Raw genomic sequence first — 57671 nt, forward strand, 5'->3', positions numbered from 1 at the left:
CCTCACCTCATCTCTGAGTTGCATGCGCCTCTCAATGCCGCCAAACTGTTTAAGTCCGCGTTTTATGTCGTCAAAACTCAAGCCCATCTCCATTCCTACGGCGACCGCCGCCAGAGAATTCACCGCGTTGTGTTTTCCCGGAACAGGCAACGCCGCACGCCCCAGTTTTTCGCGCTTGAAAAAAACATCAAATTCCGCCTCAAAACCGCGTCCGGCAAAACCTTCCAACCGTAAGTCCGCGTCCGGATTCTCGCCGTATGTTACGAACCGCTTGAAAAGCCGCTTTGAGATTTCGCGCACATGGGCGCAGTCAACACAGAGCGCGGCAAGCCCGTAAAACGGCGCTCTCTCAAGAAACTCTAAAAATCCGTCACGCAACGCCTCTACGGTTCCGTGGTAGTCAAGATGCTCGCGGTCAACGTTTGTGAGAACTGAAATCGCGGGCGAGAGACGATTGAATGAACCGTCGCTTTCGTCCGCCTCGGCAACCATTATGTCTCCGCCGCCGACCCGTCCGCTTTTTCCCAAAGCGGCGACTTTGCCGCCCACAATAACGGTCGGGTCAAGCCCGCCCGCCGTGAGAACGGACGCTATCATTGAAGTGGTCGTGGTTTTCCCGTGACTGCCCATCACGGAGACCCCGAACTTCATTCTCATAAGCTCCGCGAGCATCTCCGCTCTCTGCACAACCGGAATGCCGAGTTTTTTCGCGGCCGCAAGTTCGGGATTTGAACCCACTATTGCCGAAGAAACAACAACAACGTCACTGCCTTTGACATTTTCGGGCACGTGCTCGCCCATTACCTTCGCACCGGCACTTTCAAGCGCGACAAGCCCCGAAGCCGGTCCTGTGTCGGAACCGGAAACCTCATATCCCATGCTGATAAGAACCTCGGCGAGTCCTCTCATTCCGGAGCCCGCAATGCCAACCATGTGTATTCTTCTAAATTTCCCTTTCATGTCTTTATTTCACCCGCCGGCAAGCACCTCTATTTCATCCACAACCCTGAGCGCCGCTTCCGGAGAGGCAAACTCCGCCGTCGCGCGGGACATCTCTTCCAGACTATTAGAATTAACCAACCTTTTTAAAGTTTCGGCAACCGTTTTTTGAGACAAATTTTTTTCTTCAATCACAACCGCAGCTCCCGCTTTTTCCATCATCTCCGCATTTGAGCGCTGATGCCCGCCCGCGGCAAACGGATAAGGGATGAGTATTGAAGGTTTGGAGAACAGCGCTATCTCCGAAACCGCTCCCGCTCCCGCTCGTGATATTACCATGCTCGCCTGCGCGTAAAAGTCCGCCACCATGGGGTTGAAATCAAACACAACCGCCTCAATCCCGGCGGCGGCGTAAACCCTTTCAACCTTATCCGCCGCGCCCTTGCCAGTCTGGTGAAAAACCTTCACTTTTTTTGCTGCGCCCTCCTTGAAAGCCGCCACGGCGTCGGGAACAAAGCGGTTGAGCGCATTCGCCCCCTGACTTCCGCCAAGAACAAAAATTGTGAAATCGCCTCCGCCGGCTTGAGTGTTCGCGGCGCGGCGCGCGGCCGCGCAAAGCTCCGGACGGGCGGGATTGCCGACAACACGAATTTTTTCAGCGGCAAAACGCAGGCGGGAGCGGTCCGGTGGCGGAAAAGAAAGAAAAACACGGCGCGCGATCTTTCCGAGCATCCGGTTGGCAAGACCCGGAACACTGTTCTGTTCGCAAATCACGACCGGAATTCCGAGAACGCGCGCCGCCGCAAGAGCGGGAAATGACGCATAACCTCCCATTCCCACTGCCACATGCGGAGCGAATTTCTTCAAGATGGAAAGCGACTGCGCTATTCCCACGGCCGTAAAAAATGCTCCCGAAAATGCTCCCGAAACACCTCGCCGCACAACCGCGCCACCACTGACCGGGCGGAACGCGTAGCCCTGCTCCGGCACCATGCGGCTTTCAAGCCCGCCACGGGTTCCTATAAAAAGAACTTCGTTTGAGAGGTTTCGTTTCGTTATCTCGCCCGCAATCGCGAGAGACGGAAAAACATGCCCTCCGGTTCCGCCTCCCGATATCAAAACCCTCATCGCCGCGCCGACCGCGCCCGCGATACGCCCAAAATGGCGCCGACCGCGCCGAGACTGACCACAAGCGAAGTGCCTCCGTAACTGAGAAACGGCAGAGTCAACCCCTTCGTGGGTAGAAGAGACAACGCGACAGCCATGTTCAGCACCGCCTGAAAAACTATGAGAAGAGTGAAGCCCATAACGAGATAAAACCCGAAAAGGTCGGGAGCGGAAAGGGCTATTTTAACGCTTCGAAACAAAATCACCGCAAACGCCGCAACCACAAGCGCGACCCCGACGAAACCAAGTTCCTCGCCGATGATGGAAAGAATAAAATCGGTGTGCGCCTGAGGAAGAAAAAACAGTTTCTGGTTGCTCGCGCCGAGTCCCTGCCCCAAAAGCCCTCCGAGGCTGAACGCCATAATTGACTGAACCGCCTGATAGCCGGAATCAAAATAGTTCGCCCACGGGTCAAGAAACGACAGCAGACGGGTTTGGCGGTACGGCTCAATCCAGACCGCGAAAACCGCGAAACACATCACCCCTCCGACCAGCGCGGACAGATGGGAAATTTTCGCTCCGCTGAGAAAAAGCATAATTCCCGTAATCGAAAGAATGATGAATGCTGTTCCGAAGTCCGGCTCAATAAATATCAGGCTCGCGTAAACACCGCCAAGTATCAAGTGGGGAACAATTCCACGAAAAAAATTCGTCATCAACCCGCTTTTGCGCGAAAGGGATTCCGCCATATAGAGAAAGAAAACAAACTTCGCCAACTCCGAGGGTTGAAATGTAAATCCGCCGAGAGACAGCCACCTTCTCGCACCGAAAAACTCTCTGCCAACACCTTCAAACAGAACCGCTATCAGGGGAATAAGCCACAAAAAGTAAGCGGGTATGGCGATTTTTTTAAGACGCCTGTAATCCATCAGCGAAGTCACCGTCATAACAATGAGCCCCACGCACAGATACGCCACTTGCAGTTTGAAAAACCTCCATGAATCACCGTGCTCTTCAAGGGCGTAAACCGAACTTGTGCTGTAAACCATAAGCACGCCGGCAAGCGAAAGCGCAACCACGACAATCATTAGCGTGTAATCAAAACCCTGCGGGTTTCTACCCAAATCTCTTAACAATTTTTTTAAACTCCCTGCCTCTTTCCTCGAATGACGAAAACATATCAAAACTTGAACACGCGGGCGAGAAAAGTATTGAACCGCCGGGACGCGCTTCGGACACCGCGATTTCAACCGCGTTTTGAAGAGAGTCAGCGGCAAAGGTTTTTGTGAGAGTGCCAAGCTCCGACATCATCGCCCGCCGCGCCTCACCGAAAAGCACAAGGGAGGAAACCTTGCTTCGCACGGGTTCGCGCAGGGCGGAAAAGCCGGTTTTTTTGTCCTTGCCGCCGGAAATCAGAACAACCGGCTTATCAAGGGCTGTGAGAGCCGCGGCGGCGGCGGCGGGATTGGTTGATTTTGAATCGTCATAAACACGAGCGCCGCGCACATCGCTCACAAACTCCATTCTGTGCGGCGGCGGGGAAAACTCTATTACCGCGGCGGCGGTTTTTTCGGGTTCACAACCGAGGATGGAAGCGACCGCGATTGCCGCCATAGAGTTTTCCATATTATGCCGCCCTTGCAGTTTTGAACCGGAAAGGTCGTATTTTTCACCTCTGAAAAAAACCGTTTGCCCGTCCGAGGTCGCGCAACCCGGATGCTCGCCGGTGAGTTCTGAATTGAATAAAACCTTTTTCGCGCTCAAGTTATCAAGCATTGCGGCAACTTGAGTGTCCGCGCCGTTGGCAACCGCCCAGTCATCCTGTGTCTGGTTCGCGAAAATCTTTTTTTTGGACAGCGCGTAGTCTTCATAATCCGGATGGACATCAAGATGGTTTGGAGAGATGTTGAGTAAAACCGCCACAGCCGGCTTGAAGGCAAAAGTGGTTTTGAGTTGAAAACTGCTCATTTCAAGCAACGCTAAATCATAAGCGCTTTCATTTCCGACCGCGTTGATAAAAGGGTCGCCGAAGTTTCCGCCGACAAAGGGTTTTTTGCCGCACGCCTTGAGTATGTGTCCGATTAGCCCGGTGGTGGTGGTTTTGCCGTTTGAGCCCGTAACGGCAACAACCGGGAGTCCGCACAATGCCGAAGAAAGCTCCACCTCGCCGATAACGCGGGCGTCTGCGCGCCGAGCCGCGCGGACGGGCTCAATGTCCGGAGGAACTCCCGGGCTCAAAACAACCGTTCGGGCTTGCGTGAAAACATCTTCGCGATGCCCTCCCGTCCGCAGTTTCACTCCCAGTTTTTCAAGGTCCGCCGCTTCGGTAATTTCGCCCGCGTCTCTTAAATCAGTTGCCGTCACATCGGCTCCCGCGCGGGCTAGAAATCCGCTAACGGCAACTCCGGTCTTGCCCAGACCGACAACGAGAAATTTTTGTCCCTTCACTCTCATAACTTCCACTACCTGATTTTTAAAGTCGCGAGTGCCATCAGAGCGAGAACAAAAGAAACTATCCAAAAGCGGATGACTATTTGCGATTCGTGCCAGCCCGTCTTTTCAAAATGGTGATGCAGAGGCGCCATTTTGAACAACCGCCTCCCTCCTGTGGAACGGAAAAACAGCACTTGAGCCAGCACCGAAACCGTTTCGGCAACAAATATGCCGCCGATGATGACGAGCAGAACCTCCTGTTTGGTAACAAGCGCGGCAAGCCCTATGGACGCTCCGAGCGCGAGTGAACCCGTGTCCCCCATGAAAACGCGCGCGGGATAGGCGTTGTGCCACAAAAACCCCAGACACGCGCCGCCCACCGCGGCGAGAAAAACGGCAAACTCCCCCGCGTTTCTGACATAGGGAATGTGAAGATAGTTCGCCAGATTCGCGTTTCCCGCCACAAAAGCCAGAATGTAGTAGGTGCCAACCGTAACGATTATTGAACTGATGGCGAGCCCGTCGAGCCCGTCGGTGAGATTGACCGCATTTGAAGTCCCTATCGTAACAAAAAGCGCGAGAATAAAATAAACCCAGCCGAACTCAAAAACCGCTTCCTTGAAAAACGGAAACGCGACCGAAGTGAAAGAATACTCTATGGCTTCCTCGCCCGCCCGCACATACATCGTGAAGCCGCCTTCCTGAATTCGCAGAAAAATGAAAACCAGAATCACCGCCGCCGCACACTGAATAAAAAACTTGAGACCCGCGCTCATTCCGCGCGAGCGTGACAGCTTCATGCGATCATCAACAAACCCGATGAAACCGAACACCGCTGTAAAAACAATTGAAAAAACAACGACAGGCTCATTCAAGTTTCCCCACAGAAGCGTTGAAATGATTATTCCCAAAACTATGAACAGCCCGCCCATTGTCGGCGTGCCGGATTTAACCGCGTGCCCTTCGGGTCCGTCGGGGCGGATCTTTTCGCGGCTTTTCCAGCGCTCAAGAAGTGAAATAACTCTGCCGCCCATAAGAGCGGAAAGGAAAAAGGCAAACACCCCAGCGCCGAAAGAGCGGAAAGTCACATACTGAAAAATATTAAGTACCGGCAAGTCTTCTTTGAGTAGGTGAAGAAGATAAAGCATTTGATTTTCCGGATTTACCGCCCGCCAATCATCCGCGCGATTTTTTCCATCGCCATCGCACGCGACCCTTTGATGAGAATAAAATCGCCGCGCCGCACGACGCTCTTGATTATATCAGCCGCCTCTTCGTGAGACACCGTTTTTTCAACACGGACACCATCTCCCGCGCCGGCACGGATATGCCTCGCCTCTTCGCCAAACGCTATTAGAATGTCCACTCCGCACCGGGCGGCTTTTTCGCCCGCCTCATAATGGTATTGTCCGCTCAAATCACCAAGTTCAAGCATATCTCCAAGAACGGCTATCGCCCTGCCGCCTGATTTTTTTAGCCGCCCCAACTCCTCAAGCGCGGCGGCAACCGAATCGGGATTGGCGTTGTAGCAGTCATTTATCAAAACCACCCCGTCGAGAACCTCATAAACCTGCATCCTCATTTCCGCCGGAGTAAAATTGCCTATCCCCCCGGCTATTTCGTCCGGGGAAAGACCGAGCAGCAACCCCAGAGCGGATGCACACAGAAAATTCATAACATTATGCGCCCCCGCAACAGGAGCTGTCACGGGAAATTCGCGACCGCGTATTTTCATCTTAAAACTCACCGAACGGGATGAACAGACTATGTCCGCCGCCGCAACCTCCGCCGAAGTATTGCGCGCGGAAAAACCCGCCTTGTCACAGTCAAGCGCGGACGCGATTTCAACAGTGAGCGGGTCGTCCAGATTGATGGCAAAACCGCACTGTTTTCCAAAAGAGCGGAACAGGCGCGATTTTTCGCGGGCGATTTTCTCTTTGCTTCCGAACCTTCCTATGTGCGCCGTGCCGATATTTACAACCGCACCGATGTCAGGGCGCGCGATACGCTCAAGTTCGTCCATCTCTCCGGGGGTGTTTATGCCCACTTCGGCGACGCAAACTTCGTGCTCCGCATCGGTTTCAAGCAAAGTCAGAGGCAACCCCAGATGGTTGTTAAAACTTTTCCTGCTTGCAACCGCGCTACGCCCCGCCGCGCTCAAAATGCCCGCAAGCGCCTGTTTTGTGGTGGTTTTTCCGCTTGAGCCGGTTATGCAGACGATTTTTGAGTTTTTGAGTTTTTTTCTCCATTCCGCCGCCATATCCGCCAGGGCGCGAACTGTTGAGGGAACAAAGATTAGAGGCGCTTCGGGTAAAGACCGCGCGCCGTTCTCAACAACCGCCGCCGCCGCGCCGGCTTCAAAAGCCGCCCTGACATGATCATGCCCGTCACTGTCCCCCTTAATCGCAAAAAAAATATCGCCGCGCCGCAAGGTTCTTGAATCAATGGAAACTCCGCCATACGAGGCGGGAAAATCCCCCTCCGCACGCGCGTGTGTGGATTGCAAAAGAAAAGTGTGGTTTATCAAAACGCATCCTCTTTTTCTTTAAGAAAATCCGCCGCGCACAGCATGTCGTCAAAAGGTTTTTTTTCGCCGCCGATGTGTTGATATTTCTCATGCCCTTTGCCCGCAATTAGAACAAAATCACCCGGAACCGCGGATAAAATCGCGTGGCGTATGGCTTCACGCCTGTCAGGGATTTTCACCGTTTCGCATCCACTCGGAACAACTCCGGACTCAATCTCGTCAATTATCACGGCCGGAGATTCGCTTCGCGGATTGTCGGAAGTCAGAACCGCGACATCGCAATTCAAACTCGCCACACGCCCCATCTCGGGGCGTTTGCTTTTGTCTCTGTCACCGCCGCACCCGAACACCACAAACATCTTTCCCCGGCACAGCGGACGAACCGCTCTGATAACTCTTTCAAGCGCGTCTGCGGTGTGAGCGTAATCCACAAAAACATCAATCGCGCCGCTGTTTTCGACCCTTTCAAGCCTTCCGGGCACGAACACGCCGGACGACAGAGCATGGGCGACTTCTTCGGGAGCGGAACCGAGACACAGAGCACAACCCGCGGCGGCAAGCAGGTTTGAAAGGTTGTGAGCGCCGATGAGGTTTGAACTGATTTTGAGGTTTCCCCACGGGGTGCGGAACTCGGCTGAGATTCCGTCTCCGCCGATGGAAAAGGATTCGGCAAAAACTTCGGCTGACGCGTTTTCAGTGGAAAAAGATACGGTTTCACCCGAAGTATCACGTGCTATTTCGGCGCCGATTTCATCATCAATATTGATGACCGCGAACTTGTTTTTTTTCGCGCTTTTTTCAAGCAATTCGGTAAAAAGCCGTTTCTTGACGGCGGCATAACTGCGCAAGTCGCCGTGGTAGTCCAGATGCTCCGGCGTGAGATTTGTGAAAACCGCCGCGTCAAAATCGCAACCTTCAACCCTTTTTTCATTTATGGCGTGAGACGAAACCTCCATGCAAACCTTGTCCGCGCCTCCGGCGGACATAAGGGAAAAAAAATTTTGCAACTCAACGGAGCCGGGCGTGGTCATCTGTGCTTCTCTGAGTAAATCACCGAACCGTATCTCCACCGTGCCTATCATAGCGGGCTTGTGCCCGAGACGCTCCCAGACTGAATGGAGAAGGTGGCAGACGGTTGTTTTCCCGTTCGTGCCCGTAACTCCGGCAAGTGTGAACCCGCGAGACGGATAGCCGTGAAAAACGCAAGCCGCCAGCGCAGAGGCGGCTTTGGAGTCCTCGGCGAGTGCGCCGCAGATTTTCAAACCGCTGAGCCGTTTTTGCGTTATCACCGCCGCCGCTCCCCGAGAAACCGCTTCGGCAACATACTCATGTCCATCCGAAACGGCTCCCTTGACGGCTATAAAAAGGTCTCCGCGAGAGACCTTGGACGAATGGATGCAAATCCCGCCCACGCGCACCGCGGGGTCTCCCGTGTAAATCTCACAATCAATCGCGACGGCAATCTCGGAAAAACTCATCGCGCTCATATGAAGTCTCCTGAAAAAGAAACCGAACATTTGAGCCCTTTTTTAATCAGAGAACCTGCGGACGGAGTCTGTTTGACGGCGAACCCATGGCCGCTGATTCTCAGGTTGACTCCCGCTTGTCCCGCCCACTGTGCCACTTCCCGCACGCTTTTGCCGTGCAAATCCGGCATTGAAAACGGCTTCTCCGCAAGTGTGGAACCGTTTGAAGCGGCGCGAACTTCAAACATTCCAAGCGTTCTTTTCGCTATGGCGCTGAATATGGGCGCGGCGGCTTGAGAGCCGTATTTGAACCTTTTAGGTCTGTTTATGATGATAACAAGCGTCATCTGCGGATCTTCAACCGGGGCGAAACCGAGAAAAGAGGAAACATACTCGCCTTTCAGATAACCCTTTGCGGCGGAGCGCGCTATCTGCGCGGTTCCGGTTTTACCGGCAACGGAGTATCCTCGCACCGCCGCCCTTCTGCCGGTTCCCCTCTCAACCACCTGCTCCATTATGCCCGCCATTGTGCGTGCCACATTGTAGGAAATCACCCTGTCTTTCACCTTCGGACTTCTTCTGATAATCAGGTTTCCTCCGGTGTCCGCCACGCTTTCAACTATGTAGGGAGCCATAAGGTAGCCGCCGTTTGCTATTGCGGAAACCGCCGTAGCCATCTGAAGCGCGTTCACCGTGAGACCCTGTCCGAAGGAGATAGTGGCGAGCTCAATCCTGCCCCACTGATTCGGGCGCGGAATTATGCCTCTGTGCTCGCCGGGAAGTTTTGTTCCGCTTTGTGCTCCCAGACCGAAGGCGAGCAGGTATTTATGATAAATTTCGGGTCCCGCAAGTTCGGCGATTTTTGACGAGCAGATGTTGCTTGAAAAAACTATTGTGTCCGTAACGGTAAGTTTTCCGTGCGGAGAGGAATCCCGTATTTCGGTGGAGCCGATTTTGCGTTTTCCGTTTTCGCAGTCAAAAACCGTCCGCTCGCTCACAAGCCCCTCTTCAATCGCGGCGGCAACCAGAAACGGCTTGATGATTGAGCCCGGCTCAAACGCCTGCCAGACGGGCAGGTTCCTCTGCTCAACCTGCAAATAATCGGTAAAACGGTTCGGGTCAAAAAACGGATAGGACGCCATCGCGAGTATGCGCCCGGTGCGCGGCTCCATAAGCACCGCGCTACCGCTTTGCGCGCCGGTGCGCTCAACGCCCTTTTTAAGCTCCTCCTCAACCACATATTGAATGTCTGAATCCACAGTGAGGCGGACATCCGCGCCGCTTGTCCGTTCAAGCACATTGGGGTTGTGAAAAAGCATTGAGCCGCCTCTGCCGTCGCGCTTGACCCGAACTTTTATGCCTTTTCCGGTCAGGTGTCTGTTGAGCGAATATTCAAGCCCCTCAATTCCGCGCAGGTCAGTATCGGCAAAGCCCACAACCGGACCCAGAAGATTGCCCTGCGGATAAACCCTTTGCTGTTCGCTTATAAAAGCTAGCCCTTTAAGGTCCGCTTTTTTGAGTTTCTTAAAAATTTCTTCGGGCATCTTCCTTTGAAGCCAGATAAAAGACCTGTTGCTTTTGCCTGCAAGAGGCAGAATCCGCTCGTAGTCAAAACCCGCGATTTTTTCAAGCGCACGCGAAAACTGTTCCGGGTCTTCAATGTCAGACGGGATTAGATATGCGGAATGAGACCGCTTGCTTGACGCTATAAGCACACCGACCGAGTCAAAAATTCCGCCCCGTTTTGATTTGAGCGTCAGATATCCGACCTGCTGTTTTTTCGCGTAATTGAACGCCTTTTCGGTGTCAATAAACTGCAAGTCAAGCGCACGGTAGGCAATTATGAGAAAAAAAATGCTGAAAAGCGCGACACAGACAAATACACGGCTTTTCGGAATGCCGTTTTTAGCGCTGTTTTTTCCAAAAGACACTCTCATCGCGGATGTTCATCCAAACCGGGCTCCGACTCATAGATAAAATCCTGACGTCCCGGTTCCCTGAAACCTTTCTTCGCCGCAAGATCTCTGAGTTTTTCACTTGAAAAAACTTCGGTGTAAAGCAACTCGGCCGCGGCGGCTTCTTCTATAAGTAATTTTTCCTTGCGCACATTTTCAGAAATCTCATACGCAAGCACCACCTTCTCAACCCGCAAACGCATGTATCCGGCAACAACTGCCACAACCGCGCAGCAAACCAAAAACGCCTTGAAAAAAAACGACATTCTCCGAAAAAAAAGCCATTTCCGCCGCGTTCTTGCCTTTGTTTGTTGCACGATTTTTCTCCGTTAAATCTTTTCCGCAACCCTCATTTTGGAACTGCGCGCGCGCGGGTTCCTCCGAACCTCGGACGCGCCCGGCAAAACTGGCTTTCGCTCTATCACTTTGAGAATTTGGCTCTTTCCGCACCCGCACATCGGAAGCTCCGGAGGACATATGCAAGCCGCGTTCATTAAATTAAAAGCCCGTTTTACAACCCTGTCTTCAAGCGAATGGAAGGAGATTATCACAATCCTTGAGCCCGCGGATAGCAGGGGAACGGCCTTTTGCAGAAAAATTTCAAGGCTGGAAATTTCATCGTTAACATGGATTCTGAGCGCTTGAAAAACGCGAGTCGCCGGGTGCGTGCGCGGCGGATGAAACTTCACCGGAATGGAGCCCGCGACAATCAGCGCGAGTTCGCGTGCGGTCTCAAGCGGTTTTTCCTCACGGCTTCTTGCAATTGCATTCGCGATTTTGGACGCAAATTTTTCTTCGCCGTATTTTTTTATAATCCCCGCGAGTTCGCGGGCGGGCAGAGTGTTCACAATATCGGCCGCCGTTTCTCCGCTCGCGGGATTCATCCTCATATCAAGCGGCTCGTCCGCGGTGAAACTGAAACCCCTTCCGCTTCCCTCAAGCTGGCGACTTGATATGCCAAGGTCGGCTATTATGCCGTCCACCGCAAGAGCACCGCAAGAGCGCGCCGCCTCTTCAATACCGGTAAAGTTTGAATTCACAATCTCTATGCGTTCACCGAAGCGTTCCAGTCGCTTTTTTGCCGCTTCAACCGAGTCTGGGTCAGAGTCAATTCCTATAACTTTCACTCCGTCCACCGATGAAAGAATGGCCTCGGAATGGCCACCCATGCCAAGCGTGGCGTCAACATAGATTTTGCCGGGACGGGGATTAAGATATGAAACCGTTTCCTCAAGCATTACAGAACTGTGGGAAGTCTCATCTGTAGGAGGGTCCGGGGCGGTTTTCATCTGATTGCTCCGTTAGTATAATGCGTGCTGTCGGCACAAGGCAACATTGTTATTCTTACTCTTTTGTGAACCCATAGCCGGAGATTTTTTTGAGCGTTTTCACATTGAAACTGAAAGACCAGAGCGACAATGTTGTTCTTGCTTCAATTCTGGGAGGATACTCACATGTTATGTGGGTCAGAACGGAGAATCCGGAAGACCCTGTGGTGAAAATTTTCACCACGCCGGACTTTGAGGAAGAAACGCGACGGATTCTTCTGGAACTCCGAAAAGAGGTTGATTTTGAGTTTGCGGACACCGAAGAGAAGTGATGAACTCCGCGCCTGACACCGGAAAAACCGTCCTGCGCAACTGGGGAACGGTCGGCGGGCTGACGTTTGTGAGCAGAATTGCGGGATACGCGCGGGACCTCGTGGTCGCCTACTTTCTTGGAGCGGGCTTTCAGAGCGATGCGTTCTATGTCGCGTTCCGTATACCGAATCTGTTGCGACGGCTGTTCGCGGAGGGAATGCTGTCCGCGGCCTTTATTCCGGTTTTCACCGAACACATAAAAAAACACGGCGCGCAAAGCGCTCGAGAGGGTTTCTCGGCAACTCTGACCGTTCTGCTCGCCGCACTCGGCACGGTAACGGTTTTGGGCGTTGTGTTCGCGCCGCAAATCATACGGCTGTTCGCGTCCGGTTTTGAGACGGAATCTTTTGAGCTGGCGGTTTCGCTTCTGCGCCTGATGTTTCCCTACATCCTTCTTGTTTCGTTCGCGGCGATTTCAATGGGCGTGCTTAATTCGGTCGGACATTTTTTCGCTCCCGCGTTCTCGCCTCTGCTTTTCAATCTGGCTTTCATAGCAGGGGTGGTTTTTTTTCACGACCAGTGGTCCGAGCCGGCAATCGCGGCCGGGCTGGGTGTTCTTGCCGGCGGCGCGCTACAGAGCGCGGTAAATATTCCCTTCTTGAAATCGCGCGGGTTCGCCCCCCAGATTGGCGGCGTTTTCAAACACTCGCCTCTGCTTAAAAAAATAGGTGTTCTGATGCTGCCTCAACTGTTCGGGGTCGCAGTCTACAATCTCAACATTATCGTCAACACTCAATACGCCTCTTACATGGAGAGAGGGACAGTGTCATACCTTTACTTCGCCGAGCGGCTGACGGAGTTTCCCCTAGGCATCGGCGCGGTCGCAATCGCCACCGTTTTCCTGCCCCGCCTTTCGGCGCGAGCGGCGGACAACGACATGGAGGGTTTTAGAACGGACTACGCCGGTCTGCTAAAAATGACGCTGTTCATAACCCTGCCCGCGCTCGCGGGACTTGCCGCACTCGCAAATCCAATCTGCTCGGTTCTATTTGAAAGGGGTGAATTCACAAGTTCCGACGCGCTTTTTTCTTCGCAGGCGCTCGTTGGATACGCCGCCGGAGTCTGGGCGGTCGCGGGAATAAGGATTACGGCTCCAGCTTTTTTCGCGTTGCAGGACACAAAAACCCCCGTTCGCGCGGCGGCGGCGGCTCTTGTAATCAACCTTGCGCTCGGCTATCTGCTGGGCTTTTCACTTGACTTGAAGCACACGGGGCTTGCGCTCGCGAGTTCGGTGGCGGCGGCGGTTAATTTTCTGATTCTCCTGCGTCTTCTGGACAAAAGAGTGGGGAAAATCACCGCACGGGGATTTTGGGTCTGGTTTGTAAAAACAGCTGGCGCTTCCGCTATGTCGGCGGCTGTGGCGAAAGCGGTTTATGAAATTGCGCAAACCGCAACGCCGCAAACAGTTGCTCTTGCGGTTGCGATAGCCGTTGCGTTTACGGTTTTTATACTGTCCACACGAATACTGAAAATTGAAGAAGCGGGAAAGTTGGTTGGAATGGTGAGAGGAAGGTAGTTTTTCAGTCTCCAAACAACATTTTTTAATCAACCACCCTTTTCATCTCAAACTCTCCGCCGAATGTGTTGACAAAACACCCTTTAAATGAGGGGTTCGCTTTGCAGTGATAGCGGAAGAACTACTGCTTTTCCGCTTCGTCATCCGCAGGCGCGGGCGTTTCAGAGGGGGTTTCTTCAGCTTTTTCCGCTTTAGGTTCTTCCTTCACTTCATCGGCGGGAGCGGCTTCCTCTTTTTTATCTTCGGCGGGCGGTTTGTCTTTTGCTTCCTCAGCCGGAGTTTCCGCCTTTTCTTCCTTTGTCTCAGGCTCCGCCGGTTTTTCAGCCTTTTCCGCTTCTGCGGCGGGCTCCTCTTTCGCATCAGGTTTTGCTTCGGCTTTCTTTTCCCCTTCGGGCTTTTCTTCTTTAGCGGGTTCCGCCTTCTCTTTCCCGCCCTTCTCCAGCTCTCCGGTTTCGGCGGAAGCGTTTCCCCCGGCGTCCTCAGCAGGCGGCGCCTCTTTGGGAGACTCCTTCACTTCGGGCGGAATCGCCACATCAAGCAGTCCTTCTTCAACAAGAACTACGATTTTTTCGCGGCTGTTGACGTACTTTTTGCGCTTTTTTGTCTTTACTGCGTAACGCCCGTCTCCACGCTTGTAGATTATGTGCTCTGCGGTTTTCTTTACGATTTTCATTATTCCCTTTCTCCTTCGCGATACTCGGTTTGATTTGCTCCGCGCCCCAACCTGAAACCGGAACAGGCGCTTACTGTACAGAACCTGCGGAACTATGCAAGCACAGAGCCGTTAAAGTTCTTGAAATCGCCCCCGAAATAAAGCACAATTCAGGCAAAGGAAATGTCGCCGGTTCGCTTTCCCCCGGAGCCGGTCAGAGTCAAACAAATGAACATACTTGTAATCCACGGGCCCAATCTGGGCCTTCTCGGCAAAAGAGAGCCGGAGATATACGGAAACCGCACTCTTGACGATGTAAACGCGGATCTTGCCGCTCGTGCGCGGGAAATTAATCCGGCTGCGTCCCTTGAATTTTTTCAGAACGACTCCGAAGGCGAAATCGTCCGCGCCATCCAGAACGCGCTCGGAAAGGTTGACGGAATCCTTATAAACCCCGCCGCTTACACGCACACAAGCGTTGCCGTGCGGGACGCCATACTCTCGGTCGGCATACCGACCGTTGAGGTTCACATATCAAACATTCATAAAAGAGAGGAATTCAGGCACATTTCGTTTGTGTCGCCGGTCGCGGTGGGAGTTGTGTCGGGATTTGGCACGGAGAGCTACGCTCTGGGCTTGCGCGGGCTTATTGAGCACCTTAAAGGCGGCGGAAAATAATCGCGTTCGCGCGCGCGGAGCCTCTTTGAAGTAAATCTCAAATGAAATCCAACTGGCTTATAAAAGAACAGTTTCCTGAACGCAGCGCGGAACTCGCGCGCGAGGTGGAAACCTCGCCACTTGTGGCTCAACTGCTCATAAACAGAGGAATAGAGACCGGTGAGACCGCCGAGCGTTTTTTGGGCGACAGTTTCACGGAGTTGCCGAGTCCTTTTCTGATGGCGGGAATGGAAGACGCCGTTGACAGAATAGAAAAAGCGGTTGGCAGCGGCGAGGTGGTTGCCGTTTACGGCGATTATGACGCGGACGGCGTAACCTCAACCTCGCTTCTGTGTGATTTTCTGAAAGCCCTTGACGTTGACACCATATACTTCGCGCCGCACAGAATTAAAGACGGATACGGAATAAACTCGCGTGCCGTTGAGGAACTGGGGCGGCGTGGGGCAACCCTGATTATCTCAACCGACTGTGGAATAACCGCGCTTGACGAAGTGGAAAATGCCAAGGAACTGGGAATAGATTTTATAGTTACCGACCACCATCTGCCCGGCGATGAGATTCCGGACGCGGTCGCGGTCGTAAACCCGAAACTGCCCGGCTGCGACTATCCGGAAAAAAACATAGCAGGGGTTGGGGTGGCTTTTAATCTCGCTCTCGCGGTGCGCGCGCGACTGCGCGAGAAAGGTTTTTTTGACAGCAGAACCGAACCTAACATGGCTCATTATCTGGATTTGGTTGCCATAGGCACAGTAACGGACAGGGTTCCGCTCACGGGCGCAAACAGGATTATGGTCAAAGAGGGAATCAAGAGAATGAAAACCCCTGACAGACCCGGAATTGAGGCGCTGAAAACGGTCAGCAGGATAAACGGAGGATTCAATTCGGGCGACATCGCTTACAGAATGGGGCCGCGCATAAATGCGGCGGGCAGAATAGACGGACCCGAAATCGCGGTTGAGCTTCTGCTGTCCGAAAGCGCGGAACACGCACGGACGATAGCAAAAAAACTGGATGAACGGAACAGAACCCGACAGGAACTTGAGCGCAAAGCGGTTGCCGAAGCGATTGAATTTATAGAGCAGAATCCGGACAGCGCGCAGTCCGCCTGCCTTGTGGTTTCTTCGCAGGACTGGCATCCGGGAATCACGGGCCCTCTCGCCTCGCGGCTTGTGGAAAAATACTCCAAACCCGCGTTCGCCATTGCAATAGACTCAGACGGAATCGGCAAAGGCTCCGGCAGAACGGTTCCGGCGGTCAACCTTTATGAAACCTTGCGAGCCTGTGACAAGTCGCTTGAACGCTATGGCGGGCATGCGATGGCCGCAGGGATTACCGTGCGAAGCGAAAGCATAGACCTGTTCCGCTCCGAGATTGACAAGCATATCAAAAGCACCGGCGCGGGCACGAAACCGGGAGAAAAGACCTTCCGCATAGACGCACGCATCGGCATTGAGAGTTTGACCCTCAAAACCGTCAAGGAGTTTGAAATCCTTGAGCCGTTCGGAAGCGGCAACCCCACGCCGGTTTTCCTGATTGAAGGCGCGAAAATCATTTCACACAACGTCATCAAAAACGCTCACCTTAAACTTTTTCTGGACACGGGCGAAGGCGGCGCCCCTATTGAGGCAATGTGGTGGAACGCCGCGGACGGAGTTGCTGCGCCCGAAGGGAAAGCGGACATAGTGTTTTCGCCCGAAATCTCGGTATGGAAAAACAGAGAGTCCCTCACACTCAGGATTATCGACCTTGAAAGGATATAATTAGTCGGGGCAGTCAAATGAAAAAAATAACCATAATCGGCGGCGGACAGGTTGGAACGCTGCTCGCCGAGGATCTTTCCCAGCAGAATGACGTTGTGCTTGTTGAGCACGACCGGGAAAGATTGAGGAAAATCAAAGACAGGCTGGACATCATGTGCATTGAAGGAGATGCCAGCGAGCCGGCAGTGATTGAGCAGGCGAGAATTAGAGATGCGGACATCGTTCTCGCCGTTTCGGGAGACGACAAAACAAACATCATGTGCGCGGTTTCGGCAAGCATTCTCGGGGTTCCCGCGACCGTGGCGAAAGTCAGAAGTTCCGAATACACGCAATACTCCGAACTGCTCAAACAAAACGGCGTTTCCATCATCAACCCCGGCGAAATCATTTCAAAAAACATCGTTGCCGCCGTAACCGAGTCGCATTTCGCGTGGAGCAACCAGAAAATAGCAAGCGGCAAAATAGACCTGTTCAAACTCAGGGTGGGAGAAGAGGGCTCAATGCTGGACAAGCCTTTGAGCAAACTTGAAGTGTCTCCGTGGATATTTGTCGGCGTGGCGAGAAAAGGACAGATGCTTATCCCTTCGGGCGAAACCGTTCTTATGCCCGGCGACAGCGTTTACGCGCTCGGAGACGCCTCAATGCTTGACAACCTGACCGAGGCGATGGGTCTGAAAGAGGAAAAACACACAACAAACGTAATCATCATCGGCGCGGGGCGGCTTGGAAAACTGACCGCGTCAATGCTTCATAAAAGCGGAGCGACGGTCAAGGTCATAGAGAGCAATCCGCAAATCGCGGCGGAACTTGCCGAAGAGGTTCCGGGGGTAATGGTGCTCGGCGGAGACGCCACAGACGTCAAGATACAACAGGAAGCGGGCGTGGAAGCCGCCGACTATCTTATAGCGCTCACGGGCGATGACGGGGAAAACATCCTGAGTTCGCTTCTCGCGCGGCGGCTCGGAGTGAAACGAAGCATAGTTCTCTACACAAAACCGGACTACGTGGACGTGCTTGAAACCATCGGGATTGACACCGCCGTGAGTGTGCGCATTTCGGTTGTGAATGAGATTCTGGCTATGCTTGACCTCGGCGGCGGCGTGGCACGGACAACACTTCTTGAAGAGGGACGCGGAGAGATAATGGAGTTTATGGTGGAGGAAAACAGCGAAATACTCGGCACCCCGCTTAAAAACGCCAATCTGCCCGAAGGATGCATTGTGGGCGCGTGTTTGAGAAACAACGAAACGATAATACCCCAGGGAAACTTCACTCCGCAGATAAACGACACTATAATAGTGTTCACACTTCCCGAAGCGGTAAAAAAAGTTGAAAAGGCGATTTTGTAAGTGAATTTCAGGTTCTGCCTCAACATACTCGGCAGTTTCATAAGAATTCTCGGACTGCTGATGCTAATTCCCGCTGCGTGCTCGCTGATTTATGGCGAGGACGACCTTTTAGCGCTCGTGAGTTCGGCGGTAATTGTATTTGTTTCCGGTTTCTCCCTCATTCTCGCCACTCGCGGAACTGAAAAAACAGATGAAATAGAAAGAAGGGACGGATTTCTCATAGCCGTGCTTTTCTGGGTTTCGGCGAGTTTGCTCGGAAGCATTCCCTATCTGCTTTACGGAGTGTTCCCCAATCCCGTGGACGCGTTGTTTGAATCAACCGCCGGTTTTACGACAACGGGCGCAAGCGTCATACATGATATTGAAGCGCTTCCGCACGGAATACTTTTGTGGAGAAACCTGAGCCAGTGGCTCGGCGGAATGGGAATTGTAGTTCTTGCGATAGCCGTTCTGCCGCGCCTCTCAATCGGCGGCGGACGGCTGATGGCTCTTGAAGCGCCGGGACCCACAACCGAGCGGCTGACCCCGAGAATTGCCGAAACGGCGAAAAATATCTGGCTTGTATATGTTGTGCTTTCAGTGGCGCTCATGGTTATCCTCGCGCTCTCGGGAATGCCCGTTTTTGACTCCATTGCGCACTCCTTCAGCACAATGTCAACGGGCGGATTTTCACCCCGCAACATGAGCATCGGACACTACGAAAGTCCGCTGATTGAAGCGGTGATTACCATTTTCATGTTCATCGGGGGAATGAACTTCGTTGTTCACTACCTGATTATGAAAGGAAAAATCAGAGACGCGTTGAAGGGAGCGGAACTTAAATTTTATTTCGTCTTCATCGTGATTATAATCGCGGTTGTTTCCTTCAACCTAAACGGGACGGGAACCTTTGACGGCTTGCGGGAATCTTTCAGATATGCCGCTTTTCAGGTGGTTTCAATTGGAACGGGAACCGGATACTCGTCGGCGAATTTCGGCACATGGCCCGTGCTGTCAACCTTTATGCTGATTATTCTGATGATAGTCGGGGGCTGTTCCGGCTCCACAACCGGCGCGGTCAAGCAGTCAAGAATTCTCGTGATGGCGGCAAAATGCTACCGCGAACTCAGAAAATTGATCTATCCGAGCATGGTTTCGCCCGTGCGTTTTGACGGCAAGCCGCTTGAAGAATCGGCGGTGTCAAACGTGGCAAGTTTTCTCCTGCTTTACGCTTTGGGAATTGTTATCGGCACGGGGCTTATTACCTCCCTTGAAAACACATCGCTTCTCACGGCTTTTTCCGCGACCGTGTCCGCAATTGGAAATGTGGGGCCCGGGCTGGGCTCGGTCGGTCCGTCTGAAAACTACGCCGCGCTCACTGACTCAACAAAAGGCGTTCTGTCATTACTGATGATAACCGGCAGGCTTGAGCTTTACACAATACTCGTGCTTTTCATACCCGATTTCTGGAGAAAGTAGACGTGGAATTTTTTCAGAATTTTTCTTTTTCCGGAGATTTGAAAACCGTTTGCGCTCTGGGCAATTTTGACGGCGTTCATCTGGGACACCGCAAAATCATTGCCACGCTCAAAGAAAAAGCCGCGCAACACGGCGCAAAATCCTGCGCGATTACTTTCGACCCTCATCCGCAGAAATTCCTGAAAAACAAAACAGTCCACCTGCTTATGCCCTTTGATGAGCGGCTTGCGTTGCTTGAAAAAAGCGGAATTGAAATGGCGGTGCGGCTTGAGTTTTGCGAGTCCCTGTCTCTTATGCCGCCTGAGCGGTTCATAAAGGAAATTATGGTGGAAAAAGCCGCGATGACGGCTATTGTTGTGGGCCCGCGCTTCGGTTTCGGCAACAAGAGACGGGGAAATGTTGATTTGCTTAGAGAACTGGGAGACAAGTTCGGGTTTGAAACAGTTGTTCTTGAACCCGCGATGGTGGGCGGCGAAAGGGTAAGCAGCAGCAGAATCAGGGAGTTGATTCTCACCGGACACACGGACGAGGCTTCGGAACTTCTCGGATACTGCTACTACATAAAGGGCGTTGTGGAAGAAGGGGAAAAGCGCGGACGGGAAATAGGGTTTCCAACCGTCAACCTCAAAACCCGTTGGGAAATACTGCCAAAACCCGGAGTTTACGCGACCGTTACGGAAATTGAGGGACACGGACGCGAGCGTAGCATAACAAACATAGGAAACAGACCCACTTTCGGCGGCGGCAAGACGGTTGCCGAGAGCCATTTGCTTGATGCCGAAGGGAATTTTTACGGAAAAAAAGTGACCGTTGAGTTTGTAAAAAGGGTCAGGAACGAAAAAAAATTCGGCTCGGCGGACGAGTTATCGCGGCAAATAACCAAAGACATTGAGCGGGTCAGAGATGTTCTGGAAAAGAAAACCGGAGATAAATAATTTTGAGCGGAAAAACCACACTTTTCGGAATATTCGGGCATCCGGTTTCGCACAGCCTCTCTCCCGACATGCACAACGCGGCGTTTTCCGCGCTTGGAATGAACTGCAGATACGATGCGTATGACATTGCCCCGGGCGAAATTAAATCCGCGGTGAAAACCATACGCTCCCTGCCTCTTCGCGGGGTAAACGTAACTGTTCCTCACAAACAGGCGATTATGGACGAGATGGATTTTCTTTCCCCCGAAGCCGAACTCGCGGGCGCAGTCAACACGGTGAAAAACGATGACGGACGCCTGTCGGGATACAACACCGATATAGACGGCGCGCTAAAAGCGCTTAAAGTCGCGACTGGTTTTGAACCTGAAAACGGAACCTCGCTCATCATAGGAGCGGGAGGAGCCGCGAGAGGGATTATTTCAGGACTTTGCATGAAAAACACAAAACGGATTTTTATCGCTAACAGAACCGCCGGAAAAGCGGAGGCTTTGGGGCGCGAATTTGCGGAAAAATTCCCGGAAATTGAAATTGAAACCTCGGAATTGCGAAGTGAAAAAACTTCGGAATTGCTCGCCTCCGCGGACATTCTCATAAACTGTTCATCGGCGGGAATGGGGGGAAACGAGCCTCTTGATTTGCAGCTTGAAAAATTCATGGGCACGTTTGGGGTTTACGACCTCGTCTATAAGCCGCTTTTGACCCCGCTTGTGGCGCGTGCGCGCGAACTTGGAATAAAAGCGGAATCAGGGCTTGGGATGTTGCTTTATCAGGGAGCAAAATCTTTTGAAATCTGGACGGGCGGAGACGCACCGATTAAAGTGATGAAAAAAGCGCTCGGAGACGAATAGAAATTGGCGAAATGCGCATTGATGATTTATGAATTGATTGACTCCATACCCGGCGGCGGAGAATACTGGAGCGAATACATAAATTTTTATGAAAAATTCTGGGATCGTCCGGCATCGCCAAGATCAACCTGGTGGGGAAAGGAATACGATGAATTCAGAAATCTTCTCGCCTCTAATTTGGGAATTGAAACGGGTGAAATCAAAGACTGTTTTTTCATAAAAGAAAATGAGCGGTATTTTGTGTGCCGCATAGACGAACCGTCAAGTTTTAACATAATTTCGTGCGAAAATTTTATTCCGTTTGAATGGCTTGCGGCTTTTGACGAGGAAAAGCGCGATTTTTTCTACACTCACGCGGGTTTCGGCGCCGTTCATCATGATTCAATTTTCTATACTGAAAATATAGGAGACGCAATGAAAAGAATTGAAGAGGCGGAAAGTGTCTGCGGAAAAACCGGAGACAGAATTTCCGAATATCCTGAATTTGAAAAAATTAAAAACCTCGCCGTAAAATTGCGTGAAATGAACAGCTGGCTGCGCGGATTTGACGAAAAAGGAAAAATTTTTCTGAACTACGGTGAAATATGCTCTTTTATAACTCAGGATTCAATGAAAAATGAAAACTCCGTCGGTGATTTGAAAAGAATTATAAAAGGAATTGAAAAAGGCAATTACGAGAAAGCTGAATCAGATTTAAGATTTCTAAACGCAAAATGGACGGAAATAACCGGAGCGATTGAGAGAAGCGGGTAGAAACAACCAAAATCTAAGAGTCAGACTCCTGTCTTTATTCCGGAAAATTAGAAATTAGACCTTGCATTTCTAAAAAGAGCGGAGTACCCGTAAACGAAAGAGGAGAAACAGGTCCATAAAACATAAAAGGGAATTTGTTGTTGCTTGATGGATCAATAAAAGAACGATAAAACTTTGCTCCAGATTCGTCATTGATTATATTCCTAATCTGGCTAAATTCAGAACCACTAGTAAGTCCATATCCAAAAGCGAATATTCTAATCTGCTCTCTTATTTCCCTGTGAAGAGACTCAATGGTCTGAGTAATGAACATATAGCCTATGCCGTACTTCCTTGTTGTACGAACAGCATCAATAATGCTTGTTGTTAACTCCTTCATATCTTCATCGTATGTATAGGTGCTGATGAATCGATGAGCTTCATCTAAAACTACTAGACAGTTTGATTTACCTCCTTGGCTATATAATTCTGCACCTTTTTCTTTTATAGAATCTTCAATGATTTTTATAAAAAGAGTTTGAACAGATTCCATTCCGCTGACAGCATTCCTCCCTGAAATGTTAAGGACAATTACATTTTTGGGATTAGATACTACTTTATCTACGATGCTGTCTAATTTTTCCTTGTCATCCTCTTTGAACAAACTACACACGTAATCCCATATCTCTTTTGTCTCATTGTCAATCTCCAGAGATTCATCTGCGAGATCCCCTATCCTCTTCCTCAATCTTGTTAACTGAGAACCGCCACTAGCGTATACATTCTCTGTATACCTCTCGCTTTCATAAAACCTCTTAATCATTGAATTAAGTAACCCATCACTATCTTCTCCAATAGAAAAACGCGAATTGTTCATCCTTCCAGACACATATTCTTGAATTGATTCAGCCATTAGTTCTCTTTTTTCCTGAGTATGAATTCTGAAAGCCTTTCTAATAAAATCGTAGTTCAGCAATAAACTACTAAATAGAGATGCGAGATGAGGCAAAGAAACCTCATCAGGGACAATATATTTTTCATAATTCATCCCAGCATCTTCAAGACTACCCATAAAACTCACTTGGTCTGGCAGCACATTGTTATCTTCAAAAAACTGTTCTTGAGGATCAAGAATTAAAATACTCATATGCTCATTATTTCTTGCGTATGCTAAAATCATGTTGGCGGCCGCGGTTGTTTTTCCTGAACCAGTGCGGCCAAAAACTCCTATATGGTAGGCATCTCCCCCACCTCCTTCTTCAGGTTTCCCAAAATGCTTAAACCAAAAAGGAATTTGAACATCTGTGTCGTATGCATTACCTATACAGACTAATTGCCCCTCATACTGCTCCATAAGTTTTTCCATAATTTTATTATTCACTCTCTTAACCGGCACACCAGTTGAAGGTGAATTTGCTAATTTATGAGCCTCTGATTTTTCTTCTGCAAGAATAAAACTGGATTGAACACTAACCTTGGCTATCCTGTTGTCTGCAACTTCGCTCAGATTAGGAAGACTGCCGTGTCTTTTTATAATTCCCTTAAAAGACGGTTCTTGATGCCATTTGTTTTCCGTTGTAATTTCAGTTGTTTGACCTAAGACAAACACATCTTTATCCCCCTCTTTCACACAAAAACAAGCTAACTCACCCAGAAGTTTGTCTTTTTCACTAATCTCAAGAACATCAACAACTGCTTCAAAAGTGTCACTTGGAGAACCTACTGCTCCAAGGGAATTGTCGTCAGAATCTAATAGGTTAATGATAGATTTGTTCTCGGGCAAAACTCTCCTCCCTAACTTGTCCTATAAGGAAGAACAAGATCAAAGTTTTTGTCGCTATGCAATACGCTATCATTAAAAATAGCCTGGTTAACTGCTTCCATTCCAAAATATATATTCTTAGCAATAATATCCGCCAAAAATTGCGGATAAGGTTCCCGGATTTCTGGAAATACTATTTGTCTTTTTAAACTTCTAAGAAACCGCTCAAGATTGTTGCCATTTTCCGCAAGATTTTTCTTTATTTCAACTCGATGAGCCATAGTATGCTCCAAAGGTTCGTAATAACAAAAAAACAAATCAGATTCACTATTGTCTGTAACTTTGAATGGAGCAATTGCATCTTCAAAACGACCTTGAAGTTCTGAATTGTCCACGCCATCAATCGGCAAATTACATTTTATATGAATCTGTTTCCACATCTCTCTGTCTTTTGCTGATTGCCCTACAGGAACCGGTTTTGTATATTCATTTTCCTTGAGAAGCGTAGACAGAAAAACTTTGTCATCGGCAACAATTTCAAACTCTTGCAATTGAGAGTCTATAATCTCCCTTGAAGAAGAGTATTTTGTAAGACTTATTATTGATTCGTTAGAAAAAGCACTTGCCACAATATCCGGTATTTCGGGAATGACTTTGTCATAGTTTTCAGAAAGAAATCTTGATAGTGCATCTACGTATGGTTTGTCAGCATCTGCTTCATCTTTAGCACTGAGCAAACTATTGAGTTTAAGAATGGCGGTTACATGAGAACCGTCCATTATTCTTATTTCTCTATCTGCTTCAGACAAAATGCTCAACTCCATGAGAAACATCACACCTTGCGCCAATCTCGGATTAGCTACATGGTGAGGCAATGCGTCTTGCCATTGTTGATATTGTCGCGAACCATCAGGCCAAGTGGTTGAAGGTTCTTTTGAAAGTCCATCTACGCCAACTGCAATTGCCAAAACAATGTCTGCGCTTGTTTTGTGCTCAACAACATTGGCTCCATCAGCAGCCATAATTGACTCTGTAAAATCGCCTTCCGAACAAGATTGAATAAAATTATTATTTTTCAGTACAGTCCTTGCTTTTTCTACTTGAGATTCATTGATTTCAATCGTTTTGGCCAATTGCTTTGCAGTTCGAGGTGCTTTTTCAAGCATTTGTAGCAAGAGATCCTCTGGCAAATATGCGTAGCTCTTATCGTCTGTAGCCAAAGAATTTACCCCACAAGATTCTGGCAGTTTTCCAAGTCTTCTGACAACTCATCTAGATAGTTCTGCTTAGAAAAAAAATTCTTTTCATATTCCCAAACTCTTTTGCAAGCCCATCTTTCCTTCCAATATCCTGTCAAATCATCAACGCTTCTGCCATACCACGTAGGTCTCTTCTCTTTCTCTATTACATCTTTTAAATTTGAGGCAAAGGGAAAAAGATAAATAGCCCTTTTCATTCCGTGCTCACAGCCATTTTTGAATCCCAATAAGTTCATCGCTTTGTTGATATTCTTCATTTTTACAGAAGGACCATTTCCAAACGCCCTTCCAGCCTTATAACCACACTCGCGGAGATAACTAATAAAACCTTCGTAAAGAGTATTGGGTATGTGAAAAGAACCGCTTCCACTCGTATAACCAATAAAATCGCAGATTTTTTCATCGTATAATTTGAGACGGTTATAAACACTGCTTTTGCCATAAGCACCTGTTGTAGTAATGAAAAGTAAGTTTGCAGGCAACTGTCTTTTCAAAAGCAAGGTTTTGCTTTTGCTGTATTTGTTTTTGAAAGACTTACGAACCAAATCGGATGTCATCAGTGAAGCAACCAATTTTCCACCTAAAAACTTGTTGTAGGGGGGAAGGGATCCTAATCTTTGTGCCGATAACGACTGATTTACCCAATAATCCCTTCGTTCAGGTTCTATAGAAAGGTGTTTATCTCTAACACTCCAGGAGAGAATGGGGCTTTGCAATCCTATTAGACCAATTGGAGATTCGTGATAGTCATCCCAGACAACAAACCTCATTTGTCTTCCATAAGATTTTTCATATGGAAGACTCCACCAAGTCAAATTCCACCAACGGAATAAATTCCCCTCTCTTGTTCCCGACTGTACTTCTATCAATCTGGGTTTAATCTTTGAAACTTCTAAACTTGAACTATCAAGAATGTGCTTGCTGGCTTCGGGCAAGAATGATTCAATAAAATCAATGCTTTCTCTGATTCTTTCCGCACGAGAAAGTTGGTGTAAATGTCGTTTTTCTTCTCTATCATCCGTGTCAAGATAAAACTGCCCCTTCTTAATTCTATACCCCTGAGCAACAAGGACCCTTCGAACTTCTTTTCTTAATGCAGTTTCAACCCTGTTCATAACTTAGAACATACAATACACATTTTTCCTAAAAAAATTCCACCAACTTCACTGCTTAACCACCCTTTCCAAAACCTTCTCAAACTCTTTCGCCCTTTCCTGCCCTATGTGCGTTTCCCCTATCATTTTGTGAACAATTTTGCCGTCTCTGTCCACGATATAAAAAGTGGGCCAGTAGCGATTGTTCATTTTCCGCCAATAGTAAAAATTGTTGTCCATCATAACGGGATGAGAAACCTTGAATTCCCGCATTTTCTCTTCAAGGTTTCTTCTGCTCTTTTCATGCTCAAACTCCGGCGTGTGCACGCCGATTGCCTGAAAGCCGTTTCCTCCGAAACGTTTTTCAAGCCCGCGCAACCACGGGAAGGAGCGATATGAATTCCAGCAGTCAAAAGTCCAGAAATACACGAGCGTTACCCCGCCCTTTAAGTCCTCACGTTTGAGCGGCGCGGAATTAATCCAGTCCTGCCGGCTTGACGAGGTGAATTCCGGCAGTTGCCTCTGGTAAAACGCCTGAGCTCCCGCATGCGTTATCAGAACCGGCGCAAAAATAAAAAAAGCGCTAAAAAGAAATGCAATTTTAATCGCTCTCATAACCGTTCACGGAAGAAATCTGTCGGAATTTTCCGCATCCGGCAACTTGCACGAGTCAAATTTACCGAACCATTTGTAACGTCCGCGTGCTATATAACCGTAAATTAAATCCCTGATAAAAGCGGGAATATATGAAAAAACCCGTGCGAAACGCCAGCCGCCGCCCATTCGGGTGAGAATTTTAATCACCGCTCCGGAAAAATGGTGAACGCCCTCCTCGTCCATATAAACAATGCTCCATTCGTGAAAATCCGGCGGCGCGGAAAAGGCTTTCGCCGCGGTACGCCCCCGCAACGTGGAAAAAAAGAAAGTTTTGCGCGTGTCTCTTTTGAGAATAAAACGGATAAAACGGTCACACAATCCGCAAACACCGTCAAAGAAAATTACAGGCTTGCCGTAGGGAAGGGATTTCAAGAAAACACCGCGAGCAAAATTCCCGCCGCGACCGCTGAACCCAGAACCCCGGCCACGTTGGGACCCATCGCGTGCATAAGCAACACATTTTGAGGATCTTCCTTCGCGCCGACATCCTGCGACACGCGCGCCGCCATTGGAACGGCGGACACGCCCGCGGAACCGATAAGCGGGTTTATCTTGTTCGTGGAAAACAGGTTAAGAAGTTTTGCCTTGAGAACGCCCGAAGCCGTTCCTATGCAGAAAGCCACCACTCCGAGTATTAAAATTCCGATTGTTTCAACCGTGAGAAACTCCTCGGCCGAAAGTTTTGAGCCAACTCCGAGCCCGAGAAATATCGTGGTTATGTTTATAAGCGAATTCTGCGCCGTGTCCGAAAGTCGGTCAACAACTCCGCACTCCTTCATCAGATTGCCGAACATGAAAAACCCTATAAGCGGAGCGGCGGACGGGAGAAAAAGCGCGCACAAAACAACGGAAATAAGCGGGAACATAATCTTCTCGGTTTTAGCGACCGGTCTGAGCTGTTTCATCCTTATCATCCTTTCCTCTTTTGTCGTCAGAGCTCTCATTATGGGCGGCTGAATGAGCGGAACAAGCGCCATATATGAATACGCGGCAACCGAAATCGCTCCCAGAAGACGCGGAGACAACTGAGAGGAAACATAGATTGCCGTGGGGCCGTCCGCGCCGCCGATGATGCCGATGGACGCCGCGTCCGCAAAGGAAAAATCTATGCCGTCAACATAACGCGTGAGCGCAAGCGCTCCTATAAGGGTGGCAAATATGCCGAACTGCGCGGCAACGCCGAGCAGTATGGTTCTGGGATTGGCGAGAAGCGGCCCGAAATCTGTCAGCGCGCCGACTCCCATGAAAATAATCAGCGGGAAAATGCCCGTTTTTATGCCCGCATCGTAAACATAGCTCAAAATCCCGCCCGGCTCATTGATGCCCGAAAGAGGGATGTTGGAAAGCACGCAACCGAAACCAATTGTAACAAGCAGAAGCGGCTCAAACCGTTTGGCAATTCCAAGATAGAGAAGAAGAAAGCCAACCGAAACCATCATGAACCGTCCCGGTCCGGGTATCCACGACTCCTCGTAGGATAAAAAGCCGCTCACTCCGGTCTCTCGCGCAAGGCTACGGAAAATATCCAGAAGACTCGGAAGTTCCGAGCCCTCGCCGCCCGCAGCGAACGCCGGAAAAACGAAAAAGGCGAAAATCGCAAGAAAGGCGAAAATCGCAGTGAGTAAAGAAGTTTTTTTCATCTCGTCAAACACGGTTGCAATGGTCAGTTTGGAGCAATTGTCAGCAGAACCTGACCCGATTCAACAACATCGGTCGTAGAGACCTCTATTGATGCCACAACCCCCGCGCACGGAGAGGCGACCGGGGTTTCCATCTTCATCGCTTCAAGCACAACAAGCGGTTGATTTTCCTCAACCTTGTCTCCGACAGCAACTGAGATTTTACAAACATTTCCGGGAACGGCGGCGACGAGCGGCGTTACTTCTCCCGACGGCTTTGCGGACGGAGCCGCCTGCTGAGCGCCCCCTTCGCTGATGCTCACGGCGTAGTCAGAGCCATCAACCGTAACCGCGTAGGCGTCGCCGGAGGGCTTAACGCTCACGGCGTAATTCTTTCCGTCAATGGTTGCGGTAAAAGCGTCCGGCGTGGAGCCGCCTTCGGGCTTTGCCGCCTCTTTGGCTTCGTTTTTTCTCACATTGACCGAGAAGTCTCCTTTGAGAAAATCAAGCCCCTTGTTCCCGCCCGGAGTCTCAAGAGCGCCGACTATGAATATATTCTCCTCGGTAGTTTCAAGCCCGTTTTTTTCAAGAATGGCTTTCGCCGAGGGAATTCCCGGCTCAATAATCTCAAGCGGGTCACCGTTAAAACGGGGTTTGCCCATCTGCTCTTCGGCGATTTTTACAACTTCGGGGTCGGGAGGAACCGGCGTGCGCCCGAAATAGCCGAGCACCATATTGCCGTATCCGTCCGCGATTTTTTTCCATTTGCCCTGAGTTACGTTTGAAAATGCCTGCTGAAAATAGAACTGCGAAACCGGTGTTACGGAGGTTCCGAAACCGCCTTTGGCGACACATTCGGACATCTCCTCTATCACCTTCGGGTAAAGTTCAAGCGTGTTGGTGTCGCGCATCATCATTGTGTTTGCCGTGAGCGCGCCGCCGGGCATCGGAGAGAGCAGAACTTCGGACGAAATTCCCAGCGCTTCGGGCGGAAAATAGTAATCCGCCATGCAGTCCTTGAAAACTGCGTTCGCTTCAAGAATTTTCTTCACATCCACATCAAGCGTAAAATCCGTCCCCTTGAGCGCACCGCACATGGAAATGATGTCCGGCTGGGCGGTTCCGCCTGAAACCGGAGCCCGCGCGACGCATATTCCGTCGCAACCGGCTTCTATCGCAGCGGTGTATTGAGCAACGCCCTGCGCGGCGGTTTCATGCGTGTGCACCCACAGTACCGTGTCCTTGCCAACAATCTCTCTGGCGCCTTTAACCGTGTCGTAAACCTTTTTGGGGTTTGAAGTTCCCGAAGCGTCTTTGAAGCAGATTGAGTCAAAGGGAAGCCCGGAATCAAGAATTTCGCGCACTTTGTTGATGTAAAATTCCGAATCATGCGCGCCGTCGCAGCCGGGTGGAAGTTCCATCATCGTAACAACAACCTGATGGTGAATACCCGCGTTTTTTATGCACTGCGCGGAATACTCAAGGTTGCGCACATCGTTGAGGGCATCAAAGTTTCTTATGTGGGTTATGCCGTGCTTTTTGAACATTCTGGCATGAAGGTCAATCATGTCTTTGGGTTGCGCGGACAGCGCCACCACGTTGATTCCCCTCGCAAGCGTCTGGAGATTGGCATCGGGACCCGCGGCGCTTCTGAACCTGTCCATCATGTCAAAAGCGGACTCCCCGCAATACAGGAAAAGGCTCTGAAATCTGGCTCCGCCGCCAGCCTCAAAATGGGTTATTCCTGCGTGCGACGCCGCTTCAACCGCCGGAAGGAAATCATCGGTGAGTACGCGCGCGCCGAAAAATGACTGAAAACCGTCTCTGAAAGAAGTGTCTTGAAAAAGTATTTTCTTCATAAAGCGCCCTTTTTTGCCTGAATACCTATTTTTTTCCGGTTCCGTATGCCGAAAGAGCCGCCGCAATCACCGCCGCAATTCTGCCGCCCTCATCCTTTGGAACTGAAGTCTGCACCGACCCCGAAGCGGACGGAGAAACACTGCCGAAAAAGTATGCGGACACCTTTATCATAATCAGAAGAGCGGAAAGGAAAATATAGACGACAAACATCCCCGCAAGCATCAGTTTTAAACCTTCAAGTATCATTGCGCAAGCATTCCGGAAAGGGAAAATACGGCTATCATTTAACAACAAGGGCGGGAACTTGTCAACTTGACCGGAGCGTCAGTTGTGGTAGTTTTACGCGCGTCTGCCATGAAGAGAACTTTTCAGCCGCACAGGAAAAAAGCGATAAAAACCCACGGTTTCCGCTCAAGAATGAGCACTGTGGGCGGACGCCGCGTTCTGAAGAGAAGAACGCAAAAGGGCAGACACGCTCTGACTGTCCAGTTCCGGGCAAAATGAGGAAAATCCGCGGCCAGGAGCTTCGGAAAAGAGAAAAACTGATGGAAAAAACCGAGTATGTGCGGGTTTTGAAAAAAGGGAAACGGCTCTCGTCTCAAAATCTCTCCGTTGTTATCGCCGAAAACGGGCTCGGCTTTGCGCGTATCGGGCGGATTGTGGCTAAAAAAGCCGTTCCCGGCGCGGTTTCAAGAAACACAATCAAACGTTATTTCCGGGAAATCTTCAGGCTTAACAAACCTCAATTCGCCTCAAGAGACGTTATTTTCATAGCGGAAAATGATGTGTCCAAAATGCCTTTCGGTGCGGTTTGCGCGGAAATAATGGGTATGATGGGCGGAGAGAAATGAAATGGCATCCCGCGTCGCCTCAAGGCTTGCGATTTTCATTATAGAGATATACCGCAAAACAATATCGCCGTTGCTGGGAGCCCGTTGCCGGTTCTATCCCAGTTGCTCCGAATATTCCTCGCAAGCCATTAGAACACACGGACTGAGGCGCGGAGCGGTGATGGCTGTGAGCAGGGTGGCAAGGTGCCACCCCTTTAACGCCGGCGGCTACGACCCGGTGGAGAAATGAAACTGACATGCAGGATGAGAAACTCACTTCCAATTACATAATCTTCGCCGTTCTCGCTCTGGGAATAATCTTCGGATACTCAAAACTGTTTCCGCAACCGACCGGAAACCCCAAACCTGTGGTAACCGAAAAAACCGATGCATTGAACACAGGCGGGGAAATGCAAGCCGCGCCAATGGACGCACAATGGGAGCCTCCAACCCTGCCGGCCGCCGCACGGAGCGGAAAAACCGTGGAGGTTCAAACCTCTCTCTACACGGCGTATGTGGACACCGCCGGTGGGACCATAAAAAAGCTGGTTCTTAAAAACTACTCTGAAAGCCCTGAAGACGGGTCGGAATCTCTCACGCTTGTCGGAGGAAAGTGGTCATCTCCGGAAACGGTCTTGTCTCTGGAAAACACCAACCTCCCGAACCCGGTTCCGTTTGAATATAAAGGCGAAACCACGGTCAAGGTGGAGGGGCTCGCGAGGGAAATCGCGCTTTCATACGAGCAAAACGGCTTCAGGATTGTCAAAAAACTGTCGTTCACGCCGGACACTTACATGATTGGCGGCAAATACGAGATAGAAAACCGGTCGGCGAAAACCGCCGAATACGCCTTGCATTTTCTCCAGCGCGGAAAAATAGAAGAGGCGGATTACGGACCGACCAACGCCCTTGTTGTTTCCGTCAACGGCGAGAAAAAACAGTTCAATGGCGGAGATGACGTGGGAAAACCTCTCACGGGCGGAGTTGACTGGCTGGGATTTTCAAAAAAATACTTCATAATCGCGGCGCTTCCCGAATCGGGTGAAACAACACAGGTCAAGACTTCCACAAAAGACGGGCGTGAGATTAAAACGCGTTTTTCATACGGAAGGTTTTCAATTCCTTCGGGCGCGGTTTCGGAGCGTAAGTGGAAAACGTATATGGGGCCGAAGCAGGAAAATATGCTTTCGGCGGCCGGTTACGGATTTGAAAACGCCATTGATTACGGCTGGTTTGGAACGCTTTCAAAACTTGCGGTGCGTGTTCTGAAATACTCCAACGGCTTTTTTGACAACTACGGAGTCTCAATAATTGTCATAACGGTCGTATTCCGTCTGCTGTTTCTGCCTCTTTCCATAAAGGGAATGAGGTCAATGAAGAAAATGCAGAAAAAAATGGAGACCTTAAAACCCAAACTGGACGCACTCAAGGAAAAGTTCAAGGACGACAAAAAACGTCAGAACGAAGAGATGATGAAGCTTTACTCAAATCACGGAATCAACCCTCTCAGCAGTCTTGGCGGCTGTCTGCCGATGCTTGCTCAAGTCCCGGTGTTTATCGCGCTTTATTACGGATTGCTGTATTCAATAGAGTTGCGCCACAGTTCGTTTCTGTGGATAAGCGACCTTTCCGCGGCGGAGATGCTGTTTGATGTGCCGGGAACTTCCGTGCCGTTTAGAATTCTCCCGCTTGCAATGGGGGTTTCGTGGTGGTTCTCAACAAAATTGACCCCCATCGCGGCAGCCGGCGACACTGCCGCGATGCAGGCGAAAATAATGCAGTTTATGCCTCTTGTTTTCACCTTTGTTATGTGGGATTTTCCTTCGGGGCTTGTGCTTTACTGGACGGCAAGCAACGTGTTGAGCGTGGCGCAGCAATTGTACATAAACAGAAGCACATAGGATAAAATAAGGAGATGGATATGAAAGAAGTGGAAAAAGAAGCGGAAACTACCGAGGAAGCTCTTGAAGAAGCGCTTATTGAACTCGGAGTCCACAGGAATAAAGTTTTTGTTGAGGTTCTTCGCAAGCCATCAAAAGGCATTTTTGGAATCGGCGGCAGAAAAGCAAAAATCAGGGTTGCTCTGAAAAGCAAAAGCGGCGCGGACGGCTCGCCACAGGAAGATATAAGCTATTCATCCGAAGAGGTGCGTGAACATGCCGGAGAAGCAACAAAAAAAATTCTGGATATCATGGGCATTAACCACTCCATTAACGTGTCTGAAACCGATTCGGCAATAGAGTTGGACTTGAACGTTGATGAATATCAGGGGTTGTTGATAGGCAAATACGGGGAAACCCTGAGAAACTTTGAATACATTGTTTCCAGAATAGTTTCGTCCAAAACCGGCAAGCCTCCCAACAGAGGCAAAAGGATTTCAATAGACGTCAACGACTACAAAAGGAAAAGAGAGAAAGAGATTGAAAGAAAAGCCGTTGAAGCCGCGAAAAAGGTAATTGAGTCCGGCAGGCCGTTCACTTTTCACAGAATGCAGGCTTACGAAAGAAAAGTCGTTTACACAGCCGTTAAAGAGATGAGCGGGGTTAAGTTCGAGACAAAAGAGGACGGCAATGCGAAGAAAATCACCTTTCTGCCCGCCTCGCGTGACAATTAGAGATAATTTACTCCTTGCACGATGAAGCGGAAAAATTTCTTGAAATTCTGTCCGGCACCGGAAAAGGCGCGGTTTTAACCGGAGCCGGAATAAGCACCGAGTCCGGCATACCGGACTACAGATCTCCCGATAAGGGATTGTGGGAAAAGATGGACCAGTCGGTCGTGTCTCTTGACGGGTTTATGCAAAACCCGTCCGCCTACTATTCATACGCTCTGGAACTTCACCCGGTCCGTAGCGCCGCAAAACCCAACGCCGGACATTTTCTGTTTGCCGAACTTGAAGCGCGGAAAATGACGAACGGCGTCATAACTCAGAATGTGGACGGCTTGCACGGCGAAGCGGGTTCCAAAACCGTGCATGAGCTGCACGGCTCAATACGCGAAACCGTATGCATCAAATGCGGTGGAAAAACGCCGATGGACGAGGTTATGAAAAGAGTGAAAAACGGACAAACCGCACCCGAATGCGAATGCGGCGGAATTTTGAAACCCAACGCCGTTTTCTTTGGAGAGCCCCTTCCGCGCGAACCTTGGAATGCGGCCATTGAACTTGTGGAGGAGTGCGGGGTTCTTATAGTTGCCGGCTCGTCTTTACTGGTAACACCCGCAAGCACGCTTCCTCAAATCGCACTGCGAAACGGCGCGAAACTCATAATTCTCAATTTGATGGAAACGCCTTACGATAAAGACTCGGATCTTGTGGTGAGAGAAAAAATCGCCGTGTTCGCGGCGGAAGCGACGAAAATCCTCTCAGACCTGAAAACCGAGTTTCTTAATTGAAAATACGCAGGTTGAGCCCGACACCGAAAGCAAGCGCGTCCGAATTGTGCTCGTAAGCAAATGAACTGTTCAAAGAGATTCTTTCGGTGAGACTAAAATTAGAGTCAACTCCAATCTCAATACCGTCTCCGAACTCATCCATCCAGTTGTAATTGACACCCAAAAGCATTGTTAGACGCCCCTGACTTAACTCAGCGCCCGTGTTCAGACCCCATATAAGTTCGGTGTTTTCGTATTCGGCAACTGAAGGCTGCTGTTTCGACTTTGCCGTGGAAATACCGAGCATGGCTCCCGCAAGCAGTTTGATGTGCGGGGTAATGCTCCTGTGGATGGTCGGATTAACCTGCGCATCAAAAACCCATGTCTTATCTTCCGAACCGACCTGCGCATAAGTCAGTTCGGTAATGAAATCCAAATCCTGACCGGGGAAAAGATTTGCGCCAATCTGAAATCCCTGAAATCTGCTTTTACCTGATTGGCTGGCAATTTCGCCGCCATACTCTTTTGAGATAAATTTGGTGGTTATGGAACGATTGCCCAGCATGCTTTTAGCACCGGTTTCCGCCGCAGACGGAAAAACGCTGACAGACACCACTGCCAAACCCATAACCAGTAACGATAGTATGAATTTCTTCATTGTTTAATCTCCTCTCTCCTGTTTCACCCGGCCATATTGGAAGCCATATTATAGACTAACAAAGGTTTACTTAACAAGACAAAATTGAATTTGCGGTCTCCGGACATTTTAAGTTTTTTCAGTCCGACTCCCTTCTCTGGACGAGAATAACCCATTTGCCCTTCTGCACAACCTCATTTTCCTGATTAAGAACCTCAAGATCCCAGATGAAAAAACCCATATTGGGCCTCTTGTGTTCACGTTTTTCAGCAAGTTTGCGTTTAATTTTTATCGTGTCTCCAAACTTGACCGCTCCTGAAAAACGCCAGTCTTCAAGACCCATAAACGCTATGGTCGCGAGCCTGGGCATTGTAAACCACAGACCTGAAGATATTGAAAGAACGCACAATCCGTGAGCGACTCTGGTTTTGAAAACCGTCTTTTTCGCAAACTCCTCGTCTATGTGCATGTTGTTGAAATCCGCCGAAAGCCCGGCGAAGTTCGTAACATCGGCTTCGGTAACCGTTCTGCCGGTGCTTTCATGCTCCTCGCCAACCTCAATATCTTCGTAGAAAACCTTTGACATAACAGACTTCCTCCTGCTCCTATTTCGCGGGACGGAACTTCGGAAGCGTTACCTCTTCGGTAACGTCGTCAAAAACGACCTCAACTTCCATTCCTATCTCCACATCATTCACATCGCACTCAACGATGTTTGACATCATCTTCACACCTTCGTCAAGCTCCACAAGCGCGACCACGTAAGAGCCGTCTTCCTTATAGGCCTTTGTGGGGCCCATGTGGTGGATTGAGAAGGTCCAGACTTTCCCTTTGCCCGGAGACTTGACCCACTCAATGTCGGCGCTCATGTCGTCTCCCGGGGAGAAAGCCCTGGGGTAAAAGAAAAATTCTCCCGTCTGCTTTGATCTGGGAAGCATAAGATCATGCTTCTTGCAACCATCCCAGAAAGGTTTTGTTTCCGGACGAAATTCCGGAAGCGGTTTTGCGTATTTGTTTTCAGCCATTGTTTAAGATTCCTCCGTTTGAAATGTGAAACACTCCGGTCAGTTAAGCGGCTGGTTGCCCAGCAGAACCGTGCTGTGAGCGCTCACGATACCGCCGTTACCGTGCACAAGGGCGACTTCAGCGTCTTCAATCTGTCTTTTGCCAGCCGTGCCGCGAAGCTGCAAAGTTGCTTCAACAACATGGTGCATGGCTCCGAGATGCGCCTGAGACAAAAGCCCGCCGTGCGTGTTGACCGGCAGGTCCTTACCCTTTTCCATTCTGCCTTCAAGAGCAAAAGGACCGCCCTCTCCGGGCTTCACAAATCCCAGTCCTTCAAGTTCAAGAAGAACCGTTATCGTGAAACAATCGTAAAGAAACGCGACATCAACATCGTCCTTTGTAATACCGGCGGTGCCGAACGCTTTGTCGCCCGAAGTTTTCACCGCGCCGTATATCTGCCCCAAATCGTTCAATGTGGTCAGATACTGGTGGGAATATCCCTGTCCCATTCCCCACAGGTAGGCAAGGTTGTTGCTTATTCCGAGTTCTTTCGCCTTGTCCTCGGTTGTGATGATGAAAGCGCAACCGCCGTCAGAGATGATTGAGCAGTCGTATTTGGTGAGCGGCTCCGCAATTATGCGGGACTCAAGCACTTCCTCAACCGAAAGCGGCTCTTTGTTCATCGCGTTTTCCTTGTCCGCCGCGTGTTTTCTCATTGTTGTGGCAACGGCGGCAAGATGCTCTCTCTTGTTGCCGTATTCGTGAAGGTATCTCTGTGCCGCAAGAGCGTATCCGCCCGGGGTTGTGAGACCGTAAGGAAACTCAAACTCCGCGTGGCACATCTCCCTTATAAGAGCGACCATTCCGGAGGAAGATATTCCCGAAAGCGTGTTGTCCCCTCTAACGCACAGAACGACTTCCGACTGCCCGGACGCAATTGCCATAGCCGCTTCGGCAACCATCCACACCGCCGTGGAACCGCCAACCGCTATGGAAGAGAAAAACTTCGGGTTCATTCCGAAATAGTCCGCAAAAGTGGTGCAGTGCATAAACGTCTGCTCCACAAGCGAAAATGCCGTTACGAGACCGTCAACATCCGTTTTTTTGATTCCGGCGTCTTCTATCGCGATTTTTGACGCTTCGGAAAGAAAGTGAAAAGAACTTTTGTCAGGGATCTTGCCCTGCTCCGTTTCGCCGACTCCGGCGATGACTATTTTATGCTTTTTCAGAAGCTCGCGGGCTTCTTTCATACCGAGTTCTGCACCCATTGGTAAATACTCCCCCTTGTCTTAGATAAACAGGACTTATAAACTACAACGGACGGAAAAAATGTCAAACGGCAGCCGGCTCAAGCGTTCTAAAATGGTGGTTTTAAGCAAAACGGAAGTCCAAAAGAGACTGAAAAAACTTCCCGGCTGGAAGGCGGGCAAAAGTTCCATCTACACAAATTTCACGCTTTCGAACTTCTCCGAAGCGCTGGCTTTTGTCGTTCGCACGGGCATTGAGGCGGAAAAAGCCGACCATCATCCCGACATTCTCATGCACGGGTGGAAAAAGGTGAAAATCACGCTTTCCACACACAGCGAGGGCGGCGTTACAAAAAAGGATTTCGCACTCGCGGACAAAATCTCAAAACTTGCCGGAGACGCAAAATGAACCTTTTAAGAGTGAACTTCATATCCGTGATTGCCGCGACCGTTGTCGCGTTTGTGTTTGGAGCCGTTTGGCATGACGAGGCGGTTTTCGGCGGAATTTTCATGGAAGCGATGGGAATTGTTGAAGTGGACGCCACGCCGCTGAAAATGGCGGTTGAGTTCGCGAAGCAGTTTCTTATTTGCCTTGTTGTTGCCGCAATCGCCGCCGGGTTGGGACTCAAAACCACAGAAGACGCCTTCAAGTTGAGCGTTATCGTGGGAATCGGAATTGTCGGCGCGGTTATAGTGAGCCAGCACACCTGGGGCGGTCTGCCAATGGTCGTAACCGCGATTGATGTCGGTTATTCGTATGTGAGCGTTCTGATTTTCTCTCTCGCGGCGTGTTTGTGGGGGAAATAAACTTCACACACCGCAACACTTCTTGTATTTCTTTCCGCTTCCGCAGGGGCACGGGTCATTCCTGCCGACTTTCTCTTCGGTGCGGCGCACGGGAGCCGAAACCTGCCGGGCTGGTGGCGCTTCGGCTTCTCCGCCGGATGATAAAAACACATCCTGAGTTTCGCGTTGCGGTTCCAAACTGGGAACATCGTCCTCGCGCGCAAGCCGGATGCTGAAAAACTTCGTGCAAACCTCTTCCTCGTATGTCGCGACCAGATTTGAAAACATCTCAAAACCCTCGTTCTTGTATTCGTAAAGCGGGTTTTTCTGAGCGTAACTGCGAAAGCTGATGCCCTCTCTAAGATGATCCATCCCAAGCAGGTGGTCTTTCCACAAAGCGTCAATTGTTTGAAGCATTATGAACCTCTGAATCTCAAACACATTTTCGGCGTTTCCGATTTCAGACTCTTTTTCGGAGTATCTGTCCGTAATCAAACGCTCAAGCCCGCCCGCGTCCGCTTCCCTGTCTCCGAGATTGAATATGCTTTGCGCCTCTTTTTTGACGGCGTCGGAGTCTTCACCCGTGGCGGCGGACATTTCCTCTAAAAGTTCGTGTGAAAGTTTTTTTACTATTCCAAGGAAATTGTCTTTTAGCGCCTCGCCGCCCTCAAGAATTTCGCGGCGCAGTTTGTAAACAACCTCGCGCTGAGTGTTCAGCACATCATCGTAATCAAGCAGGTGTTTTCTTATGTCAAAATTGCGGCTTTCCACCTTCTTCTGCGCGGACTCAATAACCTTCGTCATCATTCCATGCTCCATCGGAACGCCCTCTTCCCAACCGACCATATCCATAACCGAGGCGACCCTGTCAGACGCGAAAATTCTCATAAGCGGGTCTTCAAGCGATATGTAGAAACGGGACGAACCGGCATCTCCCTGGCGCCCCGACCGTCCGCGCAACTGGTTATCTATGCGGCGGGACTCATGCCGTTCCGAACCGATTATGTGAAGCCCACCGAGTTCTACAACCTCTTTTTTATTCGCTTCGGCGGTTGCCTGCGCTTGCTCAAAAGACATGTCTTCCGAGGCGGTAAATTCGGGATTGCCTCCAAGAACAATGTCCGTTCCCCTGCCCGCCATGTTGGTCGCGATTGTAACCGAGCCCTTTTTGCCGGCTTGAGCGACTATCTCCGCCTCTTTGGCGTGATTTTTGGCGTTCAAAACCTGATGCGTGATTCCCTCTTCTTGAAGGTGCGCGGAGATTTTTTCGGACTGCTCTATTGAAGTTGTGCCGACAAGCACGGGCCTGCCGATTTCGTTTAATTCTTTTATTTCTTCGCAGATTGCGGAGTTTTTTTCATCCTCGGTGCGGTAAATCACATCGTCAAAATCCCGCCTTACCATATCCATGTGAGTCGGCACAACGGCGACCCCGAGTTTGTATATTTTCTGAAACTCAAACGCCTCGGTGTCCGCCGTTCCGGTCATGCCCGAAAGTTTTTCATACATTCTGAAATAGTTTTGAAGCGTTACTGTGGCAAGCGTTTGGTTTTCCTGCTCAATTTCGGCTTTTTCCTTCGCCTCAACCGCCTGATGAAGCCCGTCGCTCCACCGCCGCCCCTCCATGAGCCGCCCGGTGAACTCGTCCACAATCACAACCTTTCCGTCCCGCACCATGTAGTCCACATCGCGGTGATACAGATGCCGCGCCCGCAACGACTGATTTACGCAGTGAAGCGTCTCAAGGTTTGACGGGTCGTAGAGGTTTTGAATTCCAAGCGCGGATTCCACTTTTGAAATTCCGGTTTCAAACAACTCGGCGCGGCGGTTTTTTTCATCAATGGAAAAATCTTCGTCCTTGGAGAGATTCACCACCACGCGGTCTATTTTGTTGTAAATGTCGGTTGAGCCGCCCGAAGGTCCTGAAATAATCAGCGGCGTGCGCGCCTCGTCTATGAGAATGCTGTCAACCTCGTCAACAATGGCGAAAAAATGACCGCGCTGGACGTATTCTTCCAGAGAAAAACCCATGTTGTCTCGCAGATAATCAAAACCGAATTCGTTGTTTGTGCCGTATGTAACATCGCAGGCATACGCCTCATTTTTTGAACATTCGGCGAGTTTTGTCTTAAAAGCCGCGACCGCAGAGGCATTTTTTCCGCCCGGCAGCGGGGGGTTTTCCCCGCCAACCCAGACCGACATATTTCCGGCGCTCGCAGCTTCGGGGTCTTCCCATTCCACGCGGTATGACTGCCCGGAGTTTATAACGCCGATTTCAAGCCCCAGAAGTTTGTAGACCGCGCCCATCCACATCGCGTCTCTGGCGGCAAGATAGTCGTTGACGGTAACCAGATGCGCGCCTTTTCCGGCAAGCGCGTTCAAATAAAGCGCGGGGACGGCGACAAGGGTTTTTCCCTCGCCCGTTTTCATCTCCGCCACCTCTCCGCCGTGCAGAACAATCGCGCCGATAATCTGCACGTCAAAATGCCTCATTCCGGTCGCCCGTTTGGACGCCTCGCGCACAAGGGCAAACGCTTCGGGAAGAATTTCGCCAAACGCCTTGTTAAGTTCATCTTTTGAAGCCGAATCGGGAATACGCCCGCGCAATTCTGCGGTTTTTTCAGCGATCTGCGCGTTCGTAAGAGACGAAACCTCCGCCTCAAGCACGTTCACGCTCTCCACAGCGGAACGCATACGCCGAATACGCCTGTCATTGCTGGTTCCGACTATCTTTTTGAATACATTTCCGAGCATGCAGGGGGTAGTTTAACATACGGAGCACGGAGAAAACGGCGTGAACATATTCACGTCGTGCCGTGCGACTGGGGGTCGTCCGCCGATGGAGAATTAGTTGCTTCCTGTTCGACTCTTTCAAGCAAGAGTTCTATGAGTTTGACAAATCCTTTTCTTTTTGCCTCATAAACTTCATTTTTTCCGCAAAAATCTTTTATTTCCTTGCTATTCAAATTACCCAACAATTTCCTAAATTTTGATCTTCTAAAATTGGCAAGAACTTGTTTTTTCTTTTCCTCGCTATAATCACCCCAATTTTCCCGATCCTCTTCGCTAAAATCATCCTCATCATAAGTGAGAGGTACATCTCTGTAGCCATCAAAGGTACCTAAGAAACCAAAAATCACATTTATTGTTTCTTCTTTTCTTTTTTCTATATCCTCTAGAAGTTTTCGTTCACTCTCTCCTTGATTCCCCACCTGTGAAACAAAACTATTAGAAAGGCGAAACATCGGATTTAACTTGATTATCCCTTTGATGTCGTTTTCCGGACCACAAGCAAACCTTATCCAAGCAGTGAATAGACCCGAATTAACTCCGGGAAACAGCATATTCACAATGTCGGATAGGGATTGGTTGAACAGTGGTTCGTCTGACTTCTGAAAAAGATGGCTGCCATAATTTACTATGAAGTGGTCCAAAACAGTTTCCGCTTCCCATTCTTCTGAATTATTACTTGTAATTTTCCAACCTTTTGGAAAATAGCTTTTCCAAACATCAGGATTTACGCCTGCATTATTCCTATTTTCATAGAATGTGGAAAGCAATACCCTAAGCAAATCGTCAATATAATGTTTATATTCTGTGGCCAGTTGTAGATTTCCCTCTTTTCTTTCCCTTTGAATTTTTTTCTCTACATGCTTTATATACTTTTCAAATTCTTCAAAGACAAAAGAGGAATAAACAGGACTCAACAGCAATCTTTGTACAACTTTCGGAAAAAAGGAATGCTGAAAATGAGTTGTGGGTACATAAACTTTTTCGCTTTGAATTTTTGTCTCTGACTTCCAAAAAATTTCCATCCATTCAAAAACCTTTGGAAGCACAGAATTTACAACAAAAAGATCCTCTCTAGCAGCAAAATTATCTTGATACCCCTGAGAAAGGCGTGCGGCCAAAGCAAATTCCTCCTCTTGTAGAAATCTATCAATATGCTCTACGAAAACCTTATTTAACTCTCTTTCGTCATATTCAGATGACTCCGGCCAAAAAGACTCCCATGCTTTTAACATTTTCTCCTGATTTTTTTCATTACGGACTTCCGACAGACAAAGTTTACTCAAAAATTTCAACCCAATCTCAGGTTTGTATCCTTCGAGAACATCTTGGAAAAGTTTCCAAAAATAAACAATCAAAATAAATACCGCAAAAATTGCCAGTGTTTTTCCCAATACAAAAAACTGACCGTTATCAGGAGAGTTGGAAAAAAGGGGAAACCCACAAGACCAAGAATAGAAAACCAAAACAGATTTCTAAATTTGAGGAGTTCTTCTTTGAATGCTTGCGTTTTGAATTCACTTTTGGAAATTTGGGCGAACATACCAAGTGAAACTGGAATCAAAATTGCTAAAAATCCTATAATGACATTTTGGAACAATGAAGGATTAAGACTTGCTAAAAAAGGTTGCAAAATCTCCTCCAAGACGAAAGAAAATGTTAGGAATTCAAGAGAGAACTCTAGCAGGTTTGTCATTAACCTAAGATCCTAAATCCAGCAAATAGCACTGAGAAGAAAACAAAGTTGTCAGACGCTTTTGATTTCCGACATTAATAATCACACCGCTTTCGCCAAATCAACCGAAACGACCGCCGAGTTAGCCGCTTTGCTCGCGGTTACGCCTATAAGCGCGTCAACGCTTGAAATGGTGGTTTTGTTGTGCGTAACAACAAGGGTTTGCGAATTGCGCGAAATATCCTTCACAAGAGACGCGAATCTTCCCGTGTTTGAATCGTCAAGCGGGGCGTCTATCTCATCAAGAATCATGAACGGAAGCGGTCGCACGAGGCATGAGGCGATTATAAAAGCGATTGCCGAAAGCGCTTTTTCGCCACCTGAAAGCAAACTCATGCTTTGCGCTTTTTTGCCGCCGGGTTTTACGGAAATATCTATTCCCGTATCAATGGGATCGTCCGGATTTGTCATAACAAGCCGCCCTTCCCCGCCCTTGAAAAGCGTGGGCAGTAATTCGCGGAATTTTTTATCAACCTCTTCAAACGCCTCGGTAAATTTCTCCGCGCTCTCGCGGTCAAGTTGCGAAATGGATTTTTTGAGGGAAATCGCGGATTTTTCAAGGTCTTCTATCTGGCTTTCCAGAAAATCGTATTCCTTTTCCGCTTCCTCGTATTCATCAGGCGCAAGAAGATTCACAAGCCCCAACTTGTCAATTTTCGCTCTCAATTCCGCGAACTCCGTTTTTGTCTCTTCAACATCCGCGGCGCGGATCTCGTCCTCACCCGGCATTTGCGCGCCTGTTTTTTCCTTAACTTCGGTTATTTTCCCGTCCACATACTCAATATTGTTTTCCATCGTTTTAATTCTGACCTCAATATCGCCGCGCCGCGCTCTGACCTGTTCAATACTCTTGTCCAACCCATCAACCTTTTCGCGCAAAGCCTGAATTTCCGCCATAACCGCCGAACGGTCTTCGCGGATTTTTCCGCCGCCCTGCTGTTTTTGCTCAAGCTCCGCCTCAAGCGTCTCTATTCTGCTCTTTGCCGAGCCGGAAGATTCAATCAACTCTTTTTTCTCTTCCTGTTTGCGGGCAATTTCGGCGGCATTTTCCGCGGAGCGCGCCGCGATGTCTTTTTCTCTTAAATCAAGCCCTTCAATGGAGCGCAGGGCTCCGGCTTTGTTCTGTTCAAGCGAAGCGATGCTGACTTTCAGCGAACTGAGCCGGTCGGAAAGTTCCGTTTCACGGGATTCCAACTCGGAGTTTTTCTCCTCAAAACCGGAAAGCCGCTCTTTGAGAACGTCTCTTTTCCCGCGCAAGTCCTCAAGCTGCGCGCGGCAATCGCCGAGCCGGGCGTTTTTTTCCTCAAGTTCAGAGTCCGCGGCGGTGATTTCCGTCTCAAGCCCGGTGAGTTTTGTCTCTTTCCCTTCAAGCGCGAAAGTAAACCCTTCAAGGTCACGCTCAAGAGAGCCGAGCCGAGCTCTGTCGGCGCGAATGTTATCGTCCAGAGAGGTCATTTTCTCCTTCAAATCGTCTATGCGAATCTCAAAATTGCCCGATTCTTCAAGCGAAGTTTTTATCTGTTTATCAAGGCGCGCGACCTCATCGGTGAGCGACTCAATCTCCGAATCGCGCTCAAAAACCCCGCCGGTGGTCCAGCCGCCCGAAACGGCTCCCGAACTGTCAAGAAAATCGCCCTCAAGCGTGGCAAAGGAAAGCTCCGGCGCACGCGGCGCGCACTCAAAAGCGTCTCCAAGCGTGTCCACAACGCAAATCCCCTCAAGAAGTTTCCTCACCGCCGCGCCGCCCGTGCCCTTTACGCGCACAATCTCAGTAATCGGTCGCGCTCCCGCCGGAACGGAAAATGTTTTCTCCGGCGCGCCCGCGCCCGCCGGCAGAAAAGTCGCCCGTCCCGCCTCGCTCATCCGCAGTTTCTCTATCGCCGCCGAAGCGTCATCGCCCGTGCCAACCACAATCCAGCCCAAACGCTCGCCGAGCGCCGCCTCAAACGCTTTCGCGTATTCAGGGGGAACGGTAACGTAGTCCGACAAAACGCCGAGCACCCCGCCCGTTTTGTTCCCCATAAGAAAACTGCGGGACGATTCGGGAAGCCATTCAAACGATTTGCGTATATTTTCAAGCTCTCCAAGCCGCGACGCCGCACGTGTGCGGCTTTCTTTGAGCGAATCAATTTCATCAAGCAGTTTGCCGTGCTCGCCGCCGAAAGACGAAAGCCCGTCTTCAAAACCTTTCCTCTCTTTTTCCGACTGTTCCTGCGCGCCGCTTATCTCCTCAATCTGAGACAAAAACTGCTCACGCTGGCCGGAGATTTTCCGCTTCTCGTCAAGCAACACCTCTTTCTGCTCGGACAGGTATCCGCTCCTGACGGACAGACGCTCAATTTCGGCGGTGAGGTTTCTGTATCCCTCCTCAGCGTTGTCGCACTGTTCAACCGCGCTGAAAAAACTTTCCCTGACTTCTTCAAATCCGTTTCTGTCGCCCCGCGTGCCGTCTTTGAGCGCGGAAAGTTCGGACGAAACGGTCTCAACATCGACTTTTAGCCGCCCTGTTTCCGTGTCCGCGTTTTCGGCTTCGGAGCGCATTTTCGCGGTTTCGTTCTTGATGTCGCTCCCCTGTTGTTCAAGGATGAGTTTTTCGCTTTCAAGCCGTGATATAAATGCTTCAATGTCCGCGGTTCTTCGGGCGGAAAGCTCTTTCGCGGAGTTTTCGGCGTTGATTTTCTCCCGAACGGCCAGTATTTCCGCGTCCGACGACCCGGCTTCGGTTTCAAGAGCGCGGACTTTTTGCTCAAACTCTTTAAGGCGGCTCACAATGCCGCTTTTTCCGGTCTCAAGTTCGCCGGTGGATTTTTCAATTTCTGTCTTGCCGCGTAACGCTTCTCGCATTTTTTCTTCGCTCTCAAGTCTCTGCGCTCCGAGCATAAGAAGTTCAAGCCGCGCCGCGCCGCCGGAAAGTTCATTCAGTTTCCGCGCCTGCTCCGCCTGCCGTCGCAAAGTTTCCTTGCGCCGGTTCGCGTCTTTGCTGATGCCCCTTATTTTTTCCAGATTTTCCCCGGTCTGTTTCAAGCGGCTCTGGGTTTCCTTTTTTCTCGCCTTGAATTTCCCAATCCCGGCGACCTCGTCTATGAGGCGGCGTTTCTCTTCGGGCTTTGCCATTATGAGGTTCTCCACTTCGCCCTGACCGATAATTGAGTGCGAACGGGCGCCCGCGCCGGTGTCCAGAAAGACGTCAACGATGTCTTTGAGACGGCACTGCGCGCCGTTGATTGAGTATTCGCTTTCGCCACCGCGGAAGTATCTGCGTGTTATGGAAACATCGTTAAAGCCGCGCCCCGGCACTTCGGACAACACAAGCGTAACCTCGGCCATTCCAACCGGCTTGAGTGAAACTGTTCCGTCCGAGATCAAGTCCTCCATAACTTCGGCGCGCAACATTCTGGGGTTCTGCTCGCCGATAACCCATCGCACGGCATCCACAACATTTGATTTGCCGCAACCGTTCGGTCCCACAATGCCGTTAGCCCCTTTGTGGAACTCTATTCTCGTTTTCCTGTGAAACGATTTAAAACCGGAAAGTTCAAGTGCGGAAATTCTCATCTGCCAATCTCCTTGCTGGTTTTAACATGCGCTGTCGCATAAAGCATCTGAATCCAGTTGTTGAGAACTTCAACCCCTTTATCGGGCGCGGCTTCAGAGGCAATACGGGTTTTGTCGCGCACAAGGTCGGGTGATGTGCTCTCTCTGTCTTTGAGAACGGCGACCGTGTGAACGCCGTCCGAGGAAAATACCTGCGGCGCGACCGGACTTGAAGCCGTAAGGGCAAACATCTCCTGCCCGAGCGGAGCGGGAACCTCAAACCGCGTAAAAAATTCGGTGCGCTCGGTCTTCCTGCCGAATTTCTTCGCCACTGCGAATATGTCTCCCGACAAGGTCAGTTCATCAAGCGCGCTCCGCGCTTCGGTATCTGTGTCAAACGATATGTATTCAACTTTGATTTTTTCGCCCGTCACCATGAAAAGGTTCTCCATCTCTTCAAGCGTCCGCGCCTCTGAAACACGAGACAGTGAAGCCATTTTCAAAGTGAGGTTTTCATCCCTGATTGAGTCCTCAAACTGCGAGACGGTCAACCGGAGCCCCTCCGTTACATAAAGTTTGTAGTAATCCGCACCGACAAACCCGTTTTCGTTAACAAAAGCCGGGTCACTTGTGACGGTTTGGCGTATCTCCTCATCGGAAACGCGCAACCCCAGCGCGCGCGCTTTGCGGACGAGAAGTTTGCGCTGGGTGAGAAAATCCAGGGCTATACGGTCTATCGCGTCCTGAACTTCAACCGGAACCTTGTCCATCCCGGCGGTTTGCGAGTTGTAAATCTGTTTTCTTACGAGTTGATAATACGAAATGGAAACGGCTTCGCCGTCAACCTCCAGCGCGACTCCGGAGGAAACCCCGCCGCCGGGCAAACCGCCCGTATAGCCCAGCCCCACAATGAAAGCGAGAGCAAGGATAAAGACAATGATTCTTGCGAACCACGATTTTCTGTTTTCTTTCAGGCTCGTGCCCATAAATCAGCTCAAGCCCAACCTCAAAACCCTTAAACAAGCCGTTCTATTTTACACCTAAACGGCGGGAAATGTCCAAACAATAAAGGCATTTTTTGTATATGCTTTGCCCAATGATAACCAGTCTCGGAGGCGGAGTCGGCGCGGGCAAATTCCTCAAAGGGTTGTCGTTGGAAGCGGAAAGCGCGGATTCCGGGCTTTCTGTCATTGTCAACAGCGCGGACGACATCAACCTTTCAGGGCTTCACATCTCGCCGGACGTGGACACAATTATCTACTGGCTTTCGGGCATTGTGGATAAAAAAAAGGGCTGGGGAATTGATGGCGACACCTTCAATTTTATTGACGCGGCGGGCGCGCTCGGGAGCGAAAACTGGTTCAGAATCGGCGACCGCGACCTCGCGACCCACATCACCAGAACGGAAATGATGAAAAGCGGTCTCACGCTTTCGGAAACCACGCGCGAAATCGCGCGGCGGCTCGGAGCGTCGGACAGGGTGAACATCATGCCCATGACCGACTGCGAAGTCCGCACATGGGTGCGAACAGACCTCGGGGAGATGCATTTTCAGGAGTATTACGTCCTCAGAAAAATGGAACCTCAGGTGTCGGGCGTGAGTTTCAGGGGAATAGAAGCGGCGACCCCGGCTCCGGGCGTTCTTGAAGCGATAAAAGACGCGGACAAAATCGTGCTGTGCCCGAGCAATCCGGTTATAAGCATAGGGCCTATTCTTGAAGTGGCGGGAGTGAGAAACGCTTTGCGCAAGTCAAAGGCGGTTATTGCCGCGGTTAGCCCGCTTGTGGGCGGAAAGCCGCTTAAAGGTCCGGCGGACCGGCTCATGAAAGCGCTGGGGCTTGAGGTTTCATCATTTCAAATCGCGCGCATGTATTCAGACTTTCTGAACCTTATGGTTATTGACAACAGCGACCGCCGCGAGGCGGAAAAAATCAAGTCCGAAGGGATTGAAACTCTTGTTACGGACACCGTAATCTCAAACACGCAAACCGCTCGCTCTCTCGCTCGCGCCGTGCTTGAAAAAATGGAATCTCTGCGTTAGTCTGTCAGTGCGGCGTTGCCGTGAAAGAAGACTGATAATGCAAGTAAGCAAAGCACTTGATTACGCAATACGCTCGTTGACTTATATGGGCAATAATCCGGGCAGGAGGTGCGGAATGAAGGAGATTTCCGAAAACCAGCACATACCGGACAAATATCTGGCAAAGATACTGGGGCGGCTTGTAAAAAGCGGAATAGTGGTTTCAGTGCGCGGCCCCGCGGGCGGCTACATACTCGCCAAAGAGCCGGAAACACTGAACCTGCGCAATGTGTATGAGGCAATCGAAGGGGACATTCACATAATTGACTGCATGGATGAGGACGGACCCTGCGCGCTTTTTGAAAACTGTACGCAACTTGCCATCTGGGACAAATTGCAGCTCTCAATGATTGAAACGCTTGAAAAAATAACCCTTGCGAGCCTAACGGAACAAAGGACAAAACAATGAGTATTGATTTCGAAGATCTGGCCAAGCAGGAATACAAATACGGCTTTACAACCGATGTTGAGCAGGATGTCGCCCCGAAGGGGCTCAGTGAAGATGTAATCCGCTTTATCTCGGCGAAAAAAGAGGAGCCGAAGTGGATGCTTGACTGGCGGCTCAAAGCCTACAAACACTGGCTCACAATGAAAGAGCCTAAATGGGCGAACATCAGCTATCCGTCCATAGACTACAACGCCATAAGCTACTACGCCGCGCCCAAAAGCGGCGACCGCCCCGAAAGCCTGGAGGACATAGACCCGGAAATCAGGGAAACATACGAAAAACTGGGAATACCGCTTGAAGAACAGAAAATGCTCGCGGGTGTGAAAACCGAAACGGTTGCGGTTGACGCGGTTTTTGACAGCGTTTCGCTCGTAACCACTTTTAAGGAAAAACTGGCCGAAGCGGGCGTGATTTTCTGCTCAATGTCAGAAGCCGTCAGGGAGCACCCCAAACTTGTGAAAAAATATCTCGGCTCGGTCGTGCCCTCGTCCGACAACTTTTTCGCGACTCTCAATTCCGCCGTTTTCAGCGACGGCTCATTCGTTTATGTGCCCAAAGGCGTGCGCTGCCCGATGGAACTTTCAACCTATTTCAGAATAAACGCCGAAAACACGGGGCAGTTTGAGAGAACTCTCATAATTGCCGAAAAGGGAAGTTACGTCAGTTATCTGGAGGGTTGCACGGCCCCGATGAGGGACGAAAACCAGCTTCACGCGGCGGTGGTGGAACTCGTTGCGCTCGAAGACGCGACTATAAAATACTCCACAATTCAAAACTGGTATCCCGGAAACAACGAAGGCAAAGGCGGAATCTACAACTTTGTAACAAAACGCGGCAGATGCATCGGAGACAACTCCCACATATCGTGGACTCAAGTTGAGACAGGCTCGGCAATTACGTGGAAATATCCCAGTTGCGTGCTTGAGGGAGACAACTCGGTCGGCGAATTTTACTCGGTCGCGCTGACCAACAGAATGCAGCAGGCGGACACGGGAACAAAGATGGTGCATATAGGCAAAAACACAAGCAGCACAATCATTTCAAAGGGCATAAGCGCGGGCAAGGGGCAGAACACTTACAGAGGGCTTGTCGAAATCGCCAAATCGGCGGCGGATTCGCGTAACTACACGCAGTGCGACTCAATGCTCATAGGCGACCTGTGCGGCGCGCACACCTTTCCGTACATTGAAGTGAAAAACTCAACCGCTCACATGGAGCACGAGGCGTCAACCTCAAAAATCGGTAAAGACCAGATTTTTTACTGTCAGCAAAGAGGGTTGTCCGCCGAAGACGCCGTTTCTCTGATTGTGAACGGATTTTGCAAGGAAGTTTTCAAGGAACTGCCTTTTGAATTCGCCGTTGAGGCGGAAAAACTTCTGAGTGTAAGTCTTGAGGGCAGCGTGGGATAAACCCACGCCCCTATCCGGAAAATCCAAGGGGTTAACAAATGCTTGAAATAAAAAATCTGCACGCCGCAGTTGACGGCAAGAAAATTCTGAAAGGTCTGAGGCTTAAAGTGGGCAAAGGGGAAATCCATTCCATAATGGGCCCCAACGGCTCGGGCAAAAGCACTCTTTCGCAAGTTCTGGCCGGAAAAGACGCCTACGAAGTAACAAAGGGCTCCGTGGGATTTGAAGGCGAAGACCTCCTTGACATGGAACCCGAAGAGCGTTCCGCGGCCGGCGTTTTTATGGCGTTTCAGTATCCCATTGAAATCCCGGGCGTTTCAAACTCCTACCTGTTGCGCGAGGGGCTGAATTCCATTAGAAAACATCGCGGCGAAAAACCCGTAAAGCATGTGGATTTTTCAAAACTCGCAAAGCAAAAAATGAAAAATCTGGACATGGACGACACTTTTCTTTCACGTCCAGTCAATGAGGGTTTTTCGGGTGGCGAGAAAAAAAGGAACGAAATTTTTCAGATGCAGATTTTAGAGCCGAAACTCGCCATACTTGACGAAACCGATTCCGGGCTTGACATTGACGCGCTCAAAATCGTGGCAAAAGGCGTTAACTCAATGAGGTCAAAAGATCGCTCTTTCATCATTATCACACACTACCAGCGGCTTCTTGAATACATTGTTCCGGATTTTGTCCACGTGATGTCGGACGGAAAAATCGTCAAATCCGGCGGCAAAGAGCTCGCCCTTGAACTGGAAAGCAAGGGCTACGGCTGGATTGAAAAAAAATCCGCGTGAGAAAAAATGTCCGCCAAAAAAAATAAAAACGGCGCGTTGGCAAGCCTGTGTGAAGACGCGCGCAAAACCGGAATCGCGGTTCTTGACAGCGTAAAAGCGGATGCCGCGAAAGCGGTGGCGGGAATTGAGTTTCCGACCGTGCGCCATGAGGACTGGAGATTTACAAACCTTGCCCCGGTCGCGGCGATGTCGTATTCGGCGGCAAACGGCAAAGCGAAGGTAACGGGGAAAAACATCGCCGCGCAAGCGGTTGAAGGACTCGGCGCTCCCGCCCTTGTGTTTATAAACGGCGTTTACGCGCCCGCGCTTTCAAAACCCCCTAAAACGAAAAAAACCACCGTTCTCCCTCTTTCCAAGGCGGCGAAGTCCCATGCGGAAATGGTCTCGGCCAACCTGGGGGAAATGTCCGACATAAAAAATGAGTTCTTCACCGCTCTCAACACCGCGCTTTTTGAAGACGGCGCGTTTATTCACATTCCGGAGGGCGCGGAAATTAAAAAGCCCGTTTACATCATCTACGCATCCACCGGCGGCGAGCGGGTTTCCAGCCCGCGAAACCTGATTGTTGCCGAGAAAAACTGCGGCGTGAAAATAGTTGAGCACTACATCTCAACGGCGGAGGAAAACTGCCTTTCAAATCCGCTCACTGAAATCTCGGTCGGCGAGGGCGCGCGGGTCGAGCATTACCGCCTTGAGTTTGAAAGCAGAAACGGGGTCAACATCTCAACCCTCAATCTGGTTCAGGAAAAAGACGCGAATACCCTTTCCCATTCAGTTCTCACGGGCGGGGCTATTGTAAGAAACAACATTCATCCCAAACTCGCGGGAACCGGCGGAGACTGCCTCATAAACGGGCTTTTTATGCCAACCGGACGCCAGCACATGGACAATTTTATGAAGGTTGAGCACGCAGCCCCCCACTGCGACAGCCGCCAGATATACAACGGCGTTCTCAATGAAAAAGGACGCGGGGTTTTTCACGGAAGAATTATAGTTCACGAAGGCGCGATTAAGACGGACGCCAAACAGACAAACCGGAACCTTTTGCTTTCCGACACGGCTCAAATAGACACAAAACCTCAACTGGAAATCTACAATGACGACGTCAAATGCACGCACGGCGCGACAATCGGACAGATGGACGAAGAAGCCGTTTTTTATCTGCGCTCGCGCGGAATCCCCGAAGCCGAGGCTCGCGCGGTAATTCTCAGAGGTTTCACGCGCGAAAGTATCTCGCTTATGACGGTTGAGCCGGTGCGCGAGTTTCTTGAAAAAGAATCCGAACGCTGGTTTGCCGCCGCGCTTGGAAACTGAAAATGGCAAAAATGAAAAAAATCGCGGACGCGGACGAAATCGCCCCCGGAGAGATTAAATCATTCACAGTCGGCTTTGACACTATCGCGGTCTGCAACACGGACGGAACTTTCTGCGCGTTCAGAGACCAATGCAGTCATCAGGAACTTCCGCTCTCGGACGGCGAAATTGAAGGCGAAGTTATCACTTGCGCGTATCACGGAGCGCAATTCAACATGAAAACCGGAGAGGCTCTTTGCATGCCCGCAAGCGAGCCGATAGAGGTTTTTGAGATTAAGGTTGAAGACGGCGAAATTTTGATTGGAAATGAAAAATGAGAAAATGGCTCATTACTGCCGGAAAAGAGATGCCCGAGCGGGAACGCGAGGAATACTGAACCGGCGAGCATGGAGACGATGAGTTTCACGACAATGTCTGGGGCATAACCGATGACAAGCGGTTTTTGTCAAAAATAACCGCCGAACTTGGCGTTCTTCCCCGAAAAAAATCCATTCTCATTCCCGGTTGCGGTTCAAAGGATGAACTTCAAAAACACCTCGCCGGAAACGCACCCCGCATTGAAAAAATTGTTTGTTGCGATTTTGAAAAAATTGTGGAAATTCCCCACGCGAAAAACCGCAATGAAAAAATCTCATACGAAAAAAACTCAACCCACCTCGGATACGAGGGCGAGTTTGACATTGTTCTCGTCATAAATTCCCTGATATCTGAAAGTGATGAGGAAAACCGCGACATCGTCCGCTCATGTTCGGCGGCTCTCGCCCCGGACGGGACTTTTATTGCGATTGTGCCGACAATAGGCGTGGCGGTTGAAATCTCAACACTTGATAAAACCAAAAAAAAGTGGGCGGAATTGATTGATATGGAAAAATTCTCGCTCTACGAGCCGAACCAGAAACTCTGGCAGATTTTCTACCCGCCGATGATGTTGCGGTGGATTTTGAAAGAATCGGGGCTTCGGACTGTGAAAATGGAAATTGTGTTTTTTGACTTGCCTGAAATGCTTGAAAAATCAAAACAGCACTACGGCATTGAGGAAGAGGACGCCGTAATCTACGAACTGCTTGTTGTCGCGGAAAAGATTTAGGGATTTTCAGCCCGTTCCAAATCCTTCGGGAGCTTTTGACAAATCAACCCCGCCCGTGTTTGTGGCGAAAGTCCACCGGTAGCCGTCAGGGTCGGCAAAATCCGCCTTACGGTCTCCCCAGAACATATCGGCCGGCTCGGCAAGAACGGTTGCTTCTGCGACGCGCGCGGCTTCTGTGAAAGTGTCAATATCGGCACAGTAGATATAAAATATGACCGGCGGGGTTGTTTTTGTGGTCGCCGGAGATTTCATTTCGGGCATAAAATCGTTTTCAGGGCTTATCATCACAACAGGTCTGTCTTCAAAAGACATTCCCGCATGAACGGTTTTGCCGCCCGTCTTCAAAATCTCGTCCGCAATGACTTTGAAACCAAACGCCTTTTCGTAAAATTTTATTGATTTGTCTGCGTCAAGCACGGTCAGGCAGGGAACCGCGGTTCCTGTTTCTCTTCCGGGAAGGGTCACTGGTTCATTCCGCTCAAGAATTCTTTGTTGTTCTTTGTGCCGCGCATTTTGTCCAACAGGAACTCCATCGCCTCAACCGTGTTCATCGGGTTCAGAACCTTGCGCAGGAGCCAAACTCTGTTCAACTCTTCCTCGGTCAGAAGCAGTTCCTCTTTTCGCGTGCCGGAACGCTGAAGTTCAAACGCGGGAAAGATGCGCCGGTCGGCGAGTTTTCTGTCAAGATGACATTCCATATTGCCTGTGCCTTTGAACTCTTCAAAAATCACTTCGTCCATTCTGCTGCCCGTGTCTATGAGCGCGGTGGCGATGATGGTCAAACTGCCGCCCTCTTCGGTGTTTCGTGCCGCGCCGAAAAATCTTTTCGGCTTTTGAAGCGCGTTCGCCTCAATTCCGCCCGAAAGAACCCTGCCACTGGCGGGAGTTACGGTGTTGCTCGCTCGCGCCAGACGCGTGAGGCTGTCAAGAAGAACAACCACGTCCTTGCCGTGCTCCACGGAGCGTTTTGCTTTTTCCAGAACCATGTCGGCAACCTGAATGTGCCGTTTGGGCGGCTCGTCAAAGGTTGAACTCACAACCTCACCGACAACCGACCTCTGCATATCGGTAACCTCTTCGGGACGCTCGTCTATAAGTAGAACTATTAACTTCACATCGGGATGGTTATCCGTAATTCCGTTGGCTATTCTCTGCAAAAGAATTGTTTTTCCCGTTCTGGGAGGCGCTACAATCATCGCGCGCTGACCCATCCCGACGGGAACAAAAAGGTTCAAAATCCTTGTGCTGAAATCCTTCGCATCGTATTCAATCTCCAACCGGTTTTCCGGATGAAGCGGAACAAAATTCTCAAAAGGTATTCTTTCATTGCATTTCGCGGGGTCTTCGCCGTTTACGGTTTCAATTTTGAGAAGCGCGAGATTTTTCTCGCCATCTCTGGGAAGCCGCACCCTTCCCCTTACCGTGTCTCCGGTTTTGAGGCTGACTGAGCGAATCTGAGACTTGGATACATAGATGTCATCGGGACCGAAAAGGTAGGAGTTCGCGGGCGACCGCAAAAAGCCGTATCCCTCGGACAGAATTTCAAGCACGCCCTCCGCTTCAATGGAACCGTCCTCACGCGTGCTGTTGGCGCGCATTATGGCGTAAACCATATCCTGACGCGACATAACGGTTGTGTCTTTAATGCCGGAATCCATGGCGAGTGCGGCCAACTCGCTGTTGGCTTTTTTGCGAAGGATTTCCAGAGTCAGTTCTTCACCGCCCGCGCTACTTTTTTTACGCTTGCGTGGACTCGTAGTTTCCTCTACCTGTTCTTCGTTTTTTGACATTCGGTTTTAAAAATCCGCAATGATGAGAGAACTCCGCAACTAAATAATCCTGAAACCACTCTGTAAACGGTAACCACCCCACTGAAGGAGTGAAATGGAAATCGGATCTGGAACTCTCCGAACTGCTGACAGTTTATAGAAAAGGCGTGAGATGTCAAGAAGTAAGTAAAACCCTGAAAATCTTAAAAACGGGGTTGCGATTCCAAAGGCGGGTCAATCCCGTTGTCCCTTGCCAAACCCCCTGCCCTGTCTTACAATAATTTGTCCGTGCGGGGCAACAAATAATGGCGGGACATTCAAAATGGGCGAACATCAAACACCGCAAGGCGGCGGTTGACGCAAAGCGCGGCAAAGTCTTTACAAAAGTGATACGCGAACTCACTGTCGCGACCCGGCAGGGAGGCCCGGACACGGACTCAAATCCGCGTCTGAGAACTGCCATTGCGTTCGCGAAAAGTAACAACATGCCCGGCGACACAATTGAAAGAGCGATAAAACGCGGCACCGGCGGCGTTGAAGGCGCGGACTTTCAGGAAGTCTTTTATGAGGGTTACGGACCCGGCGGAAGCGCGGTTTATGTTCAGGTCCTTACGGACAACAGAAATCGCACCGTTTCCGACATACGGCACATTTTCAGCAAATACGGCGGAAATCTCGGCGAGAACGGATGCGTGGCGTGGATGTTTGAGATGAAGGGCAGGATTGATTTCTCCAAAAAAACTGAAACGGAAAAACTTTTTGACGCCGCCATAGAAGCGGGCGCCGAAGATGTGCTGAGCGAAGACGGTGAAGCGGCGGTTATAACGGCGGTTGAAAAATTTGAGGAAGTGAAAAACGTTCTTGAACAGGCGGGGTTCAGGCACGAAGCCGCGAATGTTACGATGATTCCGCAAAGCAACGTCAAAATTGAGGGCAGAGAGGCAAACAAAATGATTCAACTTGTGGAAAATCTTGAAGACAGCGATGACGTGCAGAATGTTTACGCGAACTTTGACATAGATGAAGAGATTCTTGAAGAATTGAGCAGACAGACTTGAAATGAGGGTCATAGGAATTGACCCGGGTTCAAAAGCCTGCGGATACGGGATTGTGGAGCAGGATGGAACAAAACTTCTTTTCATAGACAGCGGCGAAATACGTCCGAAGCAGTCTCTCCCGATTGAGCGGCGGTTGCACATGATAAGCGAGGAAATCGCCGGAAAAATTGAGAATTTTTCCCCCGCCTGCATGTCAATAGAAAAGGTTTTTGTGGCAAAAAACTCAAAATCCGCCCTTCACCTCGGTCAGGCGCGCGGAGCTGTTCTCGCAACTGCGGCGGCGTGTGATGTTGAGGTTTTTGAATACTCATCCACAACTGTAAAAAAGTCCGTCGCAAGCAACGGGCGAGCCTCAAAAGAAGAAGTTCAGAAAATGGTTTCTCTGCTGACCGGCAGAAAAAGTTTTGAAAGTTCAGATGAGTCCGACGCGATTGCAATAGCCGTGTGCCACATCAACAACGCGAAAGCCGCCGATAAAATTCCGGGGTTTTCAGTGCGCAAATCCTCGCGAAGGAGGCGTTTCACGCTCAGGTGATTTCCCTGCTGAAAGGAAAGGTTGTTAAAAAATCACCTGAATTGACCGTGATTGAGACTGCGGGCGTGGGCTATGGTGTTGTCGTGAGCGCGCGCACACTCGGCGATTTGCCCTCCGGCGGCAACGGCGAAGCAACCCTCATCATACACACCCACCTTTCGGTCAATTCACGGGAGGGCGCGCTTGAACTGTTCGGATTTTCCGAGCCTTACGAGGCGGAGATGTTCAAAAAATTGCTCGGAATATCGGGCATCGGTCCGCGTGCGGCGCTTAAAATCCTTGCATCCATATCCGCAGAAGAAATAGCAGAAGCCGTTGTGAAGGGGAATTTGGATAAAAAGAAAATTCCCGGGCTCGGCACGAAAAGAGCGGCAACCATTATGAACGAACTCAAAGACAAAGTTTCCTCTCCCGCGACCTCTCCAACCGCAAGCGCGGACAGAGAAGCGGTTGAGAACATAGTGTCCGCTCTGAAAAACTACGGATTCAGATCTTCCGAAATTGACGCCGCAATGAAAGAGATTGAAAAAATCGCGAAATCCACGGAGCGTATAGAAGACGCGGTTAAACTCGCGCTCGGCGTTATGAAAAAATAGGGAACCGGAAAATGAGCGAAGAACAGACCGAACGAATTACAAACCCGCAACCCACATCTGGTGACATCACAGGTATGGTGAGCGATGAAAAACTCCGTCCCGAACGCTTGAGAGATTTTCTGGGACAGGAAAAAACCAAAGAAAAAGTGGACATTTTCATCACGGCGGCGAAAAAAAGAAACGCCGCCGCCGACCATGTTCTGTTTTGCGGGCCTCCGGGGCTCGGCAAAACGACCCTTGCCCGCATAGTCGCCGGTGAGTTGGGCGCAAAACTGCATCAGACTTCCGGGCCCGTGCTTGAAAGAACGGGCGACCTCGCCGCGATTTTGACAGGGCTTGAAGAAAAGGATGTTCTGTTCATAGACGAAATACACAGAACAAACAGAGTTGTTGAGGAGTATC

General features: G+C 50.1%; 56 protein-coding genes and 1 pseudogene (2 of these 57 only partly in view). 28 read left to right on the forward strand and 29 right to left on the reverse strand.

Annotated features, from left to right (window positions below):
• The 10 genes from GKS04_00300 to rsmH all read right to left on the reverse strand — a co-directional run.
• A protein-coding gene (locus GKS04_00300; protein QMU55639.1) for a UDP-N-acetylmuramate--L-alanine ligase crosses the window boundary here: on the reverse strand, positions 1-960 show its 5' portion. The gene continues 408 nt to the left of window position 1, outside the view; 960 of the gene's 1368 nt are visible here — the first part of the coding sequence; the start codon lies at positions 958-960; its stop codon lies beyond the left edge, outside the window.
• A gap of 9 nt (positions 961-969) precedes the next feature.
• On the reverse strand, positions 970-2067 hold the full coding sequence (gene murG, locus GKS04_00305) for an undecaprenyldiphospho-muramoylpentapeptide beta-N-acetylglucosaminyltransferase (protein QMU55640.1): 1098 nt from the start codon (positions 2065-2067) through the stop codon (positions 970-972).
• Positions 2064-3182, reverse strand: coding sequence for a putative lipid II flippase FtsW (gene ftsW, locus GKS04_00310; GenBank protein QMU55641.1), 1119 nt, complete (start codon positions 3180-3182; stop codon positions 2064-2066). Before ftsW ends, murG begins: the two co-directional genes overlap by 4 nt.
• On the reverse strand, positions 3163-4500 hold the full coding sequence (gene murD / locus GKS04_00315; GenBank protein ID QMU55642.1) for a UDP-N-acetylmuramoyl-L-alanine--D-glutamate ligase: 1338 nt from the start codon (positions 4498-4500) through the stop codon (positions 3163-3165). Before murD ends, ftsW begins: the two co-directional genes overlap by 20 nt.
• A gap of 8 nt (positions 4501-4508) precedes the next feature.
• Positions 4509-5627 (reverse strand): phospho-N-acetylmuramoyl-pentapeptide-transferase, encoded by a 1119-nt coding sequence (locus tag GKS04_00320; GenBank protein ID QMU55643.1) that lies wholly within the window; start codon positions 5625-5627, stop codon positions 4509-4511.
• Positions 5628-5641: 14 nt separating this feature from the next.
• Complete coding sequence (gene murF, locus GKS04_00325) at positions 5642-7006, reverse strand: UDP-N-acetylmuramoyl-tripeptide--D-alanyl-D-alanine ligase (GenBank protein ID QMU55644.1); 1365 nt, start codon at positions 7004-7006, stop codon at positions 5642-5644.
• Positions 7003-8523: a UDP-N-acetylmuramoyl-L-alanyl-D-glutamate--2,6-diaminopimelate ligase gene (locus GKS04_00330; protein QMU55645.1), complete on the reverse strand. Its 1521-nt coding sequence runs from the start codon at positions 8521-8523 to the stop codon at positions 7003-7005. Before GKS04_00330 ends, murF begins: the two co-directional genes overlap by 4 nt.
• Positions 8490-10409 (reverse strand): hypothetical protein, encoded by a 1920-nt coding sequence (locus tag GKS04_00335; protein ID QMU55646.1) that lies wholly within the window; start codon positions 10407-10409, stop codon positions 8490-8492. The genes GKS04_00330 and GKS04_00335 overlap by 34 nt, the downstream gene beginning before the upstream one ends.
• A complete protein-coding gene (locus tag GKS04_00340; protein QMU55647.1) occupies positions 10406-10693 on the reverse strand; it encodes a hypothetical protein in 288 nt (95 codons plus the stop codon). The genes GKS04_00335 and GKS04_00340 overlap by 4 nt, the downstream gene beginning before the upstream one ends.
• 63 nt (positions 10694-10756) lie before the next feature.
• Positions 10757-11716, reverse strand: coding sequence for a 16S rRNA (cytosine(1402)-N(4))-methyltransferase RsmH (gene rsmH / locus GKS04_00345; protein ID QMU55648.1), 960 nt, complete (start codon positions 11714-11716; stop codon positions 10757-10759).
• An 83-nt stretch (positions 11717-11799) separates the two neighbouring features.
• Here rsmH and GKS04_00350 point away from each other — a divergent pair, with 83 nt between their 5' ends.
• Together GKS04_00350 and murJ are read left to right on the forward strand one after the other, a co-directional pair.
• On the forward strand, positions 11800-12027 hold the full coding sequence (locus GKS04_00350) for a DUF4911 domain-containing protein (GenBank protein QMU55649.1): 228 nt from the start codon (positions 11800-11802) through the stop codon (positions 12025-12027).
• A complete protein-coding gene (gene murJ, locus GKS04_00355) occupies positions 12027-13583 on the forward strand; it encodes a murein biosynthesis integral membrane protein MurJ (protein ID QMU55650.1) in 1557 nt (518 codons plus the stop codon). Before GKS04_00350 ends, murJ begins: the two co-directional genes overlap by 1 nt.
• A gap of 412 nt (positions 13584-13995) precedes the next feature.
• Here murJ and GKS04_00360 read toward each other — a convergent pair.
• Positions 13996-14256: pseudogene (locus GKS04_00360) on the reverse strand (hypothetical protein).
• A gap of 207 nt (positions 14257-14463) precedes the next feature.
• Between GKS04_00360 and aroQ the strand changes: the two are divergent.
• From aroQ to GKS04_00395, 7 genes are read left to right on the forward strand one after another with little or no spacing between them, the layout of a single operon-like run.
• A complete protein-coding gene (gene aroQ / locus GKS04_00365; GenBank protein ID QMU55651.1) occupies positions 14464-14913 on the forward strand; it encodes a type II 3-dehydroquinate dehydratase in 450 nt (149 codons plus the stop codon).
• Positions 14914-14954: 41 nt separating this feature from the next.
• Complete coding sequence (recJ, locus tag GKS04_00370) at positions 14955-16673, forward strand: single-stranded-DNA-specific exonuclease RecJ (protein ID QMU55652.1); 1719 nt, start codon at positions 14955-14957, stop codon at positions 16671-16673.
• Positions 16674-16690: 17 nt separating this feature from the next.
• Positions 16691-18022 carry a Trk system potassium transporter TrkA gene (gene trkA / locus GKS04_00375; GenBank protein ID QMU55653.1) on the forward strand — a complete coding sequence of 444 codons (1332 nt, stop codon included), beginning with the start codon at positions 16691-16693 and terminating at the stop codon, positions 18020-18022.
• Positions 18023-19480, forward strand: a complete 1458-nt coding sequence (locus GKS04_00380) for a TrkH family potassium uptake protein (protein ID QMU55654.1) — start codon at positions 18023-18025, stop codon at positions 19478-19480. It abuts the gene before it with no gap.
• Complete coding sequence (locus GKS04_00385) at positions 19468-20415, forward strand: bifunctional riboflavin kinase/FAD synthetase (GenBank protein ID QMU55655.1); 948 nt, start codon at positions 19468-19470, stop codon at positions 20413-20415. The genes GKS04_00380 and GKS04_00385 overlap by 13 nt, the downstream gene beginning before the upstream one ends.
• Positions 20412-21263, forward strand: coding sequence for a shikimate dehydrogenase (gene aroE / locus GKS04_00390; protein QMU55656.1), 852 nt, complete (start codon positions 20412-20414; stop codon positions 21261-21263). Before GKS04_00385 ends, aroE begins: the two co-directional genes overlap by 4 nt.
• A gap of 18 nt (positions 21264-21281) precedes the next feature.
• A complete protein-coding gene (locus GKS04_00395) occupies positions 21282-22016 on the forward strand; it encodes a hypothetical protein (protein ID QMU55657.1) in 735 nt (244 codons plus the stop codon).
• Between the two features lie 34 nt (positions 22017-22050).
• Here GKS04_00395 and GKS04_00400 read toward each other — a convergent pair whose 3' ends face one another.
• Genes GKS04_00400 through GKS04_00435 form a run of 8 tightly spaced genes read right to left on the reverse strand, consistent with a single transcriptional unit; the run spans position 22051 to position 30492 of the window.
• The gene (locus GKS04_00400) at positions 22051-23778 is read right to left on the reverse strand and encodes a DUF87 domain-containing protein (GenBank protein ID QMU55658.1); all 1728 of its coding nucleotides are present in this window, start codon (positions 23776-23778) and stop codon (positions 22051-22053) included.
• A gap of 11 nt (positions 23779-23789) precedes the next feature.
• Positions 23790-24977 (reverse strand): hypothetical protein, encoded by a 1188-nt coding sequence (locus GKS04_00405; GenBank protein ID QMU55659.1) that lies wholly within the window; start codon positions 24975-24977, stop codon positions 23790-23792.
• 5 nt (positions 24978-24982) lie between these two features.
• On the reverse strand, positions 24983-26131 hold the full coding sequence (locus tag GKS04_00410; GenBank protein ID QMU55660.1) for a DUF4338 domain-containing protein: 1149 nt from the start codon (positions 26129-26131) through the stop codon (positions 24983-24985).
• A gap of 48 nt (positions 26132-26179) precedes the next feature.
• Positions 26180-26725: a redoxin domain-containing protein gene (locus tag GKS04_00415; protein ID QMU55661.1), complete on the reverse strand. Its 546-nt coding sequence runs from the start codon at positions 26723-26725 to the stop codon at positions 26180-26182.
• Between the two features lie 6 nt (positions 26726-26731).
• Complete coding sequence (locus tag GKS04_00420; GenBank protein ID QMU55662.1) at positions 26732-27139, reverse strand: DUF393 domain-containing protein; 408 nt, start codon at positions 27137-27139, stop codon at positions 26732-26734.
• The gene (locus GKS04_00425) at positions 27136-28407 is read right to left on the reverse strand and encodes a sodium ion-translocating decarboxylase subunit beta (protein QMU55663.1); all 1272 of its coding nucleotides are present in this window, start codon (positions 28405-28407) and stop codon (positions 27136-27138) included. Before GKS04_00425 ends, GKS04_00420 begins: the two co-directional genes overlap by 4 nt.
• Positions 28408-28430: 23 nt before the next feature.
• Positions 28431-30245: a biotin attachment protein gene (locus GKS04_00430; GenBank protein QMU55664.1), complete on the reverse strand. Its 1815-nt coding sequence runs from the start codon at positions 30243-30245 to the stop codon at positions 28431-28433.
• Positions 30246-30270: 25 nt separating this feature from the next.
• The gene (locus GKS04_00435; protein ID QMU55665.1) at positions 30271-30492 is read right to left on the reverse strand and encodes a hypothetical protein; all 222 of its coding nucleotides are present in this window, start codon (positions 30490-30492) and stop codon (positions 30271-30273) included.
• Positions 30493-30600: 108 nt separating this feature from the next.
• On the opposite strand from GKS04_00435, the gene rpmH reads away from it, so the two are divergent.
• The 6 genes from rpmH to GKS04_00465 are packed head-to-tail and all read left to right on the forward strand — an operon-like array spanning position 30601 to position 34472.
• Positions 30601-30750, forward strand: coding sequence for a 50S ribosomal protein L34 (gene rpmH, locus GKS04_00440; protein ID QMU55666.1), 150 nt, complete (start codon positions 30601-30603; stop codon positions 30748-30750).
• Positions 30747-31097 (forward strand): ribonuclease P protein component, encoded by a 351-nt coding sequence (gene rnpA / locus GKS04_00445; GenBank protein QMU55667.1) that lies wholly within the window; start codon positions 30747-30749, stop codon positions 31095-31097. The genes rpmH and rnpA overlap by 4 nt, the downstream gene beginning before the upstream one ends.
• A 1-nt stretch (position 31098) precedes the next feature.
• Positions 31099-31326, forward strand: coding sequence for a membrane protein insertion efficiency factor YidD (yidD, locus tag GKS04_00450; GenBank protein QMU55668.1), 228 nt, complete (start codon positions 31099-31101; stop codon positions 31324-31326).
• Positions 31327-31333: 7 nt separating this feature from the next.
• A complete protein-coding gene (yidC, locus tag GKS04_00455; protein QMU55669.1) occupies positions 31334-32977 on the forward strand; it encodes a membrane protein insertase YidC in 1644 nt (547 codons plus the stop codon).
• A 14-nt stretch (positions 32978-32991) separates the two neighbouring features.
• The gene (locus tag GKS04_00460; protein ID QMU55670.1) at positions 32992-33690 is read left to right on the forward strand and encodes a hypothetical protein; all 699 of its coding nucleotides are present in this window, start codon (positions 32992-32994) and stop codon (positions 33688-33690) included.
• A gap of 2 nt (positions 33691-33692) precedes the next feature.
• Positions 33693-34472 (forward strand): NAD-dependent protein deacylase, encoded by a 780-nt coding sequence (locus GKS04_00465; protein ID QMU55671.1) that lies wholly within the window; start codon positions 33693-33695, stop codon positions 34470-34472.
• Here GKS04_00465 and GKS04_00470 read toward each other — a convergent pair.
• The 4 genes from GKS04_00470 to GKS04_00485 all read right to left on the reverse strand — a co-directional run bounded on the left by GKS04_00470 (position 34465) and on the right by GKS04_00485 (position 37361).
• On the reverse strand, positions 34465-35109 hold the full coding sequence (locus GKS04_00470) for a hypothetical protein (GenBank protein ID QMU55672.1): 645 nt from the start codon (positions 35107-35109) through the stop codon (positions 34465-34467). The genes GKS04_00465 and GKS04_00470 overlap by 8 nt on opposite strands.
• 118 nt (positions 35110-35227) lie before the next feature.
• Positions 35228-35674: an acyl dehydratase gene (locus tag GKS04_00475; protein QMU55673.1), complete on the reverse strand. Its 447-nt coding sequence runs from the start codon at positions 35672-35674 to the stop codon at positions 35228-35230.
• Positions 35675-35693: 19 nt separating this feature from the next.
• Complete coding sequence (locus tag GKS04_00480) at positions 35694-36113, reverse strand: hypothetical protein (protein ID QMU55674.1); 420 nt, start codon at positions 36111-36113, stop codon at positions 35694-35696.
• A gap of 39 nt (positions 36114-36152) precedes the next feature.
• On the reverse strand, positions 36153-37361 hold the full coding sequence (locus GKS04_00485) for a thiolase family protein (GenBank protein ID QMU55675.1): 1209 nt from the start codon (positions 37359-37361) through the stop codon (positions 36153-36155).
• Positions 37362-37455: 94 nt separating this feature from the next.
• Here GKS04_00485 and GKS04_00490 point away from each other — a divergent pair, with 94 nt between their 5' ends.
• Positions 37456-37749: a 4a-hydroxytetrahydrobiopterin dehydratase gene (locus tag GKS04_00490; protein ID QMU56659.1), complete on the forward strand. Its 294-nt coding sequence runs from the start codon at positions 37456-37458 to the stop codon at positions 37747-37749.
• A complete protein-coding gene (locus tag GKS04_00495) occupies positions 37746-38147 on the forward strand; it encodes a DUF1761 family protein (GenBank protein ID QMU55676.1) in 402 nt (133 codons plus the stop codon). The genes GKS04_00490 and GKS04_00495 overlap by 4 nt, the downstream gene beginning before the upstream one ends.
• A 3-nt stretch (positions 38148-38150) precedes the next feature.
• Here the strand turns inward: GKS04_00495 and secA are convergent, their stop codons facing one another.
• From secA to GKS04_00515, 4 genes are all read right to left on the reverse strand, one after another.
• A complete protein-coding gene (gene secA, locus GKS04_00500; protein ID QMU55677.1) occupies positions 38151-40880 on the reverse strand; it encodes a preprotein translocase subunit SecA in 2730 nt (909 codons plus the stop codon).
• Between the two features lie 50 nt (positions 40881-40930).
• A complete protein-coding gene (locus tag GKS04_00505; protein QMU55678.1) occupies positions 40931-42310 on the reverse strand; it encodes a hypothetical protein in 1380 nt (459 codons plus the stop codon).
• Between the two features lie 383 nt (positions 42311-42693).
• Positions 42694-46206 carry a chromosome segregation protein SMC gene (gene smc / locus GKS04_00510; GenBank protein ID QMU55679.1) on the reverse strand — a complete coding sequence of 1171 codons (3513 nt, stop codon included), beginning with the start codon at positions 46204-46206 and terminating at the stop codon, positions 42694-42696.
• Entirely contained in the window at positions 46203-47171 is a 969-nt protein-coding gene (locus tag GKS04_00515) for a hypothetical protein (GenBank protein QMU55680.1), read from the reverse strand. The genes smc and GKS04_00515 overlap by 4 nt, the downstream gene beginning before the upstream one ends.
• A 98-nt stretch (positions 47172-47269) precedes the next feature.
• Here GKS04_00515 and GKS04_00520 point away from each other — a divergent pair, with 98 nt between their 5' ends.
• The 7 genes from GKS04_00520 (at position 47270) to GKS04_00550 (ending at position 53311) form a co-directional block, all read left to right on the forward strand.
• Positions 47270-48226: a 2-phospho-L-lactate transferase gene (locus GKS04_00520; protein ID QMU55681.1), complete on the forward strand. Its 957-nt coding sequence runs from the start codon at positions 47270-47272 to the stop codon at positions 48224-48226.
• Positions 48227-48263: 37 nt separating this feature from the next.
• Positions 48264-48674, forward strand: coding sequence for an Rrf2 family transcriptional regulator (locus tag GKS04_00525; protein QMU55682.1), 411 nt, complete (start codon positions 48264-48266; stop codon positions 48672-48674).
• A complete protein-coding gene (gene sufB, locus GKS04_00530) occupies positions 48671-50122 on the forward strand; it encodes a Fe-S cluster assembly protein SufB (protein ID QMU55683.1) in 1452 nt (483 codons plus the stop codon). Before GKS04_00525 ends, sufB begins: the two co-directional genes overlap by 4 nt.
• A 38-nt stretch (positions 50123-50160) precedes the next feature.
• The gene (sufC, locus tag GKS04_00535; protein QMU55684.1) at positions 50161-50910 is read left to right on the forward strand and encodes a Fe-S cluster assembly ATPase SufC; all 750 of its coding nucleotides are present in this window, start codon (positions 50161-50163) and stop codon (positions 50908-50910) included.
• Positions 50911-50916: 6 nt separating this feature from the next.
• Entirely contained in the window at positions 50917-52224 is a 1308-nt protein-coding gene (gene sufD / locus GKS04_00540; protein ID QMU55685.1) for a Fe-S cluster assembly protein SufD, read from the forward strand.
• Between the two features lie 2 nt (positions 52225-52226).
• A complete protein-coding gene (locus tag GKS04_00545) occupies positions 52227-52541 on the forward strand; it encodes a Rieske 2Fe-2S domain-containing protein (protein QMU55686.1) in 315 nt (104 codons plus the stop codon).
• 125 nt (positions 52542-52666) lie between these two features.
• Positions 52667-53311, forward strand: coding sequence for a hypothetical protein (locus GKS04_00550; protein ID QMU55687.1), 645 nt, complete (start codon positions 52667-52669; stop codon positions 53309-53311).
• Between the two features lie 6 nt (positions 53312-53317).
• Here GKS04_00550 and GKS04_00555 read toward each other — a convergent pair whose 3' ends face one another.
• Both GKS04_00555 and rho read right to left on the reverse strand, forming a co-directional pair.
• On the reverse strand, positions 53318-53797 hold the full coding sequence (locus GKS04_00555) for a VOC family protein (protein ID QMU55688.1): 480 nt from the start codon (positions 53795-53797) through the stop codon (positions 53318-53320).
• Positions 53773-55101: a transcription termination factor Rho gene (gene rho / locus GKS04_00560; GenBank protein QMU55689.1), complete on the reverse strand. Its 1329-nt coding sequence runs from the start codon at positions 55099-55101 to the stop codon at positions 53773-53775. The genes GKS04_00555 and rho overlap by 25 nt, the downstream gene beginning before the upstream one ends.
• Before the next feature lie 284 nt (positions 55102-55385).
• On the opposite strand from rho, the gene GKS04_00565 reads away from it, so the two are divergent.
• The 4 genes from GKS04_00565 to ruvB all read left to right on the forward strand — a co-directional run.
• Positions 55386-56138, forward strand: coding sequence for a YebC/PmpR family DNA-binding transcriptional regulator (locus GKS04_00565; protein ID QMU55690.1), 753 nt, complete (start codon positions 55386-55388; stop codon positions 56136-56138).
• Between the two features lies 1 nt (position 56139).
• Positions 56140-56673, forward strand: a complete 534-nt coding sequence (ruvC, locus tag GKS04_00570; GenBank protein QMU55691.1) for a crossover junction endodeoxyribonuclease RuvC — start codon at positions 56140-56142, stop codon at positions 56671-56673.
• A complete protein-coding gene (gene ruvA, locus GKS04_00575; protein ID QMU55692.1) occupies positions 56640-57269 on the forward strand; it encodes a Holliday junction branch migration protein RuvA in 630 nt (209 codons plus the stop codon). Before ruvC ends, ruvA begins: the two co-directional genes overlap by 34 nt.
• 74 nt (positions 57270-57343) lie before the next feature.
• On the forward strand, positions 57344-57671 hold the 5' end (the start) of the coding sequence (gene ruvB, locus GKS04_00580; protein QMU56660.1) for a Holliday junction branch migration DNA helicase RuvB. It continues 647 nt past the right edge of the window; the window shows 328 of its 975 coding nt (coding positions 1-328); its start codon is at positions 57344-57346; its stop codon lies off the right edge, out of view.

The sequence above is a fragment of the Candidatus Mycalebacterium zealandia genome, from assembly GCA_014075295.1.
GTDB classification, from domain to species: domain Bacteria; phylum Desulfobacterota_D; class UBA1144; order Nemesobacterales; family Mycalebacteriaceae; genus Mycalebacterium; species Mycalebacterium zealandia.

Bases quoted from the DNA above. Each gene is read 5' to 3' on its own strand.
- murG (QMU55640.1), bottom strand. From the start codon at position 2,067: ATGAGGGTTTTGATATCGGGAGGCGGAACCGGAGGGCATGTTTTTCCG.
- murD (QMU55642.1), bottom strand. From the start codon at position 4,500: ATGAGAGTGAAGGGACAAAAATTTCTCGTTGTCGGTCTGGGCAAGACC.
- GKS04_00320 (QMU55643.1), bottom strand. From the start codon at position 5,627: ATGCTTTATCTTCTTCACCTACTCAAAGAAGACTTGCCGGTACTTAAT.
- GKS04_00330 (QMU55645.1), bottom strand. From the start codon at position 8,523: ATGTTCGGTTTCTTTTTCAGGAGACTTCATATGAGCGCGATGAGTTTT.
- GKS04_00335 (QMU55646.1), bottom strand. From the start codon at position 10,409: ATGAGAGTGTCTTTTGGAAAAAACAGCGCTAAAAACGGCATTCCGAAA.
- GKS04_00340 (QMU55647.1), bottom strand. From the start codon at position 10,693: ATGTCGTTTTTTTTCAAGGCGTTTTTGGTTTGCTGCGCGGTTGTGGCA.
- rsmH (QMU55648.1), bottom strand. From the start codon at position 11,716: ATGAAAACCGCCCCGGACCCTCCTACAGATGAGACTTCCCACAGTTCT.
- murJ (QMU55650.1), top strand. From the start codon at position 12,027: ATGAACTCCGCGCCTGACACCGGAAAAACCGTCCTGCGCAACTGGGGA.
- aroQ (QMU55651.1), top strand. From the start codon at position 14,464: ATGAACATACTTGTAATCCACGGGCCCAATCTGGGCCTTCTCGGCAAA.
- recJ (QMU55652.1), top strand. From the start codon at position 14,955: ATGAAATCCAACTGGCTTATAAAAGAACAGTTTCCTGAACGCAGCGCG.
- trkA (QMU55653.1), top strand. From the start codon at position 16,691: ATGAAAAAAATAACCATAATCGGCGGCGGACAGGTTGGAACGCTGCTC.
- GKS04_00410 (QMU55660.1), bottom strand. From the start codon at position 26,131: ATGAACAGGGTTGAAACTGCATTAAGAAAAGAAGTTCGAAGGGTCCTT.
- GKS04_00415 (QMU55661.1), bottom strand. From the start codon at position 26,725: ATGAGAGCGATTAAAATTGCATTTCTTTTTAGCGCTTTTTTTATTTTT.
- GKS04_00425 (QMU55663.1), bottom strand. From the start codon at position 28,407: ATGAAAAAAACTTCTTTACTCACTGCGATTTTCGCCTTTCTTGCGATT.
- GKS04_00430 (QMU55664.1), bottom strand. From the start codon at position 30,245: ATGAAGAAAATACTTTTTCAAGACACTTCTTTCAGAGACGGTTTTCAG.
- GKS04_00435 (QMU55665.1), bottom strand. From the start codon at position 30,492: ATGATACTTGAAGGTTTAAAACTGATGCTTGCGGGGATGTTTGTCGTC.
- rpmH (QMU55666.1), top strand. From the start codon at position 30,601: ATGAAGAGAACTTTTCAGCCGCACAGGAAAAAAGCGATAAAAACCCAC.
- rnpA (QMU55667.1), top strand. From the start codon at position 30,747: ATGAGGAAAATCCGCGGCCAGGAGCTTCGGAAAAGAGAAAAACTGATG.
- yidD (QMU55668.1), top strand. From the start codon at position 31,099: ATGGCATCCCGCGTCGCCTCAAGGCTTGCGATTTTCATTATAGAGATA.
- yidC (QMU55669.1), top strand. From the start codon at position 31,334: ATGCAGGATGAGAAACTCACTTCCAATTACATAATCTTCGCCGTTCTC.
- GKS04_00460 (QMU55670.1), top strand. From the start codon at position 32,992: ATGGATATGAAAGAAGTGGAAAAAGAAGCGGAAACTACCGAGGAAGCT.
- GKS04_00470 (QMU55672.1), bottom strand. From the start codon at position 35,109: ATGAAGAAATTCATACTATCGTTACTGGTTATGGGTTTGGCAGTGGTG.
- GKS04_00475 (QMU55673.1), bottom strand. From the start codon at position 35,674: ATGTCAAAGGTTTTCTACGAAGATATTGAGGTTGGCGAGGAGCATGAA.
- GKS04_00480 (QMU55674.1), bottom strand. From the start codon at position 36,113: ATGGCTGAAAACAAATACGCAAAACCGCTTCCGGAATTTCGTCCGGAA.
- GKS04_00485 (QMU55675.1), bottom strand. From the start codon at position 37,361: ATGGGTGCAGAACTCGGTATGAAAGAAGCCCGCGAGCTTCTGAAAAAG.
- GKS04_00490 (QMU56659.1), top strand. From the start codon at position 37,456: ATGGTGGTTTTAAGCAAAACGGAAGTCCAAAAGAGACTGAAAAAACTT.
- GKS04_00495 (QMU55676.1), top strand. From the start codon at position 37,746: ATGAACCTTTTAAGAGTGAACTTCATATCCGTGATTGCCGCGACCGTT.
- secA (QMU55677.1), bottom strand. From the start codon at position 40,880: ATGCTCGGAAATGTATTCAAAAAGATAGTCGGAACCAGCAATGACAGG.
- smc (QMU55679.1), bottom strand. From the start codon at position 46,206: ATGAGAATTTCCGCACTTGAACTTTCCGGTTTTAAATCGTTTCACAGG.
- GKS04_00515 (QMU55680.1), bottom strand. From the start codon at position 47,171: ATGGGCACGAGCCTGAAAGAAAACAGAAAATCGTGGTTCGCAAGAATC.
- GKS04_00520 (QMU55681.1), top strand. From the start codon at position 47,270: ATGCTTTGCCCAATGATAACCAGTCTCGGAGGCGGAGTCGGCGCGGGC.
- GKS04_00525 (QMU55682.1), top strand. From the start codon at position 48,264: ATGCAAGTAAGCAAAGCACTTGATTACGCAATACGCTCGTTGACTTAT.
- sufB (QMU55683.1), top strand. From the start codon at position 48,671: ATGAGTATTGATTTCGAAGATCTGGCCAAGCAGGAATACAAATACGGC.
- sufC (QMU55684.1), top strand. From the start codon at position 50,161: ATGCTTGAAATAAAAAATCTGCACGCCGCAGTTGACGGCAAGAAAATT.
- sufD (QMU55685.1), top strand. From the start codon at position 50,917: ATGTCCGCCAAAAAAAATAAAAACGGCGCGTTGGCAAGCCTGTGTGAA.
- GKS04_00545 (QMU55686.1), top strand. From the start codon at position 52,227: ATGGCAAAAATGAAAAAAATCGCGGACGCGGACGAAATCGCCCCCGGA.
- rho (QMU55689.1), bottom strand. From the start codon at position 55,101: ATGTCAAAAAACGAAGAACAGGTAGAGGAAACTACGAGTCCACGCAAG.
- GKS04_00565 (QMU55690.1), top strand. From the start codon at position 55,386: ATGGCGGGACATTCAAAATGGGCGAACATCAAACACCGCAAGGCGGCG.
- ruvC (QMU55691.1), top strand. From the start codon at position 56,140: ATGAGGGTCATAGGAATTGACCCGGGTTCAAAAGCCTGCGGATACGGG.